Origin of the sequence: Photobacterium sp. NCIMB 13483 (genome assembly GCF_003025475.1) — a bacterium.
In the GTDB taxonomy this organism is placed as follows: Bacteria; Pseudomonadota; Gammaproteobacteria; order Enterobacterales; family Vibrionaceae; genus Photobacterium; species Photobacterium piscicola.
Genome location: NZ_PYLV01000002.1, coordinates 1 through 57,671, shown reverse-complemented (window position 1 = coordinate 57,671; position 57,671 = coordinate 1). Strand labels below are relative to the sequence as shown.

Genomic DNA, 57,671 nt, shown 5'->3' with positions numbered 1-57,671 from the left:
ACCATGACCATCATCTTCGACACTCAATTGTACAAATTGCAGCCCTTCGATATCCACCAGCGCTAAATTAAGACTAATATGCGCATTTTTCCCCGCATATTTAATCGCATTTCCTAATAAGTTACTGATAACTCGAACTATCAACCGACTGTCACCTCGTACCATCGGTATATCATTATCAATACCAATAGTTAATATCTGTTGTGCCCCTAATAGAGCCTCAATATCGGGCACAGTGGTTAAACATAAACTCTCAACATCAATTGGAATCAAGTGCACATTATCGGTGGTATTTTGAAGCTGATTAAATTCTAAAATTTCATTGACCAATTGATTCATCTCTTCAGCTTCACGCTCTAATCTATCAACAAGATGTTGATGTTCAGACGCAACCCGTTTTCTCATTAAATGTAATGATAAGTTATGCCGAGCTAATGGAGTACGTAGTTCATGTGATACATCACGAATTAGGCGGCGTTGACGTTCTGATAGCATCTGAATCTTTTCGGCCATTTCATCAAAATCAGCAGCAAGTGATTTAAATTCAATGGTGCTATCACTCACTGTATTGGCTACCCTTACAGAAAAATCACCACTCGCAAGGCTACGGCTCGCCTCTCGCAAAGTATTTAATGGACGCTGTAAATAACGAGCAATAAGAAATGAAAACATCAAAAGAATTAATGCGGCAATCACGACCTGAATTAATCCAAAATAAAATGAAAAATATTTGGCAGGATGTAATTGATACGGTAATTGCACCATTAGCTGATTGCCATCTTTTAGAGGGATAGCAAATATAGGCTGATTAACACGAGAATCTAAAATAGCATTAATTCCACGGGCATAAGTCAGTTTGAAAGCAAAATGAGGGTGCATTTTTCTATCCCCCATTTCATGTTGATCTTTATCTAACACAAATAAGTAATAAGGTTGTTGCTTTTCCCATTGACCCAGTTGTTGTTTATTACCTGTATCAATTAACTGCTGGGCTTGCTCTGCCATTACTCGTATATTTTGCTGCACTTTCATTGGTACGTGCAGCATTGTTTTAACTAAGGCAATTTCAGCTAAATTTTGCAACAGTAATATTAATAATAAACTCACCGTAAAATACGAAAAAAGTCGTACAACCAAGCCATGTTGTTGATGCGGTTTATACCACGTTTTACGCTGGGAAAGGCTTTCCACTTAATGATCCTTTAATTTACTGGTTAACACTTTCGGTATAACTATAACCTCGGCCACGCACGGTCTTAATATGTAACTTAGACATACCCGCTAATACAATTTTACGGCGTATATTACTTATATGCATATCAAGATTACGGTCAAATGGACTTAATTCTTTTTTAAGCACTTGTTTTTGTAATTCGGCCTTTGATACCACAATCCCATCATGCTTGATTAAATACTCTAATAATTCCGCTTCTGTGCTAGTTAATGGTAAACGTGACATTTCTGCTGCCATATTTTCTTCACCAGAGCGAATATTATGACGCTGACGTTCAAGCCCTACACGCCGTAAAATAGCACTAATACGCGTCAATAATTCAGGTACTTTAAACGGTTTCGTAATGAAATGATCTGCCCCTGCTTGTAAACCATCAAGCATGGTTGCTTCATCACCTAATGCGGTTAACATCAAAATAGGGGTCGCAAACCGCTGACAAATACGACGCGCAACTTGCATTCCATCAAGATTAGGCAACATCACATCCAATAGTACTAAGTCGACGCCTTTATTTTGTAGATACTCAATTGCTGACTCACCACAATGAACACAACTGACATCATGACCTTCATCTTCTAGCACTTCAGTCAGTAATTCACACAACTGTACATCATCATCAACAACTAATATTTTTGACACAATAAATCATCCAAAAGAAAAACATCAGCATAGTAATATGCTTAACCTGTATATATCAACCATGCATCAACAATCACGTTATTCTCCGTATAGTTAGCCAATTCAAATAAGTGATTGTTGACTCAATTAAGCCCATCCTAACTACAACGAATTATTAACCACTGGTGGGGAAACCGTTATGGGTAGTGTTAGTGCTTGGCACATTTCAGCTAAGGTCTTCGCTTCACGTTGTGGTTGATACCAACTATTTAAACCCATTTGTACCGTCATTACCGCTTCTTCTGGGGTCATGGTGCCATTTAGTACTCCCACACTGGTTTCCCATAATTGCAATTCAAAATCGGGTTTGCCACGCGATAAAATTTGAGCTGAATTACGAATGGTAGAATCACAATTGTTACGCCACATCATCATTTCATTGGCAATAGGATGGTTAACATCGAAAAAGTGATTAGATAACGAGAAAAACCCAGGAATACCATTTGTTAATAATTCTGCGAACTCAGCGGTTGTCATCCATTGTAGAAATGCCGTTGCTGCTGCATTTTGCTCTGATTTAGTGTTTAGTCCCATCCCCAAATCGGTATGATCACTGATATAGCATTCATCTCCTTTGTTAACGACTGGAGGTGGAAAAACACCAAAATCGACACTGTTAGCAAAAGTAGATATATCCCACGAACCTGTTGGATAAATTGCAGCCTGACCGTTTTTAAACAACTCAATAGCTTCAGCATAACTGCGTTGCTGATAATTACTGCCTAAATACGGTGTCCAATTGGCTAAAGCGCGATAAGTGTTCAGATATGGGCTATCAGAGAAACGTGCTTGTGCTTGAATTAAGCCTAAGCGCCCATCTTCACCCTGCCAATAATTAGGACCTATATTCTGAAACCCCATCGTTGCGGCTTCCCATTTGTCTTTGGTGCCTAAAGCAATAGGTGTATAACGTTGGCTTTGTTTGATTTTTTCAAGTACATGTTTAAATTCAACAGTCGTTGCTGGCACCTGAAGTTTTAATTCTGAAAAAATAGTTTTATTGTAAAAAAATCCATGAATAACCGATGCCATAGGTAAGCAAAATGTTTGAGCACCTGAATCTGTTTGCCATGGGCCTAACGCAAAGCTGGGAAAATTCTCCATGCCTTGCATTTCAGTAATATCACTAAAATGCCCTTGCTGAAAGAGTGCCAATGATCCATCAAATGGACGACAAGCAATAAGATCACCCGCAGTTCCTTGCGCAAGATCTTTATCTAGCTGTTGATTAAATGTTGATGGATCGACTGGTGATCGGTATGTCACTTTAATATTAGGGTAATGCTGATTAAACGCTGGAATGATTGTTTTATCCCAAATAGCATTATCGTTACGCCAGGAATCAATAATAACCTGACCGCTGATTGATTGTGTATTCGCCAAAACTAAACTTGGGATTAATAACACTCCACCGCATACCATTTTGATGATGCTATTAGATGCTGAGCGTGTACGTTGAACAATATGTGAGTTTTGCATAATTAGACCTTAAAGCGTTCAATCAATTGACGTTGTTGAGCAGCCAGTTGCGATAATGCTTCGCTGCTTTGCGCAGATTCTCTCGCTTCATTTTCTGCGTTATATGCGACAGCCGCGATACCATTAATATGCTCAGAAACATCTTGGCTCACTGAGATCTGTTCTTCCGTTGCATGAGCAACTTGTATCGCCATATCTAAAATAAGATGCATACGATCAACGATTGTCTGTAAAGCAACATCCGTTGAACGAGCTTGCTCTACACATTGTTCAGTTTGTATTTGTGAACGCGTCATAACCTGTGACACCTGCAACGCATTTTGCTGCAAATTAGTTATCATTCGTTGAATTTCTTCTGTTGACTGCTGCGTTCGATTAGCTAAGGCCCGTACTTCATCAGCAACAACAGCAAAACCACGACCTTGTTCACCGGCTCTTGCTGCTTCTATCGCGGCATTAAGTGCTAATAAATTGGTTTGTTCAGCAATACTACGAATGACACCTAATATACTGCCAATATTGTTAGAGAATTCAGATAATTTTTGAGTAATAGCAACAGCTTCCGTCATTTCTACTGCAAGTTGTTCGGTAATCGTTCGGCTCGTTAAGACTAATTCTCGTCCTTGTTGTGCCGCTTGATTCACCTCATCGACTTCAGCCACGGTTTGTTCTGATGAACGTGATATTTCTTTTGCACTCACTTCCAACTCTGAAATAGCCGCTGCAACTTGATCCGTGCGCGATTTTTGGTCTTCAACTCTATTCATCGCTTTTTCGCTCGTCGTCGCAGTTTTGTTCGCTTCTGATACCAAATGCGCAGAGCCAATATGAATCTGAGTTAAAATATCGGCCATGCTGATAGATAATTGATCAATCGATCGCGATAACGCACCAAACTCACATCCAGAATGATAATTTGTACGTTGTGTCATATCCCCTTCAGTCATTTTCTTTAGAACTGAATTAATTCTCACCAACGGTGTGTGAATACGTTTTGCAGTAGTGATCGCGATAACAGCAGCAATCATCGTTGATACCAGTGCGGCAATAATAATACTTAGAATGGCTTGATTTGCCGCTTCATCCGCCGCTTGTTGGCTTGCTTTAGCGTTGGCTTGTGCATATTCCATATATACGGTTAATGCCTGTTGAGTCGCTGTTACCTGTTGGTTTGATTTTTCATTTAAAACGGCTAACTGTGAAGCTAATAAATGTTGCTTAGCCATCACCTCTAACATGCTATTCGCCCCTAATGTAAGCGCATAAACACGATTTAGATTTTTGCTATAACGTGCCTTAACATCCTCAGCAATATCAATCCTTGCAATACCCTGTGTCGCCATCTCAATATCTTTTGTGAGCACCGCCGATAATGTTTTAAGATCAGTTTGAGGCGTCGCTCGACGAACATTTTTTAAATCTCGGCTAATACCACTAGTAATTAATTCGACACGATTTCGCAATGAACGTTTATGACTGGCACTTTGAATAAGAAGGTTAGCTGCTGATTGGTAAGTATCTTCAAGGTGAATAAATTCAAGATTTAAACGTTGATGTTGGCGTTTAACCGCTAGCCATTGATCATAACGTTCAATAGCAGTATTTGATGAAGTAAAAAAAGCATTAGCAGCTATTAATGCCGTTGCTAATTCAGATTTTGCTCTTGAGTCAACCGCATAATGCTGTGCTTGCTGCTCTAGTAATCTAAAGTCATGTTCTGCTTTTTGAACATCAGCCTTTTTTATAGCCAACACCCCAATATTGGTGGTCGTTTGATAGTCAATTACCTTCAATTGATTTTCTCGCAAACTTGCCAATAATTGGCTTGCTGAAATAACCATAGGTGTTGATACTTCAGTAACATGTTGTAATCGGCTATGGATTCTATCGGTATTACCATAACTTATGCCTCCAAGGAGGAGAATAAGTACCAGCATTAGAGTAAATCCAGCAATAGTACGTTGAACAATTGAGAGTGACATACCTGACTCTATTGTAAAGGAATGAAGCCATTACCAATAACTGCATCAATAATGGATAGCCGCTCAATATAATTATTTCATCGCCTAAAATAAAAAAATATCCGCCATTTCAAAGCACAGATCACACTATTTTGCTTCTAAATTCTTCTATGGTATAGGTTTTTTTATACTATGAAACAAAATCCTATAAGCAAATAATTCCCTTCCTAATTAGAAACAAATATTCAACATTCCACTCAGAATAATTTTTTTCCTTCGTTTTATATTTTAAATATTAAACTTTATTTGAATGCCAAATACATAAAATACGCTTTCTGTTTGATCATTGAACTAAATCAATAAATTTATAGTTATTAACAAAATTCAATTAACTATCTGTTGACTTTACCAGAGGCTGCACCAAATCTAGCTTTAGCGAATTTCCCACAGAGTTATGCACAGCTTCTGTGGATAAATGCATTTTAGTGGATAAAATAATAAAACATTATATTATTGATCGAAAATATATTACCAAAAAAAAAATAAAAATATAACGCATTGATATTAAAGTTAAAATATTTAAAAACTCAATATTGATAAATTTAATAACTAAATAGATAAAACTTATTTTTACTTTATTTATTATTTAAAACGCTTTGATTGTTAAAAAAATGTAAGTTATACATACGATTTGGACGATTTTTTCAAGTCAACAATAACCACAAAAGTATCTTTGTACTCTTTTGAGAAATGAGAGCCTGCACTATAAAAATTTAATATTGAAAAAAGCAATATATTGTTTAAATTATAAAAAAAATGGAAAGTAGCTAAAAAGCCACTTTCCACATCAATAACGTCTCAATCTACAATTAGAACCTCATCAACACTCACTTGACTCGGTTACAATCCTCTGCTTACTTTCTTAAACGTCTAAAAAACGCACTTGAACAAAGTAATAATAAGCCTATAAAACCGAAACTACCGCCACCATCACTATCTTTGCCTATATTACAATTATTCGCTGAAATGCTGTCATTGCACCCATCACCACCTGTGTCACCGCCTCCTGTGTCACCGCCTCCTGTGTCACCGCCTCCTGTGTCACCGCCTCCTGTGTCACCACCACCTGTGTCACCACCACCGGTGTCACCGCCACCTGTGTCACCGCCACCTGTATCACCACCACCTGTGTCACCGCCGCCTGTGTCACCACCATCTTGATCGCCGTATTTATCATTAAGAAAATCAGGAGGTGTTATAGGATATGTCGGCACTTTACTACTGTTTTCAACAATCCAATCAGTATAGTTTCCTACACGAGCATAGAAACCTGGTCTAGTCATTGAACCACAAACAGGATTACCTGTAGTACCGCCACTGACAATACCTACCTGTAACTGATTGCCCTCACTATCAATAGCAAAAATAGGACCTCCGCTGTCACCATTACAAGCATCGGCACCAGTAAGCTCGGCAATAACTACAGGTGGTAATGTACATAATTTAGTAATATTTGCTGGGCTATCAATAATTAAGCCCGGGTTATCATTAGACTCAATACGCTCATAACAAAGATTAATAGGGAAGAAACTCAACTTAGCCTGTTTAAGTGTTTTTGATGGCTTACTTCCCTCTATTGTCGTTGCTCCCCACCCTAAAACGGTAATATTTTCAGGACGGTGGTCTGTAGGAATAGGATTATTGGCTTGTTCCCATTCTTGTTTTAGCTGTTCCTCAATCAACTGTGTTTGCGATAAGGTCGATAATGCAACCTTACCTAAATCAACAAACTTACGATTTACCCGAATTAGAGCAACATCGTTATCCAATGCCGAACTAACAATCTCAGTAATCACTTGATCATTAACTGTTGTCTCTTTTATCACTGCTACTGGACTATAAGCGGGGTGTATCACCACATGCGTAGCTGAAAATATATGTTTTTTTTGTGGATAGCTATTATCAATTAATCCTGCCGTAATAGTAATATCTGAAGGAGCCATTACTATCGCGCTTTCACCACTTCCTTTTACCACGCAATGGGCCGCCGTTAATACCCACTGATCATTGATAATCGTCGCGCCACAAAAAGGGGTTTCTCCATCTTTATTATTGCGGAGTGATGCCATAAAATTTTCACTAACTGGAGTATTAGTATCAACATCACTACCACCAACGACGTAAGGTGAAACTATTGTGTCTGATGATGCACATACTGGCGTGCTTATACTTGCAGCAATCGCTAACATCAAAACACTGTATTTATACTGGAACATCCTTTTCCCTTAAACTTAATAGTAATCGCGATAGTTTACTCTTAACATGTTGCAGGCAAAGATCGAAACAAGCGCACTGCGATAAGCTTCATTTTTTCATGTAACTGTAAAGAACATTACCTCACATATTATATAAGTTGCGACACTATCTTATTTATATTCTCTGTATCTATATTGTTAAATATGAAACAACAACCAACCAATTCGGTTAATGAAACAAAGCACACTGGATATTAAACAGTCTGTTGTACTATAAATTTCGTGATCAGGGACATGTTTGCTTTTCTTCTGTACAATAGAACGGCATAATATTGGCACAATAAATCAATGGACAATTCCCATGACTATCGAACAAGCATTAAAAACGCGTAGTGAATCAAAATGTGAGCTATGTTCTTCTGAAAACAATCTAGCGGTATACGCTGTTCCTGCTTCTGAAGACAAGAGCGCGGGTTGCTGTGTACTACTTTGTGATACTTGCCGTGGTCAGCTTGAAAATCCAGAAACTACTGACGAAAACCATTGGCGTTGTCTAAACGACACCATGTGGAGTCAGGTTCCTGCTGTTCAAGTTATGGTATATCGCCAGCTTAAGCGTCTTTCAACTAAAACTGATTGGGCAATGGATCTCGTTGACATGATGTACTTAGAAGATGACGTTAAAGAATGGGCTGAAAAAGGTCTTGTTGAAGAAGAACAAGCTTCAATCCCTACTCGTGATGCGAACGGTGCAATCCTTCAAGCTGGTGATAGCGTAACTATCATTAAAGATCTACCAGTTAAAGGTTCAAGCATGGTTATCAAACGTGGTACGCCAGTACGTAACATCAGCTTGACTGATAACCCACTTCACATCCAAGGTCGTGCTGACGGTGTGCAAATGGTGATCATCTCAGCTTACACTAAGAAGTAATTCTTACTGTATTGAGAATAAAGAAAGCCCCTGTTGATATTATCAGCAGGGGCTTTCTTGTATGACATCGATAGTTTTATTGTTCTATTATAATGAGTTAACCACAACAGTATTGGCTAATTTATCATGCCAGCCTTGCTTTCTCTTATCCCAGCCAACCCACATCAAACCCAATCCCAAGGGAATAGTTGACACAAAATAGCCTAAATAACGTATCACCGATTGTTTCACACTGGGTTTGTTACCAGTGTTAGCATCAACTATCTGCGCTTTAATGACCATTTTCCCTGGTGTGGCTGATTTATAAATCCAAAATAAAATCACCCCCACAAACGGTAATAAATAATTGATCATTATATCCATCGGTCCAATAGCAAAACTATCGGTAGATGGGTGCATTTCACCATACGCGAGATACATAAGTGGCGCTGTAATCAAAGCGACAATAGCAGTATCAACCAAGCTAGCTAATACTCGAGGCCAAAATCCGACATACATTATTGTTATTTGCTCATTCATATCGAGATAGCTTTCTATTTATAATAAAGTTAATTAACCGTTTACCGATTTTTCCATAAGGTGCATAGAGATATTTAGTTGAACTTATCGCTGCTTGATGCATTACTGGACGCATTTTTGATAGCTGTTCAAACCCTTCTCGACCGTGATAATGTCCCATACCGCTATGGCCTATGCCACCAAAAGGTAAATCATCCTGCGCGACATGTAACATAACATCATTGATTGCAACCCCACCTGAACGCGTTTGGTTTAATACTTGCTGCTGTACCGCTTTATCATTACTGAATAAATACAGCGCTAATGGTCGCTCTCGCGCATTAATATAGTCCAAGGCTTGTTGAAGTGTTTGATAAGTCACTATTGGCAATAATGGCCCGAAGATTTCACGCTGCATCACTACCATCGCGTCTGTTGGTTGACAAACAAGCTGTAACGGAAATTTACGTTGTTGTGAATTGGGCTCTGACTGAGGGATCAAATTCACCACCGTTGCCCCCAGCTCAATCGCGTCTTGAGCGGTATCACATAAACGACAAAAAGAAGCGTCATCAATAATCGAGGTATAGTCAGAGTGGGAAATATCGGTAAACCGCTGTGCCATAATAGCTTGAGCTTGACGAATTACCTCACCTTCTAATGCTTGTGGGATCAACATATAATCAGGAGCAACACAGGTTTGACCGCTGTTATAAACCTTACCACCCAGAATACGAGATAATGCTATCTTCACATCATAATCATCGACCAAAATAACCGGCGATTTACCACCAAGTTCTAACGTCACAGGCACTAAATTAGTAGCAGCTGCTGCCATAACAGCCTTACCTGTGGTCGTTGAACCCGTAAAAATAAGGTGATCAAATTTTAATTGTGAAAAAGCAATCCCTGTTTGCCCTTCTTCTGCAACAATACAAATATGATCATTACTAAAATCAGCCGCAAATAATTGTTGTAATAGCTGACATAGATGTTGAGAATTTTCTGACATTTTAACCATCACACGATTACCTGCAGCGAGTGCGGCAACCATCGGTGCAATAGTCAAAAAAAGCGGATAATTCCAAGGAACAATAATGCCGACAACCCCTAAAGGTTGTGGAATAACACTGTTTATTGCGGGTTTGAACCATAAATAAGTATGTCGACGCTGAGGCTTCATCCACGTCTTTACATGTTTAATTGCATTGTTTATCGATGCTAAAGACGTAAATATTTCTAATAATGCGGTTTCACTTGCAGAGCGACAACCAAAATCAGCCGTAATCGCTTCGCAAATCTGAGCTTGATGCTGAATGATTAATTGTTTTACTTTTTTTAGGGCAGCGATACGATCTTCAACCATCGGCATCGGTTGCTGCATAAAAGCATCATATTGACGCTGACGATATTGCTCAAGTCTGCTTGCTATCAACAAATCGCTCATAATATTCCTCTATAATATTCGCTACATGATATATCTAGCGGTAGTGAATAATGAAAATAAGCATGTGCAAATAGTAGTATCACTATCTCTAATAACAATACAGTTGAATACGTTAAATTTATCAATTATCAAGATTTGCACTAAACTTACCCCATTAAGGACGGAATTTTTCGGAGGGATAAAATGACGCGACCAATACTGTACACGCTACGTCAATGCCCCTATGCTATTCGAGCACGTTTAGGCCTACGACTTGCCGAGCAAGAAATAGACATACGTGATATTTCACTCACAGATAAACCCGCTGAAATGCTTAGCATTACGCCAAAAGGGACCGTTCCGCTATTAGTCTTAAGTAATGGTGATTATATTGATGAAAGCTTATCAATTATGGTATGGGCTTTAAATCAGCACGATCCGCACAATTTATTATTAGCCGATAGCACGCATTTATTCACTGATATGATCAATCTTATTGCACGTAATGATTGTAAATATATTGCTGCATTAGAACACTACAAAGCAAATATACGCTACCACAATCCAGATGGTGCGCTTTACCGTCATTTATGCCAATCGTTTCTCGATGATCTTGAGTTACGATTAAATAAACACCGTTTCTTTATGTGCGATCACCCAAGCCTAGCTGACTACGCTATTTTGCCCTTTATTCGTCAATTTTCTCATGTTGAGCGACAATGGTTTCGCCACGCTCCCTACCCTAAATTAAAAACTTGGCTAGAGCAGCATTATCAAGATCCTATTTTTTCACAAGTCATGAAAAAGAAACCATTGTGGCAATCAGAGCCATCAACACCGTCATCACATTATGAAACGGTATAACTTTATTCTCATGCAGCCATTGGTCTAAATCACCCAGACAATATTGCACTGTCTGGGTGATAACAATTATTTGCTACGACTCGCAAGATATTCATCTTGAAGCATGTACATACGTTTTACATCAGTGTATTGCCCATTAATAAAGATTTCTTTTACTAGGTGGCCTTCTTCAATAAAACCACATTCTTCATATAAATAAATGGCTTTTTCATTTGCTGTTGCTACATGCAAATAAACTTTGTGTAGATTCAAAATAGTAAAGGCGTAATTCAACGCACGATTAATTAATGCGCGCGCATAACCATTACCTTGAAAATCAGGAGCAATGATGATCTGAAATTCAGCACTGCGATGAATACTATTAATTTCAACTAATTCAACCAGTCCAATTGACTCTTTATCATTATTTTCAGCAATAAAACGTCGCTCAGTGCTATCGTGAATATGCTTGCGATATAGCTCTTCCAGCTCATAAAATGACTCATACGGCTCTTCAAACCAATAAGACATGATGGCACGGTTATTGTTTAGCTGATGAATAAAACGTAAATCAGTTTGTTCTAAGGCACGAAGGCGAATTTCATTATTCATTATGGTTATCCATTTCCTAAAAAATCACTATTTTAAAATAATATACAAATAAGCTTATTAAGCGCTAGAAAATATCACTAAAACGTAAAAATAAAAGGTAAATAATGTAAAATTTTACATCTAAATACTTAAGCTACTGTTAATTGCTCATTCTACCTTCTAATAAGTCAATAAATCGCCTTACCTTGGCTGATAAATGTTTTCTGCTTGGATAAACAACATACACATTCACCAATGTCTTATCAAATTCAGACAATAGAATCGTTAATTCACCACGTTGCAATTGTGGCTCAATATAAAAAGCAGGCACGTGACAAATACCCATGCCATCCACAGCCATTGCCACAGTCATCGGCGTATTATTACAGCGTAACTTTTGTTGAACATCAACATTAAAGACTTTATCTTCCGCATCGGTATATTGCCAGCGATTGGCCTGTTTTAAGTTACTGTAGCAAAGACAATGATGTTGATGTAATTCAGATGGGTGTGTTGGCGTGCCATATTGGCGTAAATATTCAGGCGATGCCACTGTATGAATTTTACAACTAAAAAGGCGTTTACAAATTAAACTCGATTCCGCTAACATCGCTGAAGCACGAATAGCAAGATCATACCCATCAGCAACAACATCCACTGTTTTATCACTCAAGTCTATATCTAACTGCATTTCTGGATACAGCGTTAAAAACTCACTAAATACCTGCTGTAAATATTGAGATCCTAACCATACAGGGCAACTTATTTTAAGTGTACCTTTAGGGTTTACACTATTTTGTGACATCAAACCCAGCGCTTGTTCAGCATCCATGACCAATTGCAAACACTCTTGATAATAGACCTCGCCCTCAGGCGTTAACGCGATAGATCGTGTCGTACGATTCAATAAACGAACCCCTAAACGAGCCTCAAGTTTATTGATCTCTTTACTTATATAAGAATTAGAATGCCCTAAAGCCTCCGCAGCAGCGGCAAAGCCCCTACTTTTTATAACTTGAACAAAGACGACAATACCATCAAACAATTTATTATTAGTCATATGGAAATAGTTAAAACACTTTTATGCTATTAATTATATTTAGACACTAATATACACTTAATCCACGCACTTAGGGATTTATTACCTAACCTTATTATTGATAATAACGTAATGTACGTTACAAGGAACTTAAATGAAATTACTGACCTTAGCAGCAAGTAGCAGCCGTCAATCAATCAATAAACATCTCGCAACATATGCCGCATCATTAGTTACGGATGCAAATGTGGATATCTTAGATATTAATGATTTCGAAATGCCGCTTTATAGTATTGATCGTGAGACAGAAACGGGGATTCCAGCACTAGCACAAGACTTCCTAAATCGTATAGCTGAAGCTGATGCCGTTATTATATCGTTTGCAGAACATAATGGTTCATACACTGCTGCATATAAGAACCTATTTGATTGGGCATCACGCATTGAGCCTAAAGTTTACCAAAATAAACCTATGTTATTATTGGCAACATCACCGGGTCCTGGTGGCGCTAACACTGTATTAACAGCAGCAGTTAACTCAGCACCTTACTTTGCAGGAATTGTGAAAGCATCGCTCTCTATTCCTAGTTTTTATGATAATTTTGATCTGGCTGTCAACAGAATCACTAATGCAGAACTAGATGCAGCATTAACAACTGCAGCGCATAGCTTAACCAATCATAAATAACGTTTAATCATATTTTGATCTTAGTTCCAGAGTTATTAATTTCCCCATACCATGGGCGTATTAATTGCAAGGAAGTGCTATAGCGATCACTATTATTAATAAAACCATCAGTATACTGCACGCTCTCCTCCAATGAACAGCGTGTTGCTAAATTACTGAGATTATTTATGAAATTAATTAAACGTCTTGCTGCGATTGCCATTACTTCAGCATTATTAGCTGGGTGTAATAATCATAATGCCAATGACATTACACCTACAGCTAACGATGTCACTGTCGCAACTTTTAATCTTTCGTTTGATCGTAATAGTTTTGAACAACTGGTTGATGAAATGCAAACATCACCAGCAGAACAACAAATATTAATCGATGGTTTTAACACCAAGACGCTAACTAGTGCCCAAACAGACAAAGCACTTAAAATTATTCAAATCCGTAATGTCGCGGCAATTATTCAAACAAAACGCCCAAATGTTATTTTATTAGCTGAATTTAATAATGATGGAACGGGTGAAAATACAGCGGCATTGACTGGCTTTCAAAATAATTATTTATCCATTGGACAAAGTCCTAACAGCATTACTGGTGGCGATACATTAGACCCCATTAAATATCCTTTTTTTGAAAGCTATGCCACTAACACCGGTTTAATGAGTGGCTTAGACCTTAATAATGATGGCAAAGTAAATTCAGGCCCCAATGATGCGTGGGGATTTGGTGTCTATCACGGCCAATATGGCTTCGCATTGATGTCTCAATATAAAATTGATACAGCAAAGACACGTACATTCCAAACATTTAAATGGAAAGATCTTCCGTCAGCTGAAAACCCAATAATCACCAATTGTAATGATGCCAAGAACCCAATTCCAGACGGTATGGCATGTGGCGATAAATGGTACACTGCTGATGAATGGCAGCAACTACGCTTATCATCAAAAAATCACGTAGATGCACCCATCATTATTCCAACAGCGAATGGTGAACAAACTATTCATATTTTGATGTCACACCCAACCCCCCCAGTATTTGATACCGTGACTCAAAATAATAAAATGAAGAACCGTGATGAAATCCAATTCTGGAATAACTACATTACAAGTGGTGACTTTATTTATGATGATAAAGGCACAACGGGTGGCCTTGCGGAAGATGAAAAATTTGTGATTGTTGGTGATTTAAATGCCGATCCCTATGCTGGTGATGGTTATCGCCAAACCATTGAAAGCTTATTAATGCATCATCGTGTTAACCAACAGGCAAGTGATGGAGCATTAACGCCAACGAGTTTAGGCGCTGAAAGTTGCTACAGTGATAAAGAATGTCGTCAAGATAACCCTTATCCTAACCGCTTAACCAGTAACTTTGGTTTACAAGTCGATCATGCTATTCCATCTCATAATATGACTATCGTTGACTCTGGCGTATATTGGCCAGCACATGACGAACAAGGTCGCTTACTTGTTAATGATGATCGAATTGGTACAAAAGGCAAAGGTAAAGACGTTTCTTCTGATCACCGTATGGTATGGATAAAAGCAACACTATAACTAATATTGATATCTTAAATAGTGTACTAAAAACGCTTAATCATCATGATTAAGCGTTTTTTTATTTAAAACAAGCATTGTTGCGGATGATGAGCGACTGTGAGTGACTCAAGAGACGTTACTCCCTCAAAATGAACAATCCATGCCATATTGCTACGCGGGAACTCTTTTATAATCGATTTTTTTAACTGCTTGAGTAAACTTACATTATTGAGCGTCAATGTTTGAGAATCAAAACCAAATTGCTTAAATACGAAATTTTTTGCATCTAGCTTTAATACTAAAATACCACGATCTTTTTTAAAGGTTCTGGCCTCGATTGCTTCACCAACAACCATGACAGATAACGCTCGTTGAAAGGTATAAAATAATTGAGATATATGAACTTTAGCCATACCTAATACCATCTAAACTAACAATATCCTCCTATCATAGAATGTTACTATTATTATTCTCTATTCAATTATTCTTAATACTAATATAAATAAATTTGATACAACCGTTATCGCATTCTTCCTAGCATAGACCACCCTGCAGTATTACAGTTGTTATCACCGATCAGCAAAGATATAATTTATAGAATATTTTCTTATGAGACTTATCGACTATGTCACGCTTTAGCCAATTTTTTTACTCGCATTGGAAACTAATTAGCATTTTGATCCTTGCTTTAATTACTGTCTTATCTTTAACACCGCAGGCAGAATTACCCACGGTCTCAGGAACAGATAAAACCCACCACTTTATTGCTTATGCAACACTAATGTTTGCGGTGGCTTTTGTTAAACCGAAACATTGGCAATGGATCGCTGTATTTTTCTTTTGTTGGAGTGGTGCGATTGAATTAATTCAGCCTTACGTTCATCGTTTTGGTGAATGGCTTGACTTAGCAGCTAATACCGGTGGTCTGATTTGTGGTTTTATTATTGCAAGAATCTTCGCGTATATTTGTAAAAAAACAAACTAGTTGTTTACGTCTAGTAAAGTTTTTTTATTCCCTGACTAACCGTTGACAAAATAATGGTTATTTACGTTTATTTTAATTTAAACTAAATATAGAGCCTATATAGTCCTTCTTTTTCACTATTATCAATAATAAAAGACCGTATTATATAGGCTGATAATTCAGCATATATTATGTAAATATCATATTTAGAGCTAAATATAAGATTACTATTTTCAATACTTAGATTAAGTAAAATTTATATAATCAATAAAAAACATTTTCAATCAAATAGTTACGGTCACCCTATTGTTTTTATAAAATAAATCATAAACAATGAGCATGATTCACTAACTTGAATTACCTAAAAAATGCGAGCAATATCCGAAAAATTATATCTAACTGGAATTTGATGTTTCTATGTATATCGTCATAACACAAAATGACATAACGACAAGGACGCTCAGATAGCATAGTAATGGCTAATTTGTTAACTTAATGTTTTTACAATCAACAACAAAACAAATAAAGCATTACACTAAAGTAATGTGGGGAAAAAAAATGAATCCTGAAGACAAGCAGTTTGCTGTTATTGGCCTTGGCCGCTTTGGTATGTCTCTGTGTGAAGAGCTTAGCGAACGTGGAGCACAAGTATTAGCTATAGATATTAATGAAACATGTGTTCGTCAAGCCGCAGATATTGCAACACAAGCTGTCGTTGCTGACTGTTCAAATGAAGCGACTATTGCAGAATTAAAACTTGATGATTATGATTTAGTCATGGTTGCTATTGGTGATGACATTAATGCCAATATATTAACTACCCTCTTGCTAAAAGATGCCGGTGTAAAAACGGTCTGGGTCAAAGCCAAAGATACTCCACATTGTAAAATCCTTTCAAAAATTGGCGCTGATAAAATCATAAGACCTGAACTGGATATGGGTATTCGTATTGCACGTAACATGCTCGATAAACGTGTCTTTGAATTTTCAGAATTAGGCAGTGGTATTTCATTAGCTGAAGTTGTAGTTACAGCTCGTAATATGGGTAAACCTATCTCGAAACATCCTTGTGCAAGCAGCGATGAAACACAAGTCTTAGCACTTAAACGTGGCCCTGAAGTACGTAAGGCTCCTGATATGGATATGGAAATGCAAGTTGGTGATATCCTTATTATTACTGGTCCTGAAGATGTACTATCAGAAACATTAAGAAAGTTATGAGTTTTATCCCGAATCGGACAATGTATGTCCCAATAAAAACAAATAAGCGCGATAAACGGTGGTCTGAGCCAAAAATTATCATCTTTAGTTTTTTGGCTATTTTGATCCCTGGCGCAATTTTATTAACATTACCCGTCTTTTCTGTATCAGGACTCAGTTTTGTTGATGCTTTGTTCACCGCAACATCTGCTATCAGTGTTACGGGATTAGGCGTTGTCGATACTGGGACTCACTTTTCCACCAGTGGTAAAGTATTATTGATGATCTTAATGCAGATTGGTGGTCTTGGACAAATGACCTTATCTGCTGTTTTGTTATATATGTTTGGCTTACGCGTTAGCCTACGCCAACAATCGCTAACAAAAGAGCAACTCGGGCAAGAAAAATTCATCAATATTCGTTTACTCGTTAAGCACATTATTATCTTTGTTATTGTCTGTGAATTAATTGGTACTTTTTTTCTATCACTACGCTGGGTACCAATGATGGGATGGGATAAAGGGCTTTTTACTGCCGTTTTCCATGCTATTTCAGCGTTTAATAACGCCGGTTTCTCACTTTTTTCAGATAACTTAACTCAATATGTTGATGATCCATTAGTAATCATTACTGTTGCGATGTTATTTATCTTAGGTGGTTTAGGCTTTACTGTTATTTCAGATTTACAACGTAATTTACATCGTGGTTTCCATTTTTTATCACTGCATTCAAAAATAATGATTATTGCAACACCCATATTATTATTGTCAGGTACAGTGATGATTTGGTTACTTGAACACGATAATATGCAAACACTTGGAAGCTTTAATACTTCAGGACAATGGCTGGCTGCATTCTTCCAATCAGCAACAGTGCGTACCGCTGGCTTTAATAGTGTCAATATTGGTGCGTTTACTGAGCCCGGTTTATTAGTCCTAATGCTATTAATGCTTATTGGTGCAGGCCCGACATCAACTGGTGGTGGTATAAAAGTTTCTACCTTTGTTGTGGCTATTTTAGCTACGTGGTCATTCTTAAAGCAGCGTGATCGTGTTGTACTTTTTAAGCGTACAATATCAAATCAAACAGTAACAAAATCATTAGCCATTATTGTGGTGAGTGGCATTGTATTGTTGATCGCGATGTTTGCACTAATGCTAACAGAGAAGGCACCTTTCTATGAGGTGATGTTTGAAACTATTTCAGCCTTTGCAACTGTTGGTGTAACCGCAGGCTTAACGGCAACACTGTCGGAACCGGGTAAATATATCATTATCATCGTGATGATTATTGGTCGTCTTGGCCCACTAACACTGGCTTATATGTTGGCGCGTCCAAAACCAACATTACTGCGTTATCCTGAAGATAACGTGGCTGCAGGTTAATCCGCACAACGCAGTCATTACTACTTTATGATGTTATACTCTACAAAAAGGCGTGTTTCCTAACTAAAGAAACACGCCTTTTTATTTACGTATGATTCACTATCGAGGAATCTCTGCAGCTAAATGTTCATCAAAACCTGCCGCGACTAAATTTTCATAAGCTTGCCATACTTCAGCAGGAATAACTTGCTCAGTTGAAAAACCTAATGTGGGATAGTAACGAATACGTTGTAAATCTCCTACCATCACATTGATCATATCACCATAGCTAATCACATCATTCGCAAACTCATCAAATGTTAATGACGGTGATGTTACTTGTGCTGTTTTATTTGGCCACAATTTTTCAAATGTAGCGAGCGTTCGACGTTCCATGAATGGCTTTTGAACCAAAATAAATCGCTGAGGATCAAGGTTTTTCTCCATGAGTAACTCACGCGTTTTAATTATATTTTCGCCAGTATTTGTCGCTACAGGCTCAATATAAATACAGTCATTTGGCACCCCCATTTCACGAGCAATATTCGCAAAATGTTCAGCTTCTGCGCATGGAAATAAACCCTGAGTAAGTTCACCAACATTGCCAGAGAACACAATACAAGGTGCATAGCCTTTCATAAATAATTGAGCGGCATATTCTGCAACTCTAATATCATTACTGCACAGTACAAACAAACAATCACTTTTTACTAATGATTGTTGCAATAAATGATAATCCCAAATGATTTTAGCTGAACGATAAATTCCTGAAGACATAATCAATCCCTTTGTATCAATAGATTATATTTAAAACATAGGCTATTAAAATAATGAGCCTTTATAATAAAATATAACGTTAAAGATTGTCTTTCAATAACGAAAAATTAAATAATAATTTGCGGATTGCTAATATGCAAAATATTAATCCCATAATAAGTCGTATTTTAATATCCTAAACACCAGACACTAATGTATAGCATATCAACAAGGATGGCTTTGTCGTACTCAATAAAAATACACAATGCTATTTTGAACATAAAAAAGTGGAGCAAGCTTACACTTACTCCACTCATCCAATTATCGCCTATTTATCTCACGAGAACGATTAGCGTTGCCACCATTCAGGTAAAATAGCAATGCTAGTGCCATGTTGGTCGCTTAACCACGCTTGCTCACTTTCAATCGTTAACTGCAATTGCATTGAACGCTCAACCAATGTCTCTAGGCTTTTTAATTCTTCATCACGAATAAAGACTACAGATACATTACTTAATGCATTAATTTTGGTTTTATTCGCTTGCCACCATACAGGAGCAGCATGATCACCATAAGCATAAACAATCACTTTCTTGGCGCGGTGTGACGCCTTGCGAATACGTTTTTCGTCAGGTAAACCCAACTCTACCCATAATTCAATTTCATCAACTAAGTTTTTAGTCCATAAATCAGGCTCTTCTGCAGAACTTACACCTTTAGTAAATTGTAATTCTGGATCTGCATTTAATCCCCAAGCAAGCACTCGCAGCATGAAGCGTTGTAATGTTTCTGATGGATGACAAGCAACAGTATGTTGACCATCAAGATAAACATGGCGATCCATGTCTGCTACGTTCATGTTTACTTTATATATAGTGGCACTGATCGCCATGGGTAACCCTTTAAATTATTACTAAATAACAAGTGCAAATATTTGCACATACGCTTATTGTCTGCACAAAAAATATGAATATCGTCTTAATCTGAAAACAATGTATATAACGATATATCTTGTTGGATGAGATCTTCTTTTTGTGCTTTTGTTAATCGTTTTTTAATATGATATTCAAACTGCATCGCATCACGTTTACAGTTCACTTGCTGTGACCACATCAATGTTAAAGGCCCTTTTCCCTTGAGATATTTGGCCCCTTTTTTACTGTGTTGATGCTCTTCAAAACGACGACAAACATCAACAGTAACGCCACAATAAAGCATCCCTTTATGGGTCCGAATAAGATAAACAAACCAAGGAGTGGTTGACATAATAACTGGCCCCAAAATAAACAGGCCCAACATACAATGTTGAGCCTATATAAACAATCAAAGCTACAGCAAAACTGGCGAGACAATCTACCAGTATTCTTAAATAATAGAAACTACTCTGTTAATGATTCTAACATTAATTGTAATTCAACGAGTTGTTGCTTTAATTGTTCAACGTCTAATTCTAATGCGTTAATTCGTTCTTCATTGATAGCACTACCCGCTACTACCGATTTAGCTGGCGTGTAATTGTCAATATCAATATCACCACTGAGTAAGTGCACATAACGACAATCACGTTTTCCTGATTCTTTAGGTAACTTAACAACATAAGGTCCCTTATCTGCCGATGCCAATAGCTCTAATACCGCTTCAGCTTCTTGTGTGTCAGCAAAATCACATAACCGATTAGTTCGAGTACGAATTTCACCAGCACTTTGCGGGCCACGTAATAGCAATACAATCATGGCTGCTAGTTCTTGTTTAGTGAACTGTAATGAACCAAATTCAGTATTACAAAAACGATGCTGAAATTTAGAAACACGACTACCAAAACTGGATACGTCGCTCACCATCCGCTTTTCTTTCAGTTCTTCAATTGTATCAAGTACTGTTGCTTCATCGAGCGCCATTACAGGCTCACGACTTGATTTTTGATTACATGCTGTCGTCAACGCATTAAGCGTTAATGGGTATTGATCTGGAGTAGTAATTTCTTTCTCAAGTAAGCAACCAATCACTCGAGCCTGTTGTTCTGTTAATTGCATATCCATGATCATCCTATTCATCTCACCCAATGGCTTTATTCATAAACGTAAGATCTCGACACTCATCACTGAAAAGCCATTACTACAATACAGTGTCAAAATACTCTTAGAAGATTAGCACATTTATCTTTACCAGCAAGTAGTTAGGCTCTCAAAATCATGACTTTTGACCACAGCAAAGTAAAAGTTAGTTTTCATTATGACTCACTAAAGAATATGGATATTCCGCAGTGACAAATTGATCTCGTCCATTATCCTTCGCTTGATATAATAATGTATCAACCGCTTGATATAAATGTTCAACTAATTCTAAGCCCGTTGGAACCCATGAAATCGCCCCTTGACTTACAGTTAGTTGATCACTAATTAATGAATGACTATGTGGTATCGCTAACTTCTTTATCGCATTTTTTAAACGCTGACACTCTTTAATTGCTTGTTTTTCATTACAATTACAAATTAAGATAATAAATTCTTCACCACCATAGCGACCACAAATCTCCCCCGCTCTATTGAATGTTTTTTTCAAACATGATGACAATAATTTAAGACAATTGTCACCTTCGATATGTCCCTGATAGTCATTAAAGAGCTTAAAAAAATCAACATCGAGTAAAATAATCGTCAGCGGCAAATTATTTCGACCATGTAACGCAATAAATTCAGTTAATTTTTGATCCAGATACCGACGATTAGCAAGTGTCGTCAATGGATCTTTATTTGCTTGTTCTAACAATAATTTATTTACTTTCTGTAACTGTGTTGTTGTATGCTCTAACCGCTGCCTCATCACCGCTATACGGCTCATTGCCTGCATTTTCGCCGCTAATATAATAGGATTTACAGGTTTAACTAAATAATCATCCCCACCAACATCAATAGCTTTTGCAATAATATGAGGATCATTTATACCACTTAGAAAAATTACGGGCACCCACTCTGGATATTGATGCCGAATTGTATGTACTAATTCAATACCATTTTGTTGCGGCATTTCAATATCAACTAATAACAGATCAGGCTGAAATGCTGAATAACACTTCAATAACTCCTCGGCTGATGATACTGACTTAACATGATGACCTAGGTTTGTTAGACATGCCGCTAAATATAGTCGTTCACTGGCGACATCATCGGCAATTAAAATCCGCATCATTCCCATATTAAATCCTTTACGATTGTAACCATACAATATAAAACATATTGCATTCTTCATGCCATATATTTTTTTTATAAAAAAAAAACTTAACAGCGTGATTACACCATGACTATTCACTAAAATAAATTTTATTATGACTTTTATAATCATATATTGACATTTATCAGTAGGAATATAGGATTCCTCCTCTCAAAACACAATGCGTTAGGAAAAACTATGTCTGAAATTAATAATAACGAAGAGCAAATCATCGAAGAGACAGTATATACATTAGATGACTGTTCTCCAGAACTTCGCCAAGTAGTCACATTTGAAGAAGTGCCAGCAGAGTTGATTGATATGCTTGTAAACGTTTATAAGGTATCAGAGCCTACATCACGTGAAGCATGGAATACATTACCAGCAAGCGCACAAAATGTTTTGGATAATTTTGAGCAATTCCACTCCCTAGTTGCATTAAGTCAAAGCTACTCTGGCGTTGATTTTCTTGGTGAGATGCAAGAGACCAAATTCCCAGAAGATATGAGTGCAGAAGAGCAAGCGGAATACAAAGCATCAATGCTTGATAAAGTATTAGCTAACTGCGTAAAAGACATGTGTAAGCAATTGAAAAAAGCGCGTCGTAACCCACCAATGAAGCGCGAGTTTACTGAAATTTTTCAAAAGTAATCATTATTACTACGATAATTAATATGAAAAGAAAGAGCGTCGAGCTCTTTCTTTCTTTCTCATCACAACATCAGCTATATATAGATACTCAAAATGAAGAATAGCCACTGTCAAAATCACGTCATATACGCTCAATTATTGATAAAAAACAATCTCTGACAACATAAGCCGTGCTTATTGAGTATATTCCTGTTTATTATTAATTTATAATTATATCATTAAACGATTATCTTTTATTTATCAGATAAATAGCAATTATAAATATTGTGTTTTATATCTATAGTTAATACTATTAGCCTGTTAAAACCATTAAATATGACTTTTAACACCTATAAGTTATATTATCCGCTTTTATGATAGAATAAAAAATTAAGAAAACATTTGAGGTTTATAGATGGCAAATACTGAGCAAATAAGATTTAGGACAAAAGTATGCTTTATAGCAAGTCAAGGTGTACTTAAAACGTCTGAATCCACGCTCAAGTTGAATTTGTCAGAACAATATATTTTAAGCCATCTGATTGAGAACCATAGCACGCCAGTCACTAAAGATGACCTATTAAAAGTTGGCTGGCCTGATCGTATCGTTACAGAAGCATCTTTATTTCAAGTAATTAGAGCATTACGCGTTAAACTTAATGAAAAAAATAAAGGTGATGTTATTGAAACATTACCACGAGTTGGTTATCAAATTCGTGAATTTACTCGTGAAGAAGTTGATCTAACCGAACAAAAAACAAACAATGTTATTCGTAAGATTAATAAAAAAACTATTATTTCTTTAGGTTTAATTACTACTATATTATTTAGTAGTTGTGCATGGTATATGTCTCCGTCTCAAATAAATCCTACCAATTTCTTAATTGAACATGAAAATATTGGCTCCAATAATATTACCTTTATTACTAAGAATTTAGAACAACAGGTCGATTTAAGAAACAAGGCTAAAGCTATTTTTTCAGCACAAGCAGACAAGAACCAAAAAATATATTTTTACAAATCACATGATTATTATTCTATTGCTTGGTGTCAAATAATGGTAGACACAAACCAATGTAAACCAAGAACTGATTTTAGTTACAAAATCGCATCTGATGCATGGGGAAATTTCGTTCAAAATATAGCCGATAATAAAAAACGCTTTCATGAAAAAATTGGAAATGATTCAGATTTAATGCGTGAACCCCTATCGATTGTCTATCGTTCATATATTAGTAACAGCGGCATGATTTCAAAGATATCAAACTTTTATATCTCCCCAACAGATAAAAGTAATGTATTTGATTATTCAAAAGTTAATTTTATTACCAATAGTGAAACTGGCCATTATCAAGCATTATCACTCTCAGCAGAGTCATTAACAGTAACAAAAAAAGATTCACAATTTATTGCAACATTAAAAATAACACCAAAAGTTTTCCATTGGGCTTATCAAAATAATACTAATTTAAGTAACAACAAAGCGATTATTTTTTCAAATGACGATAATCAAACAGATATGTATAAGAATAATAACGTCCATTATGACTACATCTTGGTAGCTCAAAAGCGATTAAAACTTATTTTAAATGAAAATTCAGGTCTATATTGGTTACATAGCAGTAGAAATAACCCGTTAACACTATTACCAGCGAGGCATTACAAATAAATAAACATTAATGAGACAATGATCTCACCATTAAAATACACATTTTTTTCACAAAAAATATCACGAAACGATCACGTTTTTTATCATCTCAATTAAGTATATTTAGACCTAAAACAATAATACTTAAATAATGATGAAAAAAAACACAACGTCACTACTTATTGGATGCCTTTTTTGTTTAAATTCTACTTTTTCGCTGGCTAATAATAATAATTTAGTCACACCTAAAAGTATTGCTTCTACGACGGACCTTTCCTCATATACCACCAAACGTCAAGTTGTTAATCAACTACTTACCGACGCATTTATTGCTTTTCAATCTCCGACTCGCATTTCCCATGCCGGTTTTACAGCAAAAATACCCAGTAATCTTGAAATAGTAACGTCACGCTTATTAGAGGCTTATCAGCTCGAACCTTATCGTACTGATTTACTTATTTCAGCTGCAAATGCGCAAATATATAATGGTAATGTAGATCGTGCTATTACACTCTTTACACAAGCACAAGCAACAGCCCCTGATGATATTGACATTCTGTCATATCTTGCAGTATGGCAAAATTTTAAAGGCAATAATGCAGCCTCTATAAAACAGATGGCTAAACTTGCATCCCTAAACCCTGGCCGTCAAGCTGATATAGAACACATTATAAATACCGTCGATCACGTTATTGCCACACCACTAAAAACAATGGTTACCAAACCTTATAGCGGTAATACAGCTATCATTACCTTAGGTTATGCACTAAATCCTAACGGAACAATGAATGAGATTCTTATTCAACGCCTAAAACTCACATTAACACTTGCAGAGCAATCCCCTAACTCTCTTATTATTGTCACTGGCGGTGTACCTCAAAATCATAACACTGAAGGTAAACTTATGGCTGACTGGTTAATTAAACACGGTATATCTCCACATCGTATCATTGAGGATAATTACGCACGCAGCACTGTTGAAAATGCGCTGTATGTCAGTTATGCCTTAGCGCGACACAAAATTGATCATGCGACGCTTGTAAGTTCGGCTAGTCATGTTAGACGAGGACAAACTTTATTTGATATTGCCAGTTGGCAAACAGGACCTCGTGGTATTAGTTTTGACAGTGTCAGTGTTGAAGATAAACCATTGGCGGAATTAACGATTCCCTCAGACAAAGAGCTACTTGGTATTTACCGTGATGCATTACGTGTTTATGGCTTATGGAGTTATCGTTCATATCCGCTAGAGCAACGCTAAACATCAACAAAGACAGGTACGCTTAAAGCCATTGTGCTGAGCGTATTTGTACCTGTTTAATCACCCCTCTCGCCATTACCCTGCTGTTAACAGCCTATGTCATTATTCAAACCATTTGTAAATATTCACATGTTATACATCACGAATGTGATAGCGTATAACGAGTATAAGAAACATGTGTGATAATATATTATTAGCTCAAAACACAAACAAATAGAATATTTCATATCAATCAATTAACTATTACATCAGTCTCAGTAAATAACATAAAACCTGAGTGTAATATTAAATAAACAGAAGGAATTGTACGCATGCCATTAGATCTAATTACTAACTTACTCTCCAGCCCACAATTATACTTACTCATATTTATTGTTGTTACGCTAAAATTAAGCATTATCTTTGTACCACAAAATGAAGCATGGCTTATTGAACGTTTTGGGAAATACCGAGCAACTAAAGAAGCAGGTTTAAATTTCATTATTCCATTTATTGATAGTATTGGTGCCAAACGCAGCCTTAAAGAAACAGCCGTTGATGTTCCTTCACAATCAGCAATAACAAAAGACAATATCAGCCTTGTTGTCGATGGTGTACTGTATTTCCGTGTTTTAGAACCTTACAAAGCCACTTATGGTGTTGATGACTATAAATTTGCGGTCACTCAACTCGCACAAACAACGATGCGTTCTGAATTAGGTAAAATGGAATTAGATAAAACGTTTGAAGAGCGTGATCTACTCAATGCAAATATTGTTGCCGCCATCAACACAGCTTCAGACCCTTGGGGCGTACAGGTACTTCGTTACGAAATTAAAGACATTGTGCCACCAAGCTCGGTTATGGAAGCAATGGAAGCACAAATGAAAGCAGAGCGTGAGAAAAGAGCGCAAATACTTGAATCTGAAGGTGATCGCCAATCAGCAATCAATGTCGCAGAGGGCAAAAAACAAGCCCAAGTACTAGCAGCAGAAGCAGATAAACAGGAACAAATTCTTAGAGCTGAAGGTGAAGCTGCTGCTATTTTAGCTGTTGCCGATGCACAAGCTCAGGCAATACGTAAGATCGGTGAAGCCGCAGATACAGAACAAGGCCAAAAAGCGATTCAACTTGAGTTAGCAACCAAAGCTATTGAAGCCAAAAAGGCCATTGCGAAAGAATCTTCCGTTGTTTTGTTACCTGAAGATGGCACCAATGCAAGTTCAATGGTCGCTCAAGGTTTATCAATTATAAACTCAATTAATAAAGCTCAAAAAAGTAACGCTTAGAGCTAAGGGGCAATATGTTTAGCAATATCCCACAAATATTAGTGATATTGGGATTACTTACTCTTATCATTGAAGTGTTAGTACTCGGCTTGAGTACCTTTGTGCTGCTTTTTTTTGGCATTGCAATGTTGATTACCAGTGGCTTAATTTACATCGGTATACTTGAAGCGAATTGGATAACGACGATGTTAACCTTAGCTATCATCACCTTAGTATTAGCTATCACACTTTGGAAGCCATTAAAAAGATTACAGAACAAACCCAGTAAGACTGATATAAAGAGTGATTTTGCTGTTATAACATTTGAACTTGAAAAAGAGTTATTACCTTCAGAACGTTATACTTATAATTACTCAGGTATTCAATGGCAAATTAAGTCAAAAACACCCATAGAAAAAGGTGTCATGGTTGAGGTCATCAAAAAAGAAGTTGGTATTTTATGGGTAAAGCCTGTTGATCATTCTGTAAAATAACGTCTCACTTAACAAACCTCGTTATAACCAAGCCGCTAATATTACCTAGCGGCTTTTTCATCCATTATTATATCGATTAATCAACAAGTTCTGTTTTTTCTAATAACTTACAAAATTGATTTTTTATTATTGTCTGACTAATAAATATTACATTAATCGTATTATTAAAATAAGTATAAGCTAATCTAAATACAGCATCCTTTGCTACAACAATTTTATATTCAAAAATCCTCAAGCCACCACAACGTAATTGTCTTGCTGTCTTTATTTTTTCAGAACGTTGAATAATCAATTGAGGTAATCGCTCTCTTACATCCTGACAAATAATTGCCTGATATTGATTATGTAAATGGAAAAATTTACGTAAATGCCTATTTTCACTGTAAGTAATATTCATAATAAATACGTCTTTATATTTTTATTACAGTATATGAGGTCACTTAGAAAGAATATAGTTGGAGTAAATTAAAGACGCTATCAAAAAAAGTGAACATTATTCACAATATCGATGTTCACACTGTGCAGAAACCAATAACTTGTACCACAATTAAATTGTACCTGCGATAAAAGGAATACGCTAATGAGTACAAGATTAAATGACACGATAAGTATTGAACTTCAAATTCAGGCTGCTGTCAGAGAGATAGCTACCTTTACTGAATTAACGGCTCAATCAGCGTCGATGGATGATCGTATCCATGAAGCTATTCATCAAGGGAAGATTTTTTTTACACTGTATTTAATGATACAGTCACTTCACAGTGAAGCTAAAAACACCACAGCTCAGATATTGTCACAACATCATATAACGGCCTCTGAAGTAAACTTCGAAAGTGTTATCCAACAATGCTTTAATATGTTTTATATTTCTAATCATGATATTTCAGTCGACAAAGCAAACACCTGCGAGCAGATAACAACAGTCACATCAAGCGATATGCAACACTGGCAGCAATCTCCTATTCCTGAAAATATTGAGAATATGATAGCGGCACTCGCCACTAAACACGTCAAACTTCTTGCTTCCTTATTCTCACAAGCCGAAGATATTGATAACGAGCTCTTATCTGTTTTTAGTCGAGCTATGACAAACAACACTCTAGATCTAGGTATCAAACTATCATCTAAAGCGGGGACATTATTACTCGAACAAGTTATTCATTCACGTACAGGAACGGTATGCATTATCTTTTTAAATATGACTAAAAATAGTCAAGAAAAACACGCCATCAGTCAATATTTAGCAGATATCGATAATTTTTATACTACTTTAACCTCTCATGGTTTACAGCAAGGCTTACTTTTCTTAGATAAACTATCAAAATAACGTTCTACTTTTAACTATTTAATATTAGCTGATTATAAAATACTCATGAATATGTTATGAAAAATAATATAATTTACAGGTAAAAAACAAACACTATATATAAATATGCATATTTTAATAAATATATTCTGCACACATTATTCACAGTAATAATAACAATAGATATTTTTGTGATTTAAATTCCAATTCTATTACTTTTCGTTTAACTTAACCTGAAATTGATAATTCATTACTATGATTAATCATCTATTATTTCTAGGATAGTCACGAGTGAAAAAACTTTCTTTGTATATAATGCCAGTACAGTTGTTTTTAGCTGCATTTTGGTTTAAAAATGGCTTTCTTGATAAAGTAGTTGGTATCTCTTTAGGGATCATACACCCAAAAACAGCATATCATGGTCTAACATGGGGAGGTTGGCATGATAATATTGTTGGAAGTTGGGATAATAGTCGAATAGGGCATTTATTTTTCACACCCTTTTTTGAACTACTATTCCCAATTATTATTATTTTACAATGCTTACCCGTTTTATTTATATTGATGTCAATTATAAATAAAGAGTTTCTTGTTGGCCGTGAACGTCCATGGTTAATGCGATCAGCAATCACATCATTTATTGTCACAACAATAATGTTATTCAGTCAAACATTATCAAATGCCCGTGATGCTGAGTATTTATTAAACTTATTTAGTATTAGTATGGTTTTAATCATCTACATCGTAGTTGTTGAAAAAATACTCGAAAAAAAACATAACAATTAAATATTTTAATCAGTGTGATTTATATCATGCTGATTAATTTCTTGATTGCATAAAAAGACACGGTGCATAACAATAGCTACATTCTATGATTCTTAATGTAAGAACCTAATTATGACTATTGACCCAACAACATTACTGGCTATTGCAATGATCTTTGTCGGATCATTTGTTCAAACAGCCATAGGTTTTGGACTTGCTATAGTATCAGCCCCTATTCTTATTATCATTGCACCTCAGTATGTCCCTGCCCCTATCTGTTTAGTTGCCCTCTTTATTTCATTACTTAATAGTCTAAAGCACCGTAATAGCATTGAATTAGGTGGTTTGAAAATGGCAATCTTGGGCCGAATACCAGGATCCATCGCAGGTGCAATGTTGCTTATTTTTATATCAACCCAAACCTTATCCCTTTGGGTTGGTCTATTAGTACTTCTCGCTGTATTTATTAGTGTAATGCCGTTTAGAATTGAGCCAACACCTAGAAGAATGGTGATTGCAGGATTTTTCTCAGGATTGTTCGGTACCAGTTCTGCTATTGGTGGTCCGCCGATGGCGATTCTATTGCAACACCAAGAAGCAAATCAGCTTCGTGGTAACTTATCGGCTTTCTTTGTGTTTAGTTCGATTATTTCATTAATAACATTAATACCTGTCGGCTTTTTGAATATCGAAAAATTATGGCTAACTTTACCGTTATTGCCTGCTGCATGGGCGGGATATTGGTTAGCACTCAAAACCACGCAATCATTACCTAAACAAACCATTCGCTATGGTGCATTAACGTTATGTCTCTGTTGCGGTATTATTGCTGTCTATAAAAGTATGATGTGAATTATTTGGCACCACACGCTTATAGAGCATTTAGCTAGATTATTACTGGACAATTAAAGGAATAAAAATGTCACTTGCTACCCAACTATTATTATTTGCTGATGTTGTTAATCAAGGATCATTTTCAAAAGCTGCGACGTTACACGAAATGGATAATTCATCATTATCAAAAAAAATAAAAAAACTAGAAACAGAATTAGGTGTACAACTGTTGAATCGCTCTACCCGATCTTTTTCATTAACGTCAGCTGGTGAGGATATTCTCAAACAAACAACCAAACTCAGCGATGTTTTAAACGATATTCAATTAATTGCTAATTCATACCAATCGCAACCGAAAGGTATTTTACGTATCACTTCACCTATTTATTTTGGGCAAAACTATCTGCAACCAGTGATTTCACGTTTTATGACGCAATACCCTGATATACAAATTGTACATTCATTAGATGATAGAAAATCTGATATTATTTCAGAACAATTTGATATCGCATTTAGACTTGGAAAACTCACTGAATCTAATTTAATTGCCAAGAAAATTGCAGATACCCATTTTATTTTAATAGCATCAAACGACTTTATTCAGCGTCATGGTTTACCAACAACACCACAGCAACTCTCTGAACTTCCAGCGATTGTATACAGTAATGTCGACTTAACAATTGATCAGTTACAAATCAAAAGTGCCCATAAAAATGAACGTTTCTGTCACTATAAAATGCAAACAAAATATAAGGTCAGTGATGTAAAAACCATGATAAACGCAGCCAAAGATGGTATTGGCTACGCGCTTATTGATTTATCTAATTTAGAAGGCTCATTAGAGCAACAAGGATTAGTGCAATTATTGCCTAACATGATTATTTCACGCGTTGATACCGCAATTTATGCCATATACCCACATCGAAAACACACCATGTTAGTTAAAGAATTTATTCAAGCAGTACAAGATCATATCGGTACACCACCACGTTGGACAATGTACCTACCGCATAAACCGATTCTATGATACTTGTATTTCAATACGTTACAGTACAGTAATAATATCTTCTGCTGCTAAACGGGCTTTGGGTAAGCCGTAATTATAATCTTGCCCTTCTAGATGGTAACCCATTGCTAATGCAAACTCACAAACATAACCATCTAATTCATCATTAAAAAGAGAACCTATAAGCTCAGAATCTACCCCCTCCATTGGTGTTGATGCAATATTTAATCGCGCAAGTACATGCAGGGTATTACCTAAAGCAATGTATGTTTGTGCTTTAGTCCAATGACCATTAAATCCATTTTCATCCGTGTTTGATTCAGCGAAGCCATAAGCACCATTTAACATGTTGTCATAGTTTTCTGCGGCTAAATGACCAGAGGATACTTCAACGTCCACCACTTTACGGTAATCATCTTTGGTATAATATGGGTTATGAGCAAATAAAATGATATGAGATGCTTCAGTTGCATGTCGCTGATTCATTTGATATTTATTTGCAAATGTTTCATGGAAACGTAACTTTGCCTCATTACTTTCTAATACAATAAATTTCCATGGTTGTGAATTTATTGATGATGCAGACAAACGAATCGCTTCTTTGATCACATCCATATTTTCAGCGCTAATTTTTTTAGTTTTATCATATTGTTTAGCTGTATAACGGTTGTGAAGATCAGTAATAATTTGATGTTGCATAATAATATCTCTCTTAACTCATCGATGGAGTAATAATAGAGAGATATTAATTGACAATAAATAGCATTTACGTCCAATGATTATGGCTATTTTTTCCATAATATAAGCAAAGTATGTCATTCATATTCAACTTTCAAATGACCACAACTTAATCAACATTCACTCTATACACGACACTACCGCTTTCACCTGATTTTAATGTCCCTGTTAAGACCCACTTCACTTCCCCTTGATAACCAATAGTGTTCAACGGCGCAGCAGGTATAAAACTACAGACTAATCCTGATGGAATTGTGCCTCTACTACAATTAACCTCGCTATTTAGTGATGTATATGCTGGTACCTTATCAAAAATGATGACATCTTTAATATCGTCACTGCCTATATTAGAAAAAATTATTGTATATTCTACGACATCATTAGGTTTCGCACTGTTACTAACGTCATTACCATTTGGACGGGTTATATTTGCGACTTTTTTTTCTAGTTTCAGTGTTCCAGCGCCCAAAAAAGCAACACGTACAGTGTCTGTATCGACTACTGTTTTCACAATACCATGACCAGTAGAAGCGATATCATCAAATACCATTTCAGCTTTAATTCTATAATTAAACACGCTATTTAGCGGTGCATCGGCAGGAACAAAGACTTGGGCAACCAAACAAACTTCTTTATTACTATTAGCGTCAACATTAATGCTATTAAGAATCGTTTGATCGTTATTTAATTTATCATCACAATCTACATTATGCTTTAGGACTGTACTCCAATTACTATTCTCTGGAGTAACTACCTTATCCACAATAGAAAAGCCTACACTGCCACTAGTATTAGCTTTAAATTTATGGTGAAAAACAATCATTTTACCTGGTTCTACATCTGAATAATTATTCGGATTAATAACAGGCTGTTGCACTTTACCAAAATTGATATTGCTTAAATTATCACCAGCAGATGCAATCACTATCATCTGACTATCTGTCACAGCCCCACTTGTCACTTGCGAATGGCCACCGTTATTTTCACTAATATCAATCCATTTCGCTTGAGAGACCACATCAAGCCTAATATTTTTTCCCGCAAGAATAACGGGAATAATCAGACTATATTGTCCTGCTCCACTACTAACATCTGTTGTAATAACATCTCCTGGATTAAAACCAGTAACAGCGACGGACTCATCAAACAGCGCTCTAACAGTAAAATTAGCTATGCCAGTTTCATTGCCATCCATTATTCCATCATGTGCAGCAAGAGCTGTCCCAAGTGCATTATCTTCAAATACAGTACCACTTAAGACAATTTGATTAATTAATTTAAATTGATAATCTTCAACTTCACCATCAGGAGCTATACTGGCCGCTACATTACAAACTCCTGCCGTACTACAAAGGCGGAAACGCATAATACTATTACCGTTATAAGAGTCTGTTTGTGCTGGATCGATAGTTATTTCAAGATTTGTTGTCAACTGGCTAATTACTTTATCATTTTCAATCTGTTCATCTGTATCATTAAAATCACCATCACCATTAAGATCAACAAAGACATTTAAAAAACCAGTTTGAGCGGGCACTGTCACTGTAACCTGAGCAGACACCCCCACGGTAATTGATGCAGGAACACTGACACCATCATCTTCAAGATCAGTATCTGCTGCACTGCTTTCTTTTGTGCTTAATTCACTATCCCACAAGCTACCTAATGTAAGATCTTGATTACCATTCGTGGCTATATCACGATAACCATGCCCTGCAATACCATAAGAAATAAGAGCATCACCATAATCACGAGAGTAATAACATCCAGCAATATCTTGATCGACTAGATTTATATCTTGCCCTTCAGCAAAAAAAGTCATCTTTTTTGTTAATACATTGATTTTATATATCGCAGACTTATTAATTAAGTCATAATTACCATCTTGGTTAGTATCATGATCACCATTATCAACAACAGCATAAATATTATAACTTTTATCAGCAATCAAGCCGCCCGATATTGCTTCTCCACTACTATTTTGTGGAAATAAACCACCGCTATAGCTAATATTATATTCAGTAACAACACCTTGTGGTGTAATAGAGGATAATTTTCCTGAGGCTATTTTTGTAGAATAAATTGTATCAATTTCAGTATTAACGGCAATATCGCCATCATGTATATATTGAGATAAAGGAATAACATCAAATTTTCCTGATGCTAATGATATTTTTATCAGCCCTTTTAAAGTCGATGAAGATGCATAAAGATATAATCCATCACTTGAAATATCTCCCATCGTCACACTACCAATAGCATTACCACCAACTGTTAACGCTAGTGGATCACCATCCATAAAATTAATTATGCCATAGTTAGAGTGCGTTATTGATTGTGCACCATTAGCAGTTACTGAATCTAACCCAATAAATGAATTACCACTACGATCCGTACTAAATAGATAGGCATTCCCACCGCTGTAAAAAATACCATAAAAGAGCCCTAATATACGATTGAAACCAATACTATTAATATCAGAGATTGTAGGATGTCCAGAAATAGAAATGGGTGTTGATAATGTTAAAAATGCTAATGGATTAGAAACTGGATCTAATTTCGATAGAGTATAATTACTACCCGTAGCCGCATCAGTTTGAAGAATGACATCACAGGTTGTATTCGCAATCAAATCAGAAAAATACAATCGGTAATCCTCAACCTCGCCATCATAAGAGATACTATTTGGCGTATCACAAGTTGTATTTAAACTACAAAGACGAACGCGTAAAAAACTATAGCCTAGTACAACATTATTAGGTATTGTAATTGAATATAACGTACTACCAACTACAGCTGTATTATCATTAATGACTTTTTCGGAAGCTTCCCATACTCCATTTTGATTGAAATCAACCCAGGCATGAAGCTGACGTCCATTATCAATCTCTTCTTGTATTTCAATAGTTAGATCTAATTTATTATTAATATCAATAAAAGATGAAGAAAAGGTCACACCGTCATCATCAGCCAAATTATTATTATCATCAGCTAATGCCAGTTTATCTTGTTCGTTTATATTAGAGTCCCAAAGTGTACCTAAACGGAGATCCATAATATAATTACGATCACTATCGGCTTCTCCATGAAAAGCATTGTTACCCGCTAATAATGCATCCCCCATATCACCTTGTAATATATCTGTCGACATAGCATAAATATTACTTAACCCTGTATCATCTTCAATATAAACACTGATATCACGGTTGCCAATAATACCACTATTATTTTGAAAACGAATAGCTTGCATTAATTTAGAAGCTGTTGTGGTTGTTGCAGCGTCATCAATAAAATTAATCTGTAATGGCTTTCCTACTCCGTGATTAATTATATCAATTTCACCAAATAATACGCCTTCATAATAGACTTTATTTTGAACATCAACACGAATTTCACCAGTACCATCACCAATAGATTCAATAAAAGTAATTTCATTTGCAGCATCTTTATACGCCACATTAATTTTAAGCTGACCTCCATTTAGCGTAACACTATCAATATCTGTCGCTAAAGCATCAGCATTAACATCCAATGAAGCAACTTGCCCCATAATATATAAAGACTTATCACCATTAATATTTAATATTTCAGGAGCATGAGGATCGGGTACTATATAAGTTACAGTAAAATAACCATGAACAAAATTATTCGTGGTATCAATAACTTGAAATGTCATGGGGTAAATACCAGGATCTAATCCTGTACCAACCTCGCCAGGTGTAAATGTAAATTCATCAACCCCGGTTTCAACCAAAGCACCAGAGAAATCACCTAAACTCATAACATCGACATTTGTTCCAGTGACATTAAACGCATAGCTATCTCCTTTTTTGACAATGACTTCACTGTCAGTCAATGCAATATAACTAACAACAGGTTTATTAACTAATTTAAATAATACGTCAAAATGTGTTTTAGATTTTATTACCCCATTATCATCAACATCTTCGACAACAATACCGGCACTATATAAACCTGGCGGTAATGAACCTGAATTACTCCATGTTAAAATTCCCGTACTTTCATCAATCGTTAAACCTGGAGGGTTACCACCATTGCCCATTTCACTCGCGTTACCAACACGGAATTTAATATTATCACCATCAGGATCTAATGCAGGAATTTTAATCGAATAATCTGCGAGGACTGAACCGTCAGTTTCTTGTTGCGGTACTTGAAATAAAATAGGGAAATCAATTAATGGAGCACGATTACCACCTTGAACTAAAATTGTTGACTGTATATTCCACCAACCACCAGAATTATTCTTTAAATTAATACGGCAGCAGCTACCATAATTAGCATAATAAGTAGTATTGACATCGATATTTTTAATCTGGGTCTCTGATACTTCTAATTTATATTCACCGTTAATAATTTGATTTGTAATTACACCAAGATATGTTTTCGAACCTCCAGAAACTCTAACACGATTACCATTACAATCACTTCTATTAACATGACATGCGGTTTTTAATGAAATAATCACATCATTTTTAATACCATCAGCATCTAAAGCTACAGGTGACCATGTTATGCCACCACCTCGCCAATGCGCAGCATGAACCACGGAAGAAAATATGAAACAAAACATCATTAGCACAGTAAGTATGCTAAATATTATTTTTCGATAATCATGATATTTTTTTAAAATCATATCTCATCATCCGATAAAAGTTAGAATGATGAAATAAAATGCATATATTGAACCAACAATACTTAAAAATGAGAAAATGATAACCACATGATTTTAAATAGAAAAAAAATCTTTTTTTATTTTGATTGCAGAATGGGAATTAATTTATGCTTAATTTCTATTTTGATTCGTATTTTTCAATGCCAAATACGTACATAGCATTACTCTTTTTCTGATTTTTAAGAAAATAAAAATTAACAACATCAGCCTCTATTATTAAAAAACTAGCTGCTGCACTGGCTAAACATACCAACAAGCGATAAATTATAAGTTCGTCTATGTACTTTAAACTATCGTGCTAACCATGATCCAATCAAATATTTTGCTTCGTTACCCATCACTACGCACTTTTTTAAACTTAAGAACCAACATCGCGGCACTCAGTTTTGTCAGTTGTTCTATTCCATTATTTCTAATGGGACATGTCACTATGGGGATTGCTTTCTCACTAGGCAGTATAAGTTGTGGCTTTGCTGATACTTCTAGTGTGACTAAATACCGTATCTATGACTTTCTGATAGCCTTACCCCTCTTTTTCTGTATCAGTTTAGGCATCGAAGTTGTCTTTCCACATTCATTACTCTTTGTTGGTTCATTAGCCATTGTTAGCTTTGCCTTATTTATGCTTGCGGTATTAACGCCTCGATTAGGTGCTATTGGGTTTGCCGCTATTCTATTAGCCATTTACGCGATGTTATTACACTTAGACGGTCGTCCTGTGTGGTTGGTTCCTGTTTGGCTTACAGGAGGGGCTATGTGGTATATTTTCTGGCAAATACTAGCGATATATTTTCTGCCAAACCAAGAATCAAAAGATATTTTGTCAGATCTTTATCAAATATTAGCAAAGAAACTCATGCTTCATGATCAAGGTTTTATCCTTGCGACAGATAAAAACCAGCTTTTTATTCAATCTGCTCAATTTCGCTCTCAAATAGCGACCTTGTCGCATACGCTTGAATACCGTATTCATCAACAATTTTGCTGCGGTGAAGATAGCGCTAAATTACAAGATATTTATCGTTTTTTAAAAATAGCAGAGCGTATTAACGAACAAACACGCTTAATGTATTTTACGCCAACACCATTATTAAAACAATATAACCCTCAATGGTTAGAGAACATTCACCAAGTAAATCAATATATTAGTCAATATTTAGCACAAGTTAGTGTTAATAATGTGCACCATTTACCCCTACCTGACATCGATTTCAAAGCCCTTCGCCAATATCAGATAGCCGAAGAAGCACAAGACGAAGCAATAACAGCACATTCGTTTATTAACAAACTGGATATTATTTATCTTTTATTACAAGAGCTTAAAAACAAATCAACGTCAGTTACAATCGCTAAGCAAACCGTATCTAAACCCATTGTTCTCACCTGGAAATGGCAAGACATTGTTTCAAAACTCGTAAGCCAAATGACGCTAAAATCAAGTTACTTCCGTCATGCACTTCGAGGTACATTAAGTCTTACTACTGGCCTTATTATTGTACGTTCACTGAATCTTGATTTTGGTTTTTGGACGCTAATGACCAGTTTGTTAATATTACGACCTAATTTATCAATGACATGGACGCGATTGCTACAACGTCTTATAGGTACCGTTTGTGGGTTAATCATGGTTGGTGGGTTACTGCACTTTCAAGTATCAACAGACATTTTACCTTTTGTATTTTGTATTGCTGCAGTTCTCTTTTTTCATACTTCTGCTCGACATTATGGGTTTGCAGTCTTCTTCGTTACTTTATTTGTCTTTGCTGGTTTCTCGCTTAATGGGCAGGGAGACAACATTATGTTACCGCGGTTAGATAACACAGTATTAGGCGTCTTTATTCCTCTTATTTTTGTATTTATTCTAACGCCCGGTTGGCAAAAGAAATCATTTCCAACCCAGCTATCAACCACTATCAAAGGTTATACCGATTACTTGGTTAGCTTTCATCTTTACTTATCAAATAAAGATCCGCAGCACTCTGAAAAGTTACAGCGTCATTTTCAAGATTGTGTGGTCTACGATACCAACCTATTTGATCACTGGATGGGATATTTAGGCGAACCACAACGTAATTCACAAACCAGTGAACACATTCTTCTTTGTAGCCGTAGTTCTAATATTATTTTACGAATATTAACCCAAATAAATGAAAATAAAGAGCAAATCACACTCAACACTCAAATAGAATCTGAGATAAAAAGTGCGACTCATTCATTAATACAACTTCAACAGCTGCTGCAACAGACCTTAAATCATACTGAGTTATTTAAACATATTTCTAAGCAAGAACAGTTGATTTATCAGTCTTTTACTTATATCGAAGATGAGATATATCGCCTTAATAATGACCAGTTAATCGCATTACTAGCAAAAGAAATCGCACTTTTTCTTAATGCCATCAACCATCAAGCACAATAATATTACGGCATTATTGTTCAGATAACAGCGCCGTTTTTGTCTACAAGCCAGCCATTGTGCTGGCTTTTTTTATACGTTAGTTACCCCTTATATTTACTAACAGTTATCAATAACGGAATTAACGTTATTTAGCTTTAAAACTGTTAGAATTACATTCTTAAAAGCATCAGAAGTTAAGGACAGAATAATGCTAAAAAAAACGCAACTGTGCGGTATTGCTATTGCTTTAATGGCTTCAAGTTCAGCATGGGCAACGGATCAAACCATCACACTTAAAGACGGACGCCAAGTTATTCTGCACGATAACTTTACTTGGCAATATAAAGCACAGCCCAATGAACAAACCACCAGCCCAGCAATCAAAACAACAACTCCAACAGAAACGGCTATTCCTGTTATTACAACATCAGCGGTAGCAATTCCAATTATTAGTGCTCCCAAAGGTGTTGAAATTGAATTAGGGACAACGAAAGCTATTCAACAACTCAGTGACAGTGGCATGGACGTTCTATTAACGGCAGCACATTACGAAAATGGCACACTGATTATTCCAACCATGATGACAAACCAAAGTTCGAAATCAGTGGTCAATGTCACCATGAAAGTACGTTTAAGTAATAGTGACGGCCAAACAATAGCCACGGACGAGTTCACTGTATGGCGCTCAATTAACCGTATGCCAGACACCTATTTCCGTCCTAAAACACAGCATCAAGGTAAACCAATTATCTTTGATGTACCAAAAGCTGAGCGTTACTTTATTGATGCTGAAATCACTGATGTTGATATGAGATAAACAACAAAAAGCTCAAACTATAGTATAGCTTTGAGCTTTTTCATTAAAAAATTAAATGGTTATTTATTCAGTGCAAATACTGACATCAGTAAGTACCCCAAAATGATCAGATACCACATCATAAAAATCACCATTAAAGATAACTTGATGTTTTATTACAGGTAGTGGTTGATTACTAAAAATATAATCTAATCGTAATGATTCACTATTTTGCTGCCAGCCATCAATATTTTTAACAACTGTTATACCTGTATCTTTCGTTTCTGCCATAGCATAACAATCAAATAAGTGACATTGTAACGCATAATCATAACCTTGATCGCGAATATGGCTAGGGTTATTAAAATCACCTAATAAGAAGCTCAATCGTGGTGATAATGTCACTGTAATTCGATTTAAATGATCAGCAAACGAACCTTGTTCATCATTCCACCAACCACAATGGCAATTATAAAAATCCAACTCTAGTTGTTGATAAGCCACTTTAATACGTACAGCACGACGATGTTTCCAATTACTGACATCATAATTATCACTTAAATCGATCACTTGATGCTCAATAATGGGTAAGCGGCTTAAAAAGGCCAAGCCTTCTTGATAAACCTCATAGCTTTGATGAACAAAATCCCAAGTTAATTGATAATCATGCCCCAATTCAGCTAATTTTTGCTGTAATAAATAACCATAATTATCACTATGCACAGGATAATTACTGCATATTTTATCGCTTATGGTTGCACTAAGATGATGTTGATTAACTTCTTGTAATGCAATTACATCACAATCTTGATCAATAATGGCTTGAGCAACTATGGCTAACTTTTGTAATTGATCTGATTCTTGCCAACTGTGAGTATTTAATGTCAATAACTTCATAAATCATTCACTTACTAATGATGTATTGAGATAAAAGCGCAGTGTTTACCTACGCTTATCATAATGTCATTCTTCACAGCAGCGGATTAAGCCGTTGCAAACTTATCTATCAACGCTGACTTAATTACATCAACACCTGGGCCATAAATAGCTTGAACCCCTTGATCTTTAATCACTAAGCCTAATGCACCCGTTGACTTCCATAAGGTATAATCAGCCACTAATGCAGGATCTTTAACCGTAATACGTAGACGTGTCATGCACGCATCAATCTCTGCAATATTGCTACGACCACCAAGGTTTTGAATAATAATTTCAAGCTTATCGTCTTGTGACATCCCTTCGGCTTTCTCATCAATATAATTACCTGCACGTCCAGGGGTTGGTAAATTAAATTTAATAATAAGCAGGCGGAATAAAGCATAATTAATCGCAAAGAAGGCAATACACACCATCACAAAGCTAATTAAGTCCCCACCAATGCCCGCCGAAATCATCATTGGAACACGGGTAATCAATTCAATTAAACCAAAAGCATGCACACGTAAATCAATCAAATCTACCAGCGCAAAAGCCAATCCGGTTAATATCGCATGGGCTACATACAATACCGGTGCAACAAACATGAACATAAATTCAATCGGCTCAGTGACACCTGTTAGCAATACAGCTAAACAAGCTGAGAAGAACATTGGCTTATATTGCAGACGCTTATCACTATCAACACAATGGTACATGGCAAGACCAATACCAATTAAAGAAGACGCAGCAATGATCACTTGACCTGCTTTAAAGCGTGCTGGGTGAACCGTCGCAAGTAGATGTTGATAAGCCGCAGGATCGGTTAATTTAAGATTATTTAAATCACTCACCCATGCAAGCCATAATGGATCTTGACCATAAACACTGGAACCTGCACTTGGTCCGGTTAATAACTGATATGCCCCACCCAGCTCGGTGTAGTTCATTGGAATAGTTAGCGTATGGTGTAAACCAAATGGCAGTAATAAACGCTCTAAGGTACCGTAAACAAACGGAGCAACAATCGGTGCGCTATCTTTTGAATTTGCGATCCATTGGCCAAATTCATTTAATGCACCTTGTACTAATGGCCAAACAACGGCAAGTACAAACGCAATGATCACCGAATAGAAAATCACCGTAAAAGGCACAAAGCGTTTGCCATTAAAGAACGCTAACGCTTCAGGTAAGCGAGAGTAATCATAATAACGGTTATATAAATTAGCCCCTAAGTAGCCTGAGATGATGCCAATAAATACTCCCATATTCAGTGCTGGTGCGCCTAGAATAGTGGTGAAAAATTGAGAGACCGGCAACTCAGAACCAAACAGACTCATGACCGTTGCATGAGGATCACTCATCATGCCGCCATTAACCCCGAAAATAACCCCAGTAGTGCGGTTAATCAGTATAAAAGCTATCACGGCAGCAAACGCACCGCCTGCACGTTCTTTAGCCCATGAACCACCAATTGCAACGGCGAACAATAGGTGTAAGTTAACAATCACGCCCCAGCCAATATTTTCCATAATATGGCCAAGAGTTTCGATAGCGCCAATGCCACCAGCATACATAGCGACAACTTTACCTAACGAAATCATAATACCAGCAGCAGGCATTACGGCGATCACAACGATCAGTGATTTACCGAACCGTTGCCAAAAATCAAACGAAAGCAATTTACTCATAACTAATTCCTTGATTGAGGTGGCAGGTTTACGTCATCACTGACCTGCCATAAATATAACTATTGTTTTTTCACAAACACATAAGCCGCATAAGCTGGCGCTAATTGTGTCGCCATAAAATCACTACGGGCGGTGTCATTATTTGGCGTTTGATTATCGAGAATGAGTTCCCCTAGCTGAGTAATATCAAGATCAACGTTGGTATCGTGATCACTTAAATTCGTAATAATCGTCCACGTCAGATCTGATTCAATCCGTTGATAAGCATAAATATGGGCATCATTTTCTAGTAATAATTGATAGCGACCTGTAATCAAACTTGGGTTGTTTTTTCGAAGGGCGATTAACTGTTTATAAAACTGTAAAATCGAGTGCGGGTCGCGCTGTTGTCGTTCAACATTAATATCGGTGTAATTAGGATTAACTACCAGCCAAGGTGCGACCTCAGAAAAACCACCAAATGCCTGCGTATTCCACTGCATTGGGAGTCGACTATGATCACGTGAAACTTGGTTTAGCAACTCTAATATCTGTTGATCTGTTTTTCCTTGCTGCTGTAATTTAATGATTAAGTTTTTAGCTGATACATCATTAAAATCATCTAATGTAGAAAACGTATGATTTACCATACCGATTTCTTGGCCTTGGTAAATAAACGGCGTACCTTTCATTAGAAAATAACAGGCAGCTAATGCGGTGGCACTGCCATACCAATAATTGGCATTTGCAAACGTATTAATACTACGAGCTTGGTCGTGATTTTCGAGGTATAAAGCATTCCACCCTTTACCTTCTAACGCATTTTGCCAACGGGTTAAAATTTGCTTAAATTCCACCAAATCAAACTGCTCACGATTTTGCTCTTCTGACCACAACTTCATGTGTTCAAATTGGAAAATCATATTAAAGACGCCACCTTTATCGTTGTCAGTAGGCTCAGCCACCCACGTTAATGCATCTTGTGCTTCAACCCCATTGGCTTCACCAACAGTTACAATATCAAAAGGAGCAAAAGCTTGGTCACGCAGTTCATATAGGTGCTGCTCAATACCATCAACATTCATGTGGTAATCAAACGAAGACACATAATCATCACCCTTTGGATTAGGTAATGATGGTAAGCCCGGTTGTTTTTGAATATGGCTAATAGCATCCACTCTAAAACCATCAATGCCGCGCGCTAACCACCAATAAATCATGCTAAATAACGCTTGTTTTACTTCAGGATTTTGCCAATTCAAATCTGGCTGTTTTTTAGAAAATAAGTGCAAATAATATTGCGCAGTAGCCTCATCATATTGCCACGCACTGCCATGAAATATACTTTCCCAGTTATTAGGAGCATTGGTAGGACTTGTCGGGGTTGGAGCACTACCATCGCGCCAAATATACCAATCACGCTTAGGATTAGTTTTGCTTTGGCGTGATTCAATAAACCATGGATGCTCGTCACTGGTATGATTAATCACTAAATCCATAATGATACGAATACCGCGATCATGTGCAGCACTGATTAAGCGATCAACATCGGCAAGACTACCGAAATCTGGATGAATAGCTTGATAGTCACTAATATCGTAACCATTATCATCATTAGGTGATTGATAAAATGGACAAATCCATACCAAATCAATACCAAGTTCAACTAAATAATCAAGCTTAGTAATAATGCCAGCAATATCACCAATACCATCTTGGTTACTGTCAAAAAAACTACGTGGATATATTTGATAAGCAGTGGCGGCTTTCCACCATGCAAGCGATGTTGCTGACGTATTATTAGGGTGATTCATCCATTTAACCTTACTAAACGTATACTACATATTTGTATATGTTACCGATAACACATACGGTAAGATCGAATGTAGTGATATGCAAAAGGTTTTTAAATGAACTGAGAGCTTTCTCTAATTTTTAATTCAAATTGGCCTTCACAAGAACTTGAATCGCGCTTGATTAGCTTCTTCACTGCTTGATAACCCATTTGATAATAATTAAATGCCACCGTTGTTAAACTAGGCACTAACAAGTCGCTATAATCATAATCGCCAATACCTATCACCCAAATATCATGCCCTATTTTGAGGTGTTGTTCTTTGGCTCGACGGTATAAACGTATCGCAATATTATCAGTAGCACAAAAGTAAACATGGTTAGATTTCAATGTAATTGATTGATAAGATTCTTTTTGTTCAGAATCAGCTAATGCTTGTAATGAATGCGGTAAGGTCGGTGCAATATAAGCCAACGTGGTTTGCATCAATAGAGTACGTGATGACAACATACGCGCATCATAAATATAATGTATAGCTGTAAAGGGGGCTTGCTGTTGTTGTAACTGATGAATAGTATGAGAAACGAGTGCCGTAATCGCCGCTTGTTCTGGATAATATAAACAACAATGATCAGGAATAGCTTTACCTATAAAAATCAGGTTTTCTAATTTTTTATAAAATGGCTCTTCAACACTGTGCTTTGAAGCAATAACAATAGTACCAAGAGCATTAAGGCCATTAAATTCACTTACCGCTTGACGCTCTGATTCATGGCTAAACCCTGTCGCATGAAATAACATTCGAGCATTAGACTCATTTGCAGCCGCTAACGCACCTTTAATCACTAAGCTCGTCGTGTAAGACTCAATTCGTGGCGCAATAAAACCAATAATATTAGATTGACTACGAATAGAACGTGCAAATTTATTTGGGGTATAGTGATTTTCTTTTACAATCGCATCAATTTTGACCCGATTTTCTTCTGACACATAGCCACCATTAAAATAACGTGACACTGTCATTTTAGAGATTCCAAGCTGTTTTGAAATATCAGCCATCGTCATTTTCTGAGCCATAACATTTTCACTGCAATAATAAAGATTATTCCTATAGTACCCAATATATTGATAAAGAATACAGTATTAACGTTAATCTCTTGAAAAGTAATAAAACTATTGTAGATTAGGCGTAACAATGATGGTTCTAAAATCAACGCACTTAAGTAATGTGACCCCTTCCTTTTATTATAGATAGAAAAACACCAACCTTTGTTGGGCTGGTGTTTTAATTCTTAGTATTTAAACGTACCACGAATAGGATAGTTATTGTCTGGATTACGAATCCACCCAATACCATTTACTAAAGATTCTAATTCTGGTCGAACAAATGGATTATTCGATAAATCAACAACCTGCAATCCACCATTTTCATTAATAACAAATAATGCCGGCTCAGAGAAGTTATGATCGGTTTCCTGCTCTGAACGAGGAATTGAAATATATAATCCCAATGTTTGCATTTGTTGCTCAGTTAAACCATAAGCAATAGGAAAACTAATCGCTAGCTTTTCAATATGTTCTTCTAATTGTTGTTTCGAATCAGCAGAAACAGCAATAATTTCAACACCAGAGTCTAATAACTTTTGTTTATAATTTTCTAATTCATTTAGATATTTTGTACATAATGGGCAATGTTTACCTCGATAAATAAATACAGCCTGCCATGTTGCATTACTTTGTGGCTTACCTAAAGTAACAGAAGTACCATCAAGTAATGTTACTTCTGTTGCTGGGAATAGATCACCCGCATTAAGTTTTATTGAAGTTGTCATTTTGAACCCTCGCTAGAGATCATTAATAAATATACTATTTATTTTTAACAAACATGTTTATCTATTTCAAATAAATCTCGATTTAATTAAACATGAATACTAATAATAAAAATAACACTTTAGTGTTTATGTGAAAAATGGAATAACAAGACAAGTTGTTATTAATAACAACTATAATTATTATTTGATTGATTTTTTAGGTGTACCAACAACCAATCCTAAAATAAAACCAAAGACCATATGCCCCATCAAAGCAACCATTGACATAGGAATGCTATTAAAAAACATACCCTTACCTGCCATTGGCATAACAACAGTCATCGCAATAAGGTAAATTGGAATTAGAAATATAATACCACGTAACCAACCAGGACCTGGTAGATATTTATACCCAATAAGTAAATAGCCGATAGGGAATATAATTGACCCGACCATAAAGTGCATCATCAGACCAACACTATCAGACGTACCCAACATATGAGCAATAATAGCGGCAACATTCATTGAATGTCCAATAAGGTGTGGTGCAATAAATTTACCCATTAAAGTAAAAGCTAACGTACCAAGGAAACCACCAATAAAAGCTTTAATTACATTACTTGCACTAAAAATACTATTAGACATATTGACTCCATTATTATGTTTAATTGTCATTGGACTCGATGAGTATAATGATTTATTTAAATTGAATCTCTATTAAATTAAGCATAAAAATAACACTAATTTGATTGATAAGATTTCATAAATATACTTTTGAAAAATAAACACAAACGTTTAATCTCTGAAAAATCTATTAATGAAAAAATATATAAAACTCACCAAAACTTATTAGTCTGCATTTTATGTTTTTCTTATTTATATATTAATCACAGTTATATATTAATAAATACGTTAACGATTTAATAACACTATTCTTTATCTTTCCTGATTAGTTAACCGCCAATATTTATTTTCTGTCATCCTCAATAACAGTATCCAAATCAATACCGTTACATTCGTAATACTATTGTGATTTGTATTTTGAATAAGACCCAACCATCGATTAACACAACCCATTTAGACTGCAATAAGTCTGCGTCCATTCCTACTTTGATCCACCCCATAAAATAAACTAAACAGTTCAGTGTAATTTAGGCTCAATGCAGGTCTCTGTCAATCAATTTAAACTAAACAGTTCATTTTAGGATAAACCTTTACTTTTTGATTACTTTTTAGCCACATCAAAAAGTATCTTAACTCCTAATCATAAAATTTATTGTTAAAAATATAACCCACGTTCAATTTTTAACATTTTTAATACATTTTGGTAAAATAAGCATTTTATTACTCGCTTAAATTGATCAAGAATAGTGAGATGAAATTTACAATGCAGTAGCAAATTAGCCATTTAACATACTAAAGATGACAATAAAACTGCTTTTCGATGCTTTTTACTACTTAAATACAATTAAATATTATATATCAGAGTGTTATTTTTCATTGTTTGAAATGATACAATAACAACAAATTAACAAATATTGGATAACAAAAAAATCATTAACCAGTAACAGTTATTACTTTGTTTTGTTATGAGTAATCAAGTTCACGGAGGAAAAATGAAAATAATCCGAAGTAAGAAGATGATCATCATCCTGCTTACATTACTCTCAGTATTATTGTTGGTGACCCTTTTTACTAGCAGCAACATGGTGCTCTTTGATTCAAAAGGCAGCATTGGTGAAGCTCAGTCATCATTAATCATTACATCTGTTCTTCTGATGGCGATTATTATCATACCGGTGCTATTTATGACGATTTACTTTCCTTATAAATACCGCCATAGCAATAAAAAAGCGGAATACACGCCTGAATGGGAACACTCAACCAAAATAGAAGCGGTTGTATGGGCTGTCCCCTGCTTGATCGTTTTAGCACTCGGATGGATCACTTACCAAACCTCTTACTCACTTGACCCAAGAAAAGAGATAGTTTCCGATCAAGAACCATTAACCATTCAAGTAGTTGCTATGAATTGGAAATGGCTTTTTATTTACCCAGAACAACAAATTGCAACAGTCAATGAAATAGCACTACCCGTTAATCGCCCTGTGAAATTTTTAGTCACTTCCGATACCGCCATGAATTCATTTTTTATTCCACAACTAGGTAGCCAAGTTTACGCAATGGCTGGTATGGAAAACCGTTTAAATCTCATGGCTAAAGAGGAAGGTTCTTATCGCGGTATTTCCGCCAATTACAGCGGTTATGGCTTTGCTAACATGCGCTTTAAAGCCCATGCAGTTAAAGATGCTGCATTTAAAGAATGGGTTCAAAAAGTCAAAGCATCAGAACTTGTTTTAAATAACAACAGTTACGATCAACTCACAGCCAATGCCAAAGAGCAAATTTCAAAGCCCCATCCAGTCACATACTTTGCCTCTGTCGCACCGCTAAAATTCAAAGATATTATTGAAAAACATGCAGGAGTCCAAAATGGCCTATAAAGGAGATGTATACGCCGAAGCGGATCCGATTTTCGGCAAATTAAATTGGGATGTAATTCCCTTTACCGATCCAGTCGTTTTCCCAGTCATGATAGCCGTAGTGCTTGGCGGACTAGGGTTATTAGGCTTGATTACATATCAGAAAAAATGGCACTACTTATGGAGTGAATGGTTTACCTCTGTCGATCATAAAAAGATAGGCATTATGTATATCATCGTGTCAATGGTAATGCTCGTACGGGGATTTTCTGACGCCATACTAATGCGATCTCAACAGGCAGCATCAACAATTGATGCCAGTTATTTACCACCAGAACACTACGACCAAGTTTTTACTGCCCATGGCGTGATCATGATTTTCTTCGTTGCGATGCCATTTGTCGTGGGTCTCATGAATATTATCGTGCCATTACAGATAGGTGCTCGCGATGTTGCCTTTCCATTTTTGAATTCCTTAAGCTTTTGGCTATTCGTTGTTGGCGTTATTCTAATTAACCTCTCTTTGTTTGTTGGTGAATTTGCCGCAACAGGTTGGTTAGCCTACCCACCACTTTCAGGTATGGATGCTAACCCTTGGGTCGGGGTTGATTATTGGCTATGGTCACTGCAAATATCAGGTATAGGGACATTATTAACGGGTATTAACTTTGTTGTTACTATTATTCGTATGCGTGCACCAGGCATGAAAATGATGCAAATGCCGGTGTTCACATGGACATCACTGTGTGCCAACGCACTGATTGTACTTGCCTTCCCTATTTTAACGGTGACCTTAACTCTGCTAACACTCGATCGTTATGTTGGTACCCATTTCTTTACCACTGATATGGGTGGCAACCAAATGATGTACGTCAACCTAATCTGGGCATGGGGTCACCCTGAAGTTTATATTTTGGTGTTGCCTGCTTTCGGTATTTTCTCTGAAATTACAGCGACATTCTCACGCAAACGTCTATTTGGTTACACATCATTAGTGTGGGCAACAATGGTAATTATGGTGTTGTCATTTATTGTTTGGCTGCATCACTTCTTTACCATGGGCGCAGGCGCAAGTGTTAACGCCTTCTTTGGCATTGCAACCATGATTATCTCGATTCCAACCGGAGTTAAAATCTTTAACTGGTTGTTTACCATGTATAAAGGACGGGTTGAGTTCAGTGCTAGCATGTGGTGGACAATTGCGTTTTTAATCACCTTTACCATTGGTGGTATGACGGGAGTAATGCTTGCAATCCCTGCGGCTAACTTTGTACTACACAACAGCTTATTCGTTATTGCCCACTTCCATAACGTGATTATCGGTGGCGCGCTCTTTGGTTACTTTGCTGGCCTTACTTACTGGTTCCCGAAAGCCACCGGATTCACCCTTGATGAACGTCTTGGTAAGATCTCATGTGCACTTTGGACCATCGGTTTCTTCGTGGCCTTTATGCCTGTCTATGTGCTTGGTTTTAACGGCATGACTCGCCGTCTAAATGTCGCGGATAATCCAGAATGGGCGCCTTATTTATGGGTAGCAGCCTTTGGTGTCTGTATTGTTGCGGCAGGTATTGCAGTTCAGTTCTACCAAATATTCGTCAGTATTCGTGATCGAAAACAGAACCTAGATCTTACTGGTGATCCATGGAATGGTCGTACATTAGAATGGGCGACATCATCCCCTCCGCCGTTTTATAACTTTGCATTACTGCCTAAGATTCATGATCGTGACGAACATCATTACGCCAAAGAGCATGGTCTAGCTTATCAAAAGCCTGAACGTTATAAGCGAATCCATATGCCTAAAAATACATGGGCAGGTGTGGTTATCAGTATGTTTTCATTGATGTTTGGTTTTGCTTTCATTTGGCATATCTGGTGGATGGTCATTGCTGGAACCGTTGGCATGATTGCTTCTTGGATTGTTTACAGCTTTCAACGCAGTAAAGATTACTATGTTGAAGTCTCTGAAGTGGAAGCAATTGAACGTAAACATCTTGCTAAAGCACGTGGTGAGAAGACCGCCGAACACAAAGATGGGAAAGATGATGATGATTTCGATCCATCCGATCTAAAACCAGCTGATTACATAGCATAAGGGGCGAGAGTAATGATGACTACAGAAGTAAAAGATACATTTAATCTCAATGTCCCTGCTCAGTCTAACGACAGCCATGAACTCGATGATCATGACCATCACGACTATGCTGGTGATACTATTTTTGGCTTTTGGATTTACATCCTCAGCGACTGCTTATTATTCGGTACTTTATTTGCAGTTTACGCTGTTTATTCAAATAGCTTTGCTGGCTTAATTGAACCTAAGGAACTGTTCAATCTTGGTTTTGTATTAACAGAAACGGCACTATTACTGTTTAGTAGCTTTACATTCGGCATGGCAATGCTCAAAGCCAACCATGAAGACATTAAAGGTATGTTCAAATGGTTAGCCATTACGTTTGGGCTTGGTTTGTCTTTTTTAATCATGGAACTGTATGAATTCTATCATTTTACTAGTGAAGGCGCGACGTTCCATAGTAGTGCCTACTGGTCAGCATTTTACGGTTTAGTTGCCACTCACGGACTCCACGTTTTTGCAGGCTTAATGTGGATGATTGTATTGGTGTTCCATTTTAAAAGGGACGGATTTTCTACAGAGAATAAAACACGTTTAGCCTGTTTAAGTTTGTTCTGGCACTTCCTTGATGTTATCTGGATCTGTGTGTTCAGTGTAGTTTACTTAATGGGAGTATTGTAATGGGCAATTCAACTAACCAACACTCGACTAACGAACATTCAACGGCGCATGGTCAAGGCGGCCAAGCTCACGGCAGCGTAAAAGAATATGTTCGAGGGCTAGTATTCTCTATTATTTTAACCATAGTACCTTTTGCAATGGTGATGGCTGGCGTCGGTTCGACCCAGTTTATTATTGGCGTGATCATGGTGTTCGCTGTTGCACAGATATTAGTCCAGCTGGTGTTCTTCCTGCATATGAACACCTCGTCTGAACAAATGTGGAATACGTCGTCAGCTGTATTCGTGGTCGTTATTGTGGCTATTATTCTTATTGGTTCGTTGTGGATCATGGATCACTTAAACCACAACATGCTAATGGGTCATTGATCAAGGAGGTTCTATGATTAAACCTTATCTGAAACTGACCAAACCGGGCATTATCGGTGGCAATCTCATTGCAGCCATCGGTGGTGTATTACTGGCATCTCAAGGTAATATTGATGGCGTATTACTCTTAGCTGTCTGTATTGGTACCACCTTGATTGTTGCATCAGGTTGCGTGTTCAATAATGTCATCGATATAGATATTGATAAATTAATGAAACGTACCTGTGAGCGAGAATTAGTCAAAAAAATCATTCCCGTCTCATATGCATTAATGTGGGCAACAATATTATGCGTTGGCGGATTTTTTACACTTTATAAATACACTTCCACCGTTGCCTTTCAATTTGGCGTGCTTGGTTTTGTAGTTTACGTTGGCTTATATAGCCTCTATTTCAAACGTAAATCAATTCACGGTACCTTAATTGGCGGCTTATCAGGAGCTTGTCCTCCCGTTATCGGTTATTGCGCTGTAACAGGCCAATTTGATAGCGGTGCCGCAATACTGTTTATTACATTCTGCTTATGGCAAATACCTCACTCATACGCAATTGCAATTTACCGTTTCGATGATTACAAATCAGCCTCAATTCCGGTTTTACCCGTTGAAATCGGCATTGCTCGTGCGCGTTACCATATTATTGGTTATATCATTGCCTTTGCGATGGCAGCATTAACACTGACTTATCTTGGTTATGCGGGTAGCTGGTATGCATTAGGAATGGGATTAGTGAGCTTACATTGGCTGTATATTGCCAAAGTAGGTTATCAAAAAGTCCCTAATGCTCAGTGGGGTAAAAAAATGCTGTTATGTTCCATTTTCAATATCATGGTGTTTTGTACGTTAATTTCACTTGATTTTTCATCTGAGACCATTGCTGATGACTATCAAGTTAATGCATTACCTACCGTAGTAATGGAGCCTCATTCATGACTAAAAACCCAACTAAAATAGTGCTTCTTGTTGGCGCTCTGTTTCTCGCTACCTTAATGGGAAGCTATATTTATAACACCACAACCCCTGTTGGTGAGAATGTAAAACCGCTAAAAGATCTTGGCGGTCCATTTGAACTAAACAGTATTAACGGTAATGTCAGCCTTGATCAATTTAAAGGCAATATTGTGGTGCTCTATTTTGGTTTTTTAAACTGTGCTGAAGTCTGCCCTTCTTCCATGGGAACATTATCAGCGGCTTTTTCACGCTTATTACCTGCAACCTATCAACATGTACAAGGATTATTCGTCAGTGTCGATCCCGAACGCGATGATTTAGTGTCATTAAATAAATTCGCTAAATACTTCGATGATCGTGTTATTGGCTTAACCGGTACCAACCAACAAATAGACGCTTTAACGAAACAATATGGTGTTTATTTTGACATTGTTGATATGGAATCATCTGAATTAAGCTATACCGTCGATCACTCTTCACGTTTTTACATTATTGATGACACAGGCAAGTTAGTGGGGGCAATGAGCCACAATACTACCCCAGTCGAATTAGCTGCGGGCATTGAACGTATTTATGAAAAAACCATTGCTAAAAAATAGGAGATAACAATGAAAAGAAGTGCCTTATACCTTGCATTATTAATGAGTTGTTTTCATGCTACGGCTTTTGCAGCGGATGTAACTCATGCAGACAACCATGTTCAATCTCAGCAAAACTACACTGAGGTTCAAAAAGTAGATTCCACATTAACAATTGAAAATGCAACCGCAAAAGCCACGATCCCTGGTGCAAGTGTCAGCGCAGGCTACATGAAGATCATCAATAATGGAGATACAGCAATCACTCTCGTTAGCGCGAGTACAGCTATTGCTAAACATACAGAATTTCACCGTATGTTTATGCGTGATAATACGATGGCAATGCGTAAAGTGGATAAACTTGAGATCCCTGCCAATGGCAACCTAATTCTTGCAAGCAAGGGATATCACCTAATGTTTATGGGTGTCAAACAAGACCTTAAACCAAATCAAGTGATCACAGTGACCATGCAACAAGATAATGGTAAGCAGTTCGATGTACAGCTTTTAGTCGTGCCAATTAAAAAGTATTAATTCGGAGAAGGTAATATGAAAAGTGTGCAGATTGCAGTTGCCGGTCTTTGCTTATTGCCTAGTGTGTTTATTGCACCAGTTAATGCCAAAACGTCAATGGCAAGTGTTCTTGAGCATCAACACAACTCATGTTCAAGTGAATTAATACAATTAGCGGAAGTAACATTGAAGACAAATCCACATCGTATTTTATCTTATAACGGTAATACAACTGATGTTCACCTCTTCAATGCACTGGCAGTAACCAGCTATCGAGATCGTGATAGCCATGTCACCTTTCATGGTGTAAAAAATATAGCCGGAGGTTGTGATACATCGGTAACTGAAAGTTATGTATTACAAACATCTTGTTCAGATGCACGCCACGAAGCATTCAGTAAATGGGATTTTCAAGGCAAACTCAATGACAGAACTTACGTTTTAAATAGTAAACGAATTAAAGGCAAACAGGCTTTTTTAACTGATCAATTACCTGATATTTGTTTAGTTACAACCCGTCAACTGATCAATAATTAATTTTGTATTCTCTTTTTATTTTTACGATCCCTCTTATTCTAAAATAACCAATTAATACATAATAAAAAAGGCTCAAATAAGAGCCTTTTCTTTATTCTTGTTCGCGCCACCTATTATTGGTGAGCCTCTTTCTTTTCAATTACTTTTTCAAAATGAAAAAATGCTTCTTTCATACACTCATCTAAATTTACATTATGAGCTTTAGCACTTACTTTATTAAATTCTTCTGTATCCATTTTTAAATCAACAGCATAACCTGTATCTTCTTTGATGATATCAACATGAATATGTTTAAACTCAGGATCAATAACCATCATTTCTTCAATATAACCAGCAACTGATGATTTAATTGAATCAGTTAATTCCATATGTTCACATTTGATTTTTAAGCTCATGATACACCTCAGTAATTATCTTAAATATCTGGAATTGACTATAAGCCTAAAGTTTTAAAATGTCGCTATCATAAAAAAGTAATATTAATATTCAATTTTTGTTCTTTAATATATATCCAATTACGAAGTAATAAATTTCATCAAAAATTATATTTGAATACTCAAGAAAATAGGAAGCTTACGTTAACTCGAATTTTAACGTTAAAAATGCTAGAATCGCCGCCCTTGTTCGTAATAGATACCATCATGCACGCATCTAATCATCATTTTACTCGCTTCATTGCCGCTATTGATACGCTACCGCTACCTGAGCGTTTTACGTTTCCATTTTGCTACACACCTCATCCATTATGTGTATTAGCGGCTCAAGAGTTACAACAACATATCGCGACTCAAGATCAATGGCAGCATAATTTTGGGTTGGACAATAATGATGCGATTGGTCACATGTTTGGGGTGTTATTGGTTCAAAACCAACAAGGTGAACTTGGTTATTTATCGGCATTTTCAGACAAGATTGCCAATCTAACCCATCTACCCCATTTTGTTCCGCCAGTATGTGATGAGCAAAACATCGCCCCAGCAATTCAAGCTCAACAAGCATCGATTGATGAAGTGATGACTAAAATAACCGTAATTGAATCCAAGCCAAGCTACATTCAATTACAACAGCAGTATCAAACAGCTCAAACTCAAGCAGAGTTAGCCGCTGAATCATTTCGCTTACAGATGATCGAACAGCGCAAACAACGTAAATTACAACGCAAAGAGGCGGAGAAAAGTAACGATAGCGAATTCATGACTCAAGAATTCCATCGCTTAGCCCGTGAAAGTGCGTTTGATAAGCACCAACAGAAAACCATTCGCCAGCAGTGGACACAAACACTGGCTGATATTAGCGATAAGTTACAAGCTGATACGGCAGAGTTGACCTTACTCAAATCAGAATACGACAGCTTAACGGCTGCATTACAACAACAGCGCTACGCACAATATCAATTTCTAAATCAGTATGGCGAAACACAAGATTTAAATGATCTCTTTGGTGGTATAACACCGCCACAAGGTGCGGGAGATTGCGCCACCATTAAATTACTTCAGCATGCCTTTAAGCAACACCTGAAGCCTTTAGCGATGGCTAAATTTTGGTGGGGAGCCTCACCTGCTGCGCAAATTCGCAAACATAAATACTTTTATGAAGCCTGCAAAAACAAATGCGAACCGATTCTTCAACATATGTTGGCTGGCCTTAACATTGATGCAAATCCGCTATTACAAAATCCAGCAGAAGGCAAAGAGTTAGAGATTGTGTATCAAGACGATGCGATGGTGGTTATCAATAAACCGGCAGAGTTTCTTTCAGTTCCTGGTAAAACCATCACCGATTCAGTTTATAGCCGCATGCAAACGATGTTCCCTGACAGTGATAGCCCTCTGATTGTGCACCGTCTAGATATGTCAACCTCAGGGCTAATAGTCATTGCGCTTACCAAAGATGCGCATAAAGCCTTGCAAAAACAGTTTATTGAACGCACCGCAGAAAAACGTTACGTGGCATTATTAGATGGTATTGCCGAGCAGAATCACGGTGAGATTAACTTACCAATGCGGGTTGATTTAGATGATCGTCCACGCCAATTAGTCTGTTATGAGCACGGTAAACCTGCACTCACAAAGTGGCAGGTTCTTGAGCGTAAAGACGGTAAAACCAAGGTTTATTATTACCCGAAAACAGGCCGCACTCACCAACTACGCATTCACTCAGCCCACCACAACGGTATGAACATGCCAATTGTCGGTGATGACTTATATGGTCAAAAAGCAGAGCGTTTACATTTGCATGCACAATACCTTGGCCTAACCCACCCCGTCACTGGTGAGCCAATGGTGTTTGAGGTCGATGCCGATTTTTAAGTCGGGTTAGATAGCGGATATAAAAAGCTAACAAGCAATAAAGCGAATGTTAGCTTTTTGATTTATTTATCATGGCTGCTCTGAATATTACCGTCAAATAACTAAAAGAGAGGTCATTCATCAGTTTATAACTTCGGTAGATATCTGGTGTTATATGAAATGGGTGGCTAATTGAGTCCCGACATATTCCCTTGGTAGTTATCGTAATGACAAAGTCGCTTGGTAATCACAAGTTAACTCACACTCTGACTAACTAAAAACTGGTTATGAGGGCGATAGGGAATCTATTATCCACGCGTTGTAGAGTTAGTGTTTATCTGTGAAATTTTACGTGTTTTATTGGCGTCTTTTAGGCTCAAGCACACGTTGAGTAGATCACGGATAGCCTCAATGGTATGGACTCCCCACCTTACTGACATTGTCAGCTACAGTTATAGCGTCAACCAAAAAGGAGCCCATACCATGAATAAGCCTAGCACTATTTGTATTGATCTCGCTAAAAACGTTTTTCAAG

The 57,671-nt window shown here is 36.7% G+C and carries 52 protein-coding genes (1 of these 52 running past the window's edge); 27 read left to right on the top strand and 25 right to left on the bottom strand.

Going from position 1 to position 57,671, the window contains the following annotated elements:
- From C9I86_RS02115 to C9I86_RS02095, 5 genes are all read right to left on the bottom strand, one after another.
- Positions 1-1,191: the 5' portion of a sensor histidine kinase gene (locus C9I86_RS02115; protein WP_107275479.1), read on the bottom strand. The gene continues 201 nt to the left of window position 1, outside the view; only the first 1,191 of its 1,392 coding nucleotides appear in the window; it begins with the start codon at positions 1,189-1,191; its stop codon lies off the left edge, out of view.
- A gap of 16 nt (positions 1,192-1,207) precedes the next feature.
- Positions 1,208-1,873, bottom strand: a complete 666-nt coding sequence (locus tag C9I86_RS02110) for a response regulator transcription factor (RefSeq protein WP_107275478.1) — start codon at positions 1,871-1,873, stop codon at positions 1,208-1,210.
- A 141-nt stretch (positions 1,874-2,014) separates the two neighbouring features.
- A complete protein-coding gene (locus tag C9I86_RS02105) occupies positions 2,015-3,334 on the bottom strand; it encodes an ABC transporter substrate-binding protein (protein WP_107275672.1) in 1,320 nt (439 codons plus the stop codon).
- A gap of 59 nt (positions 3,335-3,393) precedes the next feature.
- Positions 3,394-5,373, bottom strand: a complete 1,980-nt coding sequence (locus tag C9I86_RS02100; RefSeq protein WP_080155873.1) for a methyl-accepting chemotaxis protein — start codon at positions 5,371-5,373, stop codon at positions 3,394-3,396.
- Positions 5,374-6,266: 893 nt separating this feature from the next.
- Positions 6,267-7,628 (bottom strand): trypsin-like serine protease, encoded by a 1,362-nt coding sequence (locus C9I86_RS02095; protein ID WP_107275477.1) that lies wholly within the window; start codon positions 7,626-7,628, stop codon positions 6,267-6,269.
- A 340-nt stretch (positions 7,629-7,968) separates the two neighbouring features.
- On the opposite strand from C9I86_RS02095, the gene C9I86_RS02090 reads away from it, so the two are divergent.
- Positions 7,969-8,541: an alkylphosphonate utilization protein gene (locus C9I86_RS02090; protein ID WP_065176687.1), complete on the top strand. Its 573-nt coding sequence runs from the start codon at positions 7,969-7,971 to the stop codon at positions 8,539-8,541.
- Positions 8,542-8,628: 87 nt separating this feature from the next.
- On the opposite strand, the gene C9I86_RS02085 is transcribed toward C9I86_RS02090, so the two are convergent.
- The gene (locus C9I86_RS02085; RefSeq protein WP_107275476.1) at positions 8,629-9,060 is read right to left on the bottom strand and encodes an RDD family protein; all 432 of its coding nucleotides are present in this window, start codon (positions 9,058-9,060) and stop codon (positions 8,629-8,631) included.
- Positions 9,053-10,486 carry a coniferyl aldehyde dehydrogenase gene (locus C9I86_RS02080; RefSeq protein ID WP_107275475.1) on the bottom strand — a complete coding sequence of 478 codons (1,434 nt, stop codon included), beginning with the start codon at positions 10,484-10,486 and terminating at the stop codon, positions 9,053-9,055. Before C9I86_RS02080 ends, C9I86_RS02085 begins: the two co-directional genes overlap by 8 nt.
- A gap of 183 nt (positions 10,487-10,669) precedes the next feature.
- On the opposite strand from C9I86_RS02080, the gene C9I86_RS02075 reads away from it, so the two are divergent.
- Positions 10,670-11,329, top strand: coding sequence for a glutathione S-transferase (locus C9I86_RS02075; RefSeq protein ID WP_080155870.1), 660 nt, complete (start codon positions 10,670-10,672; stop codon positions 11,327-11,329).
- 66 nt (positions 11,330-11,395) lie between these two features.
- Here the strand turns inward: C9I86_RS02075 and speG are convergent, their stop codons facing one another.
- Complete coding sequence (gene speG, locus C9I86_RS02070; RefSeq protein ID WP_080155869.1) at positions 11,396-11,920, bottom strand: spermidine N1-acetyltransferase; 525 nt, start codon at positions 11,918-11,920, stop codon at positions 11,396-11,398.
- A gap of 139 nt (positions 11,921-12,059) precedes the next feature.
- Complete coding sequence (locus C9I86_RS02065) at positions 12,060-12,959, bottom strand: LysR family transcriptional regulator (RefSeq protein WP_080155868.1); 900 nt, start codon at positions 12,957-12,959, stop codon at positions 12,060-12,062.
- A gap of 133 nt (positions 12,960-13,092) precedes the next feature.
- Here C9I86_RS02065 and C9I86_RS02060 point away from each other — a divergent pair, with 133 nt between their 5' ends.
- Positions 13,093-13,626, top strand: a complete 534-nt coding sequence (locus tag C9I86_RS02060) for an NADPH-dependent FMN reductase (RefSeq protein ID WP_080155867.1) — start codon at positions 13,093-13,095, stop codon at positions 13,624-13,626.
- Positions 13,627-13,793: 167 nt separating this feature from the next.
- The gene (locus tag C9I86_RS02055) at positions 13,794-15,176 is read left to right on the top strand and encodes an endonuclease/exonuclease/phosphatase family protein (protein ID WP_107275474.1); all 1,383 of its coding nucleotides are present in this window, start codon (positions 13,794-13,796) and stop codon (positions 15,174-15,176) included.
- Positions 15,177-15,241: 65 nt separating this feature from the next.
- Here the strand turns inward: C9I86_RS02055 and C9I86_RS02050 are convergent, their stop codons facing one another.
- Complete coding sequence (locus C9I86_RS02050; protein ID WP_146142619.1) at positions 15,242-15,571, bottom strand: hypothetical protein; 330 nt, start codon at positions 15,569-15,571, stop codon at positions 15,242-15,244.
- Between the two features lie 212 nt (positions 15,572-15,783).
- On the opposite strand from C9I86_RS02050, the gene C9I86_RS02045 reads away from it, so the two are divergent.
- From C9I86_RS02045 to C9I86_RS02035, 3 genes are all read left to right on the top strand, one after another.
- Positions 15,784-16,143, top strand: coding sequence for a VanZ family protein (locus tag C9I86_RS02045; protein WP_080155864.1), 360 nt, complete (start codon positions 15,784-15,786; stop codon positions 16,141-16,143).
- A gap of 537 nt (positions 16,144-16,680) precedes the next feature.
- On the top strand, positions 16,681-17,343 hold the full coding sequence (locus C9I86_RS02040) for a TrkA family potassium uptake protein (protein ID WP_080156539.1): 663 nt from the start codon (positions 16,681-16,683) through the stop codon (positions 17,341-17,343).
- Complete coding sequence (locus C9I86_RS02035) at positions 17,340-18,707, top strand: TrkH family potassium uptake protein (RefSeq protein WP_107275471.1); 1,368 nt, start codon at positions 17,340-17,342, stop codon at positions 18,705-18,707. Before C9I86_RS02040 ends, C9I86_RS02035 begins: the two co-directional genes overlap by 4 nt.
- A 99-nt stretch (positions 18,708-18,806) precedes the next feature.
- Here the strand turns inward: C9I86_RS02035 and C9I86_RS02030 are convergent, their stop codons facing one another.
- The 5 genes from C9I86_RS02030 to C9I86_RS02010 all read right to left on the bottom strand — a co-directional run bounded on the left by C9I86_RS02030 (position 18,807) and on the right by C9I86_RS02010 (position 22,637).
- A complete protein-coding gene (locus C9I86_RS02030; protein WP_080155862.1) occupies positions 18,807-19,463 on the bottom strand; it encodes a YdcF family protein in 657 nt (218 codons plus the stop codon).
- Positions 19,464-19,791: 328 nt separating this feature from the next.
- Entirely contained in the window at positions 19,792-20,334 is a 543-nt protein-coding gene (locus C9I86_RS02025; RefSeq protein ID WP_080155861.1) for a YaeQ family protein, read from the bottom strand.
- 86 nt (positions 20,335-20,420) lie between these two features.
- The gene (locus C9I86_RS02020; RefSeq protein ID WP_080156538.1) at positions 20,421-20,708 is read right to left on the bottom strand and encodes a GIY-YIG nuclease family protein; all 288 of its coding nucleotides are present in this window, start codon (positions 20,706-20,708) and stop codon (positions 20,421-20,423) included.
- Positions 20,709-20,821: 113 nt separating this feature from the next.
- Positions 20,822-21,481: a YceH family protein gene (locus tag C9I86_RS02015; protein WP_199190730.1), complete on the bottom strand. Its 660-nt coding sequence runs from the start codon at positions 21,479-21,481 to the stop codon at positions 20,822-20,824.
- Between the two features lie 181 nt (positions 21,482-21,662).
- Entirely contained in the window at positions 21,663-22,637 is a 975-nt protein-coding gene (locus C9I86_RS02010) for a diguanylate cyclase (RefSeq protein ID WP_107275469.1), read from the bottom strand.
- Between the two features lie 213 nt (positions 22,638-22,850).
- Here C9I86_RS02010 and C9I86_RS02005 point away from each other — a divergent pair, with 213 nt between their 5' ends.
- From C9I86_RS02005 to C9I86_RS01985, 5 genes are all read left to right on the top strand, one after another.
- Positions 22,851-23,303 carry a DUF3069 domain-containing protein gene (locus C9I86_RS02005; protein WP_080155858.1) on the top strand — a complete coding sequence of 151 codons (453 nt, stop codon included), beginning with the start codon at positions 22,851-22,853 and terminating at the stop codon, positions 23,301-23,303.
- Between the two features lie 394 nt (positions 23,304-23,697).
- Positions 23,698-24,951 (top strand): winged helix-turn-helix domain-containing protein, encoded by a 1,254-nt coding sequence (locus C9I86_RS02000; RefSeq protein ID WP_107275468.1) that lies wholly within the window; start codon positions 23,698-23,700, stop codon positions 24,949-24,951.
- A 133-nt stretch (positions 24,952-25,084) separates the two neighbouring features.
- Positions 25,085-26,191 (top strand): YdcF family protein, encoded by a 1,107-nt coding sequence (locus C9I86_RS01995; protein WP_107275671.1) that lies wholly within the window; start codon positions 25,085-25,087, stop codon positions 26,189-26,191.
- A 311-nt stretch (positions 26,192-26,502) separates the two neighbouring features.
- Entirely contained in the window at positions 26,503-27,459 is a 957-nt protein-coding gene (locus tag C9I86_RS01990; protein WP_080155856.1) for an SPFH domain-containing protein, read from the top strand.
- Positions 27,460-27,473: 14 nt separating this feature from the next.
- Positions 27,474-27,932 carry an NfeD family protein gene (locus tag C9I86_RS01985; RefSeq protein WP_080155855.1) on the top strand — a complete coding sequence of 153 codons (459 nt, stop codon included), beginning with the start codon at positions 27,474-27,476 and terminating at the stop codon, positions 27,930-27,932.
- 76 nt (positions 27,933-28,008) lie between these two features.
- On the opposite strand, the gene C9I86_RS01980 is transcribed toward C9I86_RS01985, so the two are convergent.
- On the bottom strand, positions 28,009-28,329 hold the full coding sequence (locus C9I86_RS01980) for a hypothetical protein (RefSeq protein ID WP_107275467.1): 321 nt from the start codon (positions 28,327-28,329) through the stop codon (positions 28,009-28,011).
- A 183-nt stretch (positions 28,330-28,512) separates the two neighbouring features.
- On the opposite strand from C9I86_RS01980, the gene C9I86_RS01975 reads away from it, so the two are divergent.
- The 4 genes from C9I86_RS01975 (at position 28,513) to C9I86_RS01960 (ending at position 31,864) form a co-directional block, all read left to right on the top strand.
- Entirely contained in the window at positions 28,513-29,259 is a 747-nt protein-coding gene (locus C9I86_RS01975; protein ID WP_107275466.1) for a hypothetical protein, read from the top strand.
- 270 nt (positions 29,260-29,529) lie between these two features.
- Positions 29,530-30,024, top strand: a complete 495-nt coding sequence (locus C9I86_RS01970) for a hypothetical protein (RefSeq protein WP_235865763.1) — start codon at positions 29,530-29,532, stop codon at positions 30,022-30,024.
- A gap of 111 nt (positions 30,025-30,135) precedes the next feature.
- The gene (locus tag C9I86_RS01965) at positions 30,136-30,855 is read left to right on the top strand and encodes a sulfite exporter TauE/SafE family protein (protein WP_080155851.1); all 720 of its coding nucleotides are present in this window, start codon (positions 30,136-30,138) and stop codon (positions 30,853-30,855) included.
- Between the two features lie 67 nt (positions 30,856-30,922).
- A complete protein-coding gene (locus C9I86_RS01960) occupies positions 30,923-31,864 on the top strand; it encodes a LysR family transcriptional regulator (RefSeq protein ID WP_107275465.1) in 942 nt (313 codons plus the stop codon).
- Between the two features lie 18 nt (positions 31,865-31,882).
- On the opposite strand, the gene C9I86_RS01955 is transcribed toward C9I86_RS01960, so the two are convergent.
- The gene (locus tag C9I86_RS01955) at positions 31,883-32,542 is read right to left on the bottom strand and encodes a nitroreductase family protein (protein ID WP_107275464.1); all 660 of its coding nucleotides are present in this window, start codon (positions 32,540-32,542) and stop codon (positions 31,883-31,885) included.
- Between the two features lie 148 nt (positions 32,543-32,690).
- Positions 32,691-37,178 (bottom strand): GEVED domain-containing protein, encoded by a 4,488-nt coding sequence (locus C9I86_RS01950; RefSeq protein ID WP_158258905.1) that lies wholly within the window; start codon positions 37,176-37,178, stop codon positions 32,691-32,693.
- A gap of 403 nt (positions 37,179-37,581) precedes the next feature.
- Here C9I86_RS01950 and C9I86_RS01945 point away from each other — a divergent pair, with 403 nt between their 5' ends.
- Together C9I86_RS01945 and C9I86_RS01940 are read left to right on the top strand one after the other, a co-directional pair.
- Positions 37,582-39,696, top strand: coding sequence for an FUSC family membrane protein (locus C9I86_RS01945; protein WP_241956831.1), 2,115 nt, complete (start codon positions 37,582-37,584; stop codon positions 39,694-39,696).
- Positions 39,697-39,883: 187 nt separating this feature from the next.
- Positions 39,884-40,492 carry a DUF3157 family protein gene (locus C9I86_RS01940; RefSeq protein WP_107275462.1) on the top strand — a complete coding sequence of 203 codons (609 nt, stop codon included), beginning with the start codon at positions 39,884-39,886 and terminating at the stop codon, positions 40,490-40,492.
- 63 nt (positions 40,493-40,555) lie between these two features.
- Here the strand turns inward: C9I86_RS01940 and C9I86_RS01935 are convergent, their stop codons facing one another.
- The 6 genes from C9I86_RS01935 to C9I86_RS01910 form a co-directional block, all read right to left on the bottom strand.
- Positions 40,556-41,368, bottom strand: coding sequence for an endonuclease/exonuclease/phosphatase family protein (locus tag C9I86_RS01935; RefSeq protein WP_199190729.1), 813 nt, complete (start codon positions 41,366-41,368; stop codon positions 40,556-40,558).
- A gap of 86 nt (positions 41,369-41,454) precedes the next feature.
- The gene (locus tag C9I86_RS01930; protein ID WP_107275461.1) at positions 41,455-43,077 is read right to left on the bottom strand and encodes a PTS transporter subunit IIBC; all 1,623 of its coding nucleotides are present in this window, start codon (positions 43,075-43,077) and stop codon (positions 41,455-41,457) included.
- Positions 43,078-43,136: 59 nt separating this feature from the next.
- Positions 43,137-44,870: an alpha-glucosidase gene (locus C9I86_RS01925; protein WP_107275460.1), complete on the bottom strand. Its 1,734-nt coding sequence runs from the start codon at positions 44,868-44,870 to the stop codon at positions 43,137-43,139.
- A gap of 92 nt (positions 44,871-44,962) precedes the next feature.
- Positions 44,963-45,928, bottom strand: coding sequence for a LacI family DNA-binding transcriptional regulator (locus C9I86_RS01920; RefSeq protein ID WP_107275459.1), 966 nt, complete (start codon positions 45,926-45,928; stop codon positions 44,963-44,965).
- Between the two features lie 215 nt (positions 45,929-46,143).
- Positions 46,144-46,683, bottom strand: a complete 540-nt coding sequence (locus C9I86_RS01915; protein WP_080155844.1) for a redoxin family protein — start codon at positions 46,681-46,683, stop codon at positions 46,144-46,146.
- A 180-nt stretch (positions 46,684-46,863) separates the two neighbouring features.
- Positions 46,864-47,307: a DUF6789 family protein gene (locus tag C9I86_RS01910; protein WP_080155843.1), complete on the bottom strand. Its 444-nt coding sequence runs from the start codon at positions 47,305-47,307 to the stop codon at positions 46,864-46,866.
- Positions 47,308-48,278: 971 nt separating this feature from the next.
- Here C9I86_RS01910 and cyoA point away from each other — a divergent pair.
- Genes cyoA through C9I86_RS01870 form a run of 8 tightly spaced genes read left to right on the top strand, consistent with a single transcriptional unit; the run spans position 48,279 to position 54,848 of the window.
- Complete coding sequence (cyoA, locus tag C9I86_RS01905; protein WP_107275458.1) at positions 48,279-49,166, top strand: ubiquinol oxidase subunit II; 888 nt, start codon at positions 48,279-48,281, stop codon at positions 49,164-49,166.
- Positions 49,156-51,243 carry a cytochrome o ubiquinol oxidase subunit I gene (gene cyoB, locus C9I86_RS01900; RefSeq protein WP_107275457.1) on the top strand — a complete coding sequence of 696 codons (2,088 nt, stop codon included), beginning with the start codon at positions 49,156-49,158 and terminating at the stop codon, positions 51,241-51,243. Before cyoA ends, cyoB begins: the two co-directional genes overlap by 11 nt.
- Before the next feature lie 15 nt (positions 51,244-51,258).
- The gene (gene cyoC, locus C9I86_RS01895; protein ID WP_107250276.1) at positions 51,259-51,903 is read left to right on the top strand and encodes a cytochrome o ubiquinol oxidase subunit III; all 645 of its coding nucleotides are present in this window, start codon (positions 51,259-51,261) and stop codon (positions 51,901-51,903) included.
- Positions 51,903-52,271 carry a cytochrome o ubiquinol oxidase subunit IV gene (cyoD, locus tag C9I86_RS01890; protein ID WP_080155840.1) on the top strand — a complete coding sequence of 123 codons (369 nt, stop codon included), beginning with the start codon at positions 51,903-51,905 and terminating at the stop codon, positions 52,269-52,271. Before cyoC ends, cyoD begins: the two co-directional genes overlap by 1 nt.
- 13 nt (positions 52,272-52,284) lie before the next feature.
- On the top strand, positions 52,285-53,202 hold the full coding sequence (gene cyoE / locus C9I86_RS01885) for a heme o synthase (protein WP_107275456.1): 918 nt from the start codon (positions 52,285-52,287) through the stop codon (positions 53,200-53,202).
- Positions 53,199-53,819, top strand: a complete 621-nt coding sequence (locus C9I86_RS01880; RefSeq protein ID WP_107275455.1) for an SCO family protein — start codon at positions 53,199-53,201, stop codon at positions 53,817-53,819. Before cyoE ends, C9I86_RS01880 begins: the two co-directional genes overlap by 4 nt.
- A 9-nt stretch (positions 53,820-53,828) precedes the next feature.
- A complete protein-coding gene (locus C9I86_RS01875; RefSeq protein WP_107275454.1) occupies positions 53,829-54,332 on the top strand; it encodes a copper chaperone PCu(A)C in 504 nt (167 codons plus the stop codon).
- A gap of 15 nt (positions 54,333-54,347) precedes the next feature.
- Positions 54,348-54,848: a hypothetical protein gene (locus C9I86_RS01870; RefSeq protein ID WP_107275453.1), complete on the top strand. Its 501-nt coding sequence runs from the start codon at positions 54,348-54,350 to the stop codon at positions 54,846-54,848.
- Positions 54,849-54,961: 113 nt separating this feature from the next.
- Here C9I86_RS01870 and C9I86_RS01865 read toward each other — a convergent pair whose 3' ends face one another.
- The gene (locus C9I86_RS01865) at positions 54,962-55,243 is read right to left on the bottom strand and encodes a methionine sulfoxide reductase (RefSeq protein ID WP_107275452.1); all 282 of its coding nucleotides are present in this window, start codon (positions 55,241-55,243) and stop codon (positions 54,962-54,964) included.
- Between the two features lie 246 nt (positions 55,244-55,489).
- On the opposite strand from C9I86_RS01865, the gene C9I86_RS01860 reads away from it, so the two are divergent.
- Complete coding sequence (locus C9I86_RS01860) at positions 55,490-57,157, top strand: RluA family pseudouridine synthase (RefSeq protein ID WP_107275451.1); 1,668 nt, start codon at positions 55,490-55,492, stop codon at positions 57,155-57,157.
- Positions 57,158-57,671 lie beyond the last annotated feature (514 nt).

What these genes read in the sequence shown, in the direction of transcription:
- C9I86_RS02095 (WP_107275477.1), bottom strand. Translation starts at nt 7,628, where the DNA reads ATGTTCCAGTATAAATACAGTGTTTTGATGTTAGCGATTGCTGCAAGT.
- C9I86_RS01910 (WP_080155843.1), bottom strand. Translation starts at nt 47,307, where the DNA reads ATGTCTAATAGTATTTTTAGTGCAAGTAATGTAATTAAAGCTTTTATT.
- C9I86_RS01950 (WP_158258905.1), bottom strand. Translation starts at nt 37,178, where the DNA reads ATGATGTTTTGTTTCATATTTTCTTCCGTGGTTCATGCTGCGCATTGG.
- C9I86_RS01940 (WP_107275462.1), top strand. Translation starts at nt 39,884, where the DNA reads ATGCTAAAAAAAACGCAACTGTGCGGTATTGCTATTGCTTTAATGGCT.
- cyoD (WP_080155840.1), top strand. Translation starts at nt 51,903, where the DNA reads ATGGGCAATTCAACTAACCAACACTCGACTAACGAACATTCAACGGCG.
- C9I86_RS02030 (WP_080155862.1), bottom strand. Translation starts at nt 19,463, where the DNA reads ATGTCTTCAGGAATTTATCGTTCAGCTAAAATCATTTGGGATTATCAT.
- C9I86_RS02020 (WP_080156538.1), bottom strand. Translation starts at nt 20,708, where the DNA reads ATGTCAACCACTCCTTGGTTTGTTTATCTTATTCGGACCCATAAAGGG.
- C9I86_RS02040 (WP_080156539.1), top strand. Translation starts at nt 16,681, where the DNA reads ATGAATCCTGAAGACAAGCAGTTTGCTGTTATTGGCCTTGGCCGCTTT.
- C9I86_RS01955 (WP_107275464.1), bottom strand. Translation starts at nt 32,542, where the DNA reads ATGCAACATCAAATTATTACTGATCTTCACAACCGTTATACAGCTAAA.
- C9I86_RS01935 (WP_199190729.1), bottom strand. Translation starts at nt 41,368, where the DNA reads ATGAAGTTATTGACATTAAATACTCACAGTTGGCAAGAATCAGATCAA.
- C9I86_RS01860 (WP_107275451.1), top strand. Translation starts at nt 55,490, where the DNA reads ATGCACGCATCTAATCATCATTTTACTCGCTTCATTGCCGCTATTGAT.
- C9I86_RS01930 (WP_107275461.1), bottom strand. Translation starts at nt 43,077, where the DNA reads ATGAGTAAATTGCTTTCGTTTGATTTTTGGCAACGGTTCGGTAAATCA.
- C9I86_RS02000 (WP_107275468.1), top strand. Translation starts at nt 23,698, where the DNA reads ATGGCAAATACTGAGCAAATAAGATTTAGGACAAAAGTATGCTTTATA.
- C9I86_RS02075 (WP_080155870.1), top strand. Translation starts at nt 10,670, where the DNA reads ATGACGCGACCAATACTGTACACGCTACGTCAATGCCCCTATGCTATT.
- C9I86_RS01945 (WP_241956831.1), top strand. Translation starts at nt 37,582, where the DNA reads ATGATCCAATCAAATATTTTGCTTCGTTACCCATCACTACGCACTTTT.
- C9I86_RS02060 (WP_080155867.1), top strand. Translation starts at nt 13,093, where the DNA reads ATGAAATTACTGACCTTAGCAGCAAGTAGCAGCCGTCAATCAATCAAT.
- C9I86_RS01965 (WP_080155851.1), top strand. Translation starts at nt 30,136, where the DNA reads ATGACTATTGACCCAACAACATTACTGGCTATTGCAATGATCTTTGTC.
- C9I86_RS02090 (WP_065176687.1), top strand. Translation starts at nt 7,969, where the DNA reads ATGACTATCGAACAAGCATTAAAAACGCGTAGTGAATCAAAATGTGAG.
- C9I86_RS01975 (WP_107275466.1), top strand. Translation starts at nt 28,513, where the DNA reads ATGAGTACAAGATTAAATGACACGATAAGTATTGAACTTCAAATTCAG.
- C9I86_RS02050 (WP_146142619.1), bottom strand. Translation starts at nt 15,571, where the DNA reads ATGGCTAAAGTTCATATATCTCAATTATTTTATACCTTTCAACGAGCG.
- cyoA (WP_107275458.1), top strand. Translation starts at nt 48,279, where the DNA reads ATGAAAATAATCCGAAGTAAGAAGATGATCATCATCCTGCTTACATTA.
- C9I86_RS02005 (WP_080155858.1), top strand. Translation starts at nt 22,851, where the DNA reads ATGTCTGAAATTAATAATAACGAAGAGCAAATCATCGAAGAGACAGTA.
- C9I86_RS02105 (WP_107275672.1), bottom strand. Translation starts at nt 3,334, where the DNA reads ATGGTATGCGGTGGAGTGTTATTAATCCCAAGTTTAGTTTTGGCGAAT.
- C9I86_RS01865 (WP_107275452.1), bottom strand. Translation starts at nt 55,243, where the DNA reads ATGAGCTTAAAAATCAAATGTGAACATATGGAATTAACTGATTCAATT.
- C9I86_RS02065 (WP_080155868.1), bottom strand. Translation starts at nt 12,959, where the DNA reads ATGACTAATAATAAATTGTTTGATGGTATTGTCGTCTTTGTTCAAGTT.
- C9I86_RS01925 (WP_107275460.1), bottom strand. Translation starts at nt 44,870, where the DNA reads ATGAATCACCCTAATAATACGTCAGCAACATCGCTTGCATGGTGGAAA.
- C9I86_RS01990 (WP_080155856.1), top strand. Translation starts at nt 26,503, where the DNA reads ATGCCATTAGATCTAATTACTAACTTACTCTCCAGCCCACAATTATAC.
- C9I86_RS02035 (WP_107275471.1), top strand. Translation starts at nt 17,340, where the DNA reads ATGAGTTTTATCCCGAATCGGACAATGTATGTCCCAATAAAAACAAAT.
- C9I86_RS02055 (WP_107275474.1), top strand. Translation starts at nt 13,794, where the DNA reads ATGAAATTAATTAAACGTCTTGCTGCGATTGCCATTACTTCAGCATTA.
- C9I86_RS01915 (WP_080155844.1), bottom strand. Translation starts at nt 46,683, where the DNA reads ATGACAACTTCAATAAAACTTAATGCGGGTGATCTATTCCCAGCAACA.
- C9I86_RS01960 (WP_107275465.1), top strand. Translation starts at nt 30,923, where the DNA reads ATGTCACTTGCTACCCAACTATTATTATTTGCTGATGTTGTTAATCAA.
- C9I86_RS02085 (WP_107275476.1), bottom strand. Translation starts at nt 9,060, where the DNA reads ATGAATGAGCAAATAACAATAATGTATGTCGGATTTTGGCCTCGAGTA.
- C9I86_RS02100 (WP_080155873.1), bottom strand. Translation starts at nt 5,373, where the DNA reads ATGTCACTCTCAATTGTTCAACGTACTATTGCTGGATTTACTCTAATG.
- C9I86_RS02045 (WP_080155864.1), top strand. Translation starts at nt 15,784, where the DNA reads ATGTCACGCTTTAGCCAATTTTTTTACTCGCATTGGAAACTAATTAGC.
- C9I86_RS02080 (WP_107275475.1), bottom strand. Translation starts at nt 10,486, where the DNA reads ATGAGCGATTTGTTGATAGCAAGCAGACTTGAGCAATATCGTCAGCGT.
- cyoC (WP_107250276.1), top strand. Translation starts at nt 51,259, where the DNA reads ATGACTACAGAAGTAAAAGATACATTTAATCTCAATGTCCCTGCTCAG.
- C9I86_RS01980 (WP_107275467.1), bottom strand. Translation starts at nt 28,329, where the DNA reads ATGAATATTACTTACAGTGAAAATAGGCATTTACGTAAATTTTTCCAT.
- C9I86_RS02015 (WP_199190730.1), bottom strand. Translation starts at nt 21,481, where the DNA reads ATGGATATGCAATTAACAGAACAACAGGCTCGAGTGATTGGTTGCTTA.
- C9I86_RS01875 (WP_107275454.1), top strand. Translation starts at nt 53,829, where the DNA reads ATGAAAAGAAGTGCCTTATACCTTGCATTATTAATGAGTTGTTTTCAT.
- C9I86_RS01870 (WP_107275453.1), top strand. Translation starts at nt 54,348, where the DNA reads ATGAAAAGTGTGCAGATTGCAGTTGCCGGTCTTTGCTTATTGCCTAGT.
- C9I86_RS01995 (WP_107275671.1), top strand. Translation starts at nt 25,085, where the DNA reads ATGAAAAAAAACACAACGTCACTACTTATTGGATGCCTTTTTTGTTTA.
- C9I86_RS02010 (WP_107275469.1), bottom strand. Translation starts at nt 22,637, where the DNA reads ATGGGAATGATGCGGATTTTAATTGCCGATGATGTCGCCAGTGAACGA.
- C9I86_RS01985 (WP_080155855.1), top strand. Translation starts at nt 27,474, where the DNA reads ATGTTTAGCAATATCCCACAAATATTAGTGATATTGGGATTACTTACT.
- C9I86_RS01920 (WP_107275459.1), bottom strand. Translation starts at nt 45,928, where the DNA reads ATGGCTCAGAAAATGACGATGGCTGATATTTCAAAACAGCTTGGAATC.
- speG (WP_080155869.1), bottom strand. Translation starts at nt 11,920, where the DNA reads ATGAATAATGAAATTCGCCTTCGTGCCTTAGAACAAACTGATTTACGT.
- cyoE (WP_107275456.1), top strand. Translation starts at nt 52,285, where the DNA reads ATGATTAAACCTTATCTGAAACTGACCAAACCGGGCATTATCGGTGGC.
- C9I86_RS02025 (WP_080155861.1), bottom strand. Translation starts at nt 20,334, where the DNA reads ATGGCGATCAGTGCCACTATATATAAAGTAAACATGAACGTAGCAGAC.
- cyoB (WP_107275457.1), top strand. Translation starts at nt 49,156, where the DNA reads ATGGCCTATAAAGGAGATGTATACGCCGAAGCGGATCCGATTTTCGGC.
- C9I86_RS01880 (WP_107275455.1), top strand. Translation starts at nt 53,199, where the DNA reads ATGACTAAAAACCCAACTAAAATAGTGCTTCTTGTTGGCGCTCTGTTT.